The organism is Pseudomonas japonica (genome assembly GCF_013522925.1).
Lineage (GTDB): Bacteria > Pseudomonadota > Gammaproteobacteria > Pseudomonadales > Pseudomonadaceae > Aquipseudomonas > Aquipseudomonas japonica_A.
Genome location: NZ_JAAMQU010000009.1, coordinates 115,343 through 173,013 on the forward strand (window position 1 = coordinate 115,343; position 57,671 = coordinate 173,013).

Genomic DNA, 57,671 nt, shown 5'->3' on the forward strand with positions numbered 1-57,671 from the left:
TTGTTTCCTCAGGGGAAAGTATAGCGGCGGCGGATCTGATTCTGCACAGCGGCAGGGTATACACGGCAGAGCCAGGACAAGCGCTGCAACAGGCGGTTGCCATCGAAAACGGCAAGGTGGTAGCGGTGGGCAGCGATAACCAGGTGTTGCGCCTGAAAGCGGCCCATACCCGGGTGGTGGACCTGCATGGCAAAGTGCTGATGCCCGGGTTTATCGACTCCCATAGCCACACCGTGAAAGGCGGCTTGCAGATGCTGCAGGCCAATCTGGATGGCGAGTGGGTGCCTGTTGCCGAGTTGGAGAATCGCCTGCAGGGATGGCGCGCCAATGGCAAGGCACAACGTGGCGCTTACCTGAGCATCGGCGGGCTGCCCTCTACCTACTGGGGTGACATCGCTGCGCTCGAAAACACGTTCAATCGCGGCCAATGGGCCGAACAGCCAATACTGTTACTAGGCTGGGACCTGCACACTGGCTGGGCCAACCAGGCCATGCTTGCCGCAGCCGGGGTAGACGCCGCCAAAGTCGCCTCACTTCAGGGTGAAGAGAACGCAACCCTCGGCCGTCACCCCGACGGCACCCCCAATGGCTTTCTGGTAGACAGCGGCCTGTACCCTGTGCAAGCCCTGCTGCCGAGGCCCTCTACCGAGACGCTCACCCGAGCAGCGTATGCCGCCCTGCGCTATTACAACAGCCTGGGCATTACCGCCTGGCTGGACCCCCTCGCCAACGAGATCCCGGGCGCGGATATCACAAACGCCTCCACGGGCGTGCTGCCGATCTACAAGGCCGTGGCCGAGAAAGGCGACCTCTCGGCCCACGTGGCTGCACTGCTGATGGCCGATTCCAGGGCCACCCCCAAGGACCTGGACGCGCTGGACCAGGTGCGACAGCAGTTCCTCGGTGTGCCGAACCTCACCCTCCCGGGCATCAAGGTGTTCGCGGACGGCGTGGCAGAAGTGCCGGCACAGAGCGCCGCCATGCTCGAGCCCTACACCAATTCCCACGCATCCGGCGAGCTGTTGATTGATCCGGGACACTTCGGCGAACTCGTGAGCGCTGCCGACGCGCGGGGCTGGCTGGTGCACGTGCACGCCATCGGCGACCGCGCCGTACACGAAGCCCTCAATGGGGTGGCGCAGGCGCGCAAGGATCGCAACAGCGGCATACCGCATTCCATCACACACTTGCAGATGGTGAACCCCATGGATTTCGACCGCTTCAAGCAGTTGAACGTGATCGCTTCCATGCAGCTGTACTGGGCCAGCGCAGATGAGTCGAGCATCGACCTGGTGAAGCCTTATGTGGACGAACAGGTGTTCAAGTACACCTACCCCGCCCATTCCCTGCTCGCGCACGGCGCTACGTTGGCCGGGGCCAGCGACTGGCCGATCACCACGCCCAATCCCTGGAAAGCAATCTATCAGGCCCTTACCCGCAAGGGCCCCAAGGGCGTGCTCAATGCCGACGAGGCGGTCGATCGGCAGGTGATGTTCCAGGCCTACACCCTCAACGCCGCGCGGATGATTCGCCTGGAACACAGCATCGGCTCGCTGGCGCCAGGCAAACAGGCCGACATGGTGCTGCTCGACAGGGACGTGTTCACCGCGCCGCCCGAGGCCCTGCGCGACACCCAGGTGGTGGCGACCTGGTTCGCCGGGCGCGAAGTGTACCGCCAGCCGCCAGCACGCAAGCCCTGATTGAACCCTTCAAGGACCCTCCCATGATTATCCATTCCTTCGTCAGCGATACCCATGAACCCTACGAGCGGGGCCGCCAACTGGGTGCCCGGTGGGGCACCCAGATTGGCCGCACGGTAGCGCTCTATCTGGAATTCTTCCCACAGGTGGGCATCGCAGCCGGGCAAGTCCGGCAAATCGCCGAGGCCAGCCTCGTCGCCCTGGCAGCCTGGTGCCCTGCGCTCGCGCGGGAAATCGAAGGTATGGCGGTAGGTGCCGGGGTGCCGTTATGGCAGCTGGCCGCGCTCAACAGCCGCACCGAGATCCTCGCAGTGATGCCCGCGCGGCCTGTGGAAGGCGAATGCTCCACGGCAGTTTATGCGCCGGCCAACGCCGCCGTGCCGTTGAGTATTCAAACCTGGGACTGGCATGACAGCCTGGTGCCCCATGGCTTGATGTTGCAACTGCATGCCCGGAGTGGCCTCACCGTCAAGCTGTTCACCGAGTTCGGCATGCTGGGCAAGATTGGTGTCAACAGCGCGGGCCTGGGTGTGCACTTCAATATCCTCCACCATGCAAGCGATAACGCCCAGGGCGGGGTGCCCGTACATGCCGTGGCCCGGCGGGTGCTGGAGGAAGCCACCAGCGTGGAGCACGCCATCGACCTGATAGGTTCAGCCTGCGTGAGTGCGTCCACCGTATTGACTGTATTCAGTCATCACCCCGCCGAGCTTCGCGCCGCAAGCATTGAAATGAGCCCTGCCGGCATTGCCGTAGTGCCGCCTCGCAGTGACGGTTGGGTGCTGCACACCAATCATTTCCTCGACCCGGCCCTGGCCCAGGGTGAGCGCACCGCAGATGTGTCCACTACATATGCGCGCCACGATCACTTGGCCGCCGTGGCCCCAGACATGGCACGGGAGGCACTGGCTGAACGGGCCGATGCCTTCTGTGGCAGCGAGGGCGACCAGGCGGTGGTGTGCTTCCACCCGGACCTGTCGCAACCGGCCACCGAGCGTTGGGAAACCTTGCTTACCATCGGCCTGGACACTGCGGGCTGCACCCTTGAGTACGGCGCCGGTACGCCGATCGCTTTGGCTCGCGACGCGTCGCGACGTTTCTAGCTGTCGTCCACTCCGACCGCAACTGTTCAAAGGCAGCGGTCACTCACCTTCATCGCCACAAAAACAAGAGCAAAACCTGATGAACAATTACCCTGCTGTACAGCCCGACTGGCGCGCTGCGTTGAAGACGTTTGCGGTATCGGGCATGGGCACGGCGCTGGAGTTCTATGACTTCGTGATCTACGGCTACGCCGCCGCGCTGGTGTTTCCGAAGCTGTTCTTTCCTGACCTGGATCGCCTTACCGCCGTGCTTGTGGCGTTCGCGGCCTTCGGGGCCGGGTTCCTGGCCCGTCCGCTGGGCGGCGTGGTGTTCGGTCATATGGGGGATCGCCATGGGCGGCAAAAGGCATTGGTCGTCACCCTCTTGCTGATGGGCCTGAGTACCCTGCTGATCGGTTTTCTTCCCACCTACGCGACGCTAGGCGCGGCGGCGCCGATACTGCTAGTGGCGCTACGCCTGGTGCAAGGCTTTGCGGCCGGTGGCGAATGGGGCGGCGCGGCGCTGTTCGGTATCGAAGCAGCACCGCGTGGCCGGCGGGGGTTGTGGGGCAGCTTCACCAGTATGGGCATCGGTATCGGCGGCATCCTGGGCTCTGCAGTGTTTGCGCTACTCAGCCTGGCCTTTGACGATAACCTCAGCGGTATCGCCTGGCGCATCCCGTTCTGGCTCGGTGGTGTGCTGGTGCTGGTCGGCCTGTATGCGCGCCTCCAGCACGCGCCTCGCGCCGCCCGCCGTCAGCCCACCACCCGGCTACCGTTGTTGGGAGCGCTGCGGCAGCGACCACGCGAGCTGCTGCTGTGTACCGGCATTGCCTTCGGCTACATCACCGTTGCGTACATCAGCACCTTCTTCCTGGCGTATGCCACTGACATCGGCTACACCAGCAGCCAGGCTTTGATGTTCGACTTTGCGTTGTCCATTGCCATCGTGTTGTCCGCACCCCTCTTCGGCCATCTTTCCGACCGCCACGGCCGCCGCCCGGTAATGATTTTCGGCGCGGCGATCATGGCCGTGGGGCTGTTCGTATTCTTCCCGCTCCTGGGCACGCACCACCTGGGGCTGGCGTTGGTAGCCTACCTCCTCGTGGGCCTGTTCATGGGCGCGACCCAGGGGCCGATCCCGGCGTTCCTTGCCGAGCAGTTCCCGCAGGCAATGCGCTACTCTGCCATCTCGGCCAGCTATCAGCTGGGTGCGGCCCTGGGCGGCGGTACAGCATCAAGCGCAGCGACCGCAATCCTGATCCTCAGCGGCCATCAACCGGTTTATGTAGCCCTGTACGGCGCGGCGGCGATGGCGCTGGTCGCGATCTGTACCCTGGCGCTTCGAGAAACCGCCCACCGGGAAATGGATGAGCTGGACGAACCTGATAGGGCCTACGGCGGGCAGGTTGAGGCAGCATCAAGGCGGTGAGCCTCCGGCGAACATCACCATGAATGTGAAGCTGGGCTAGTGGGGCCGTACCTTGAAGCGCGCCATGGTGAACGCATCGACGAACTCACCGTCGCGCACCGCATAGTGGCGTAGCCGCCCTTCGGTTCCTTTGCTGAAGGGCACCGCGCCGTCAAATCACAACCCACTGAGCTGCTGCCACATCGCCCTCGTCCTGCCCGCGGTGTACTCGCCGCAACATGACCAAGGTATGTGGCGCCAGGGTGTAGTAACCCAAACGCCGTCAGGCTAGCATCCACGGCTTTTGCGGAGCTCGTGATGCCGATACCTGTTCTGGCCGCCGCCCAATGCGCGATACGTGATGGAGATCTCGAAGGCAATGTGGCGCTGCACTTGCAGTTCATGCAGCGCGCAGCCGAACTGGGCGTAGGGTTGCTGCTGTTCCCCGAGCTGTCTCTCACCGGCTATGAGCCTTCGATCGCCAGCGCGCTGGCTCTACCCTTGGCCACTCCGCTGCTCGCACCGCTGCAAGCGCTCGCGCAGCAGGCGGGCATGACCACGATCGTCGGCTTGCCGCTGCGTGTACCTGGGCGGGCGAAGCCGCAGATCGCAGCCTGTACCCTTCACCCGGATGGATCGGTCACTGCTTATACCAAGCAGTATTTGCATGCTGGAGAAGACCAGTTCTTCTCTGCGGGAAATGGCGGCGAGCTGTTATCCATTTCGGGCCAGCCTATCGCCTTGTCTGTGTGTGCCGATTTTGCCGAGCCAGAGCATGCGGCTAATGCAGCGAGTGCAGGCGCCGATGTGTATGCGGCCAGCGTACTTATTGGAGAGCCGGGTTATCCCTACGACAGCGCGATACTGCAAGGCTACGCGCAGCGGCATGGCATGGCCGTCCTCATGGCCAACCATGGCGGGCCGACGGGAGGCTGGGCGGCGGCCGGGCGAAGCGCGTTCTGGGATGAACTGGGCCAGTGTGTGGCTTCTACCGAGGGCGCAGGCAATCGGTTGCTGGTGATTTCCAGAGGGCTGAAGGGCTGGAGCGGCGTGTCCATTCCCGGGCCAGACGCCGGATGGCCGGCCCCGCCGCTTCCTACAAAGGTCCGCTGTCGCCGCCAGAACAGTGTTGTTCCATGAGAGTGCGGCGAAGCCCACCAACAATTAAGCCTTCTTCTCCACGTTGACCATCCAGGGCACGCCGAAGCGGTCGGTGAGCATGCCGAAGCCTTGGGCCCAGAAGGTTTCGCCAAAGGGCACGCGCACGCTGCCGCCATCGCTCAGGCCATCGAACCAGGCTTTGCCCTGCTCCAGGTTTTCGCTCACAAGGGAAAGCGCGTAGCCCGAATGGGCCTTCTGGTCGGCGCTGGGGTCGTCACTCATCATGAGCTGGCTGGCGCCAATCAACAGGTTGGCGTGCATGATGCCGTCGGGTGGCGCGGCGGGGCAGTCGGAGCCGGCCGAAGGCTCTGGCGCTTCGGCGAAGGTCATCTTGAACTGCACCTCGGCACCCAGTGTTTCGCAGTAGAAATCCATGGCTTGCTGGCAGGTGCCAGCAAAGAACAGGTAGGGCTGAACGTTCATCACGTTGCGCTCCCGGCAGTGGCGACACGAGATGCGCCGCCCACGGAGAGTCTAGGCCTCAACGGCCCAGGCGGGTGGCGAACTGCTCCACGGCGCTGACCACTTTCTGCGCGCCATCCTGGATTTCCACGATCACCGAGCCCGCCTGGCTGGCCAGGTCCAGGCCATCCTCTGCTTGCTTGCGGCCAGTGCCGATCACCGTTACCGCTTCGGAGGCCAGGCGCTGGTTTTGCTGAACCACGCCAGCGATCTCCGCAGTGGCCGTGGTGGTACGCGAGGCCAGCTGGCGCACTTCATCGGCCACTACCGCAAAGCCCCTGCCCTGCTCGCCCGCCCGAGCGGCTTCGATGGCGGCGTTCAAGGCCAGCAGGTTGGTTTGCTCGGCAATGCTGCTGATGGTCTTGATGATGGTCGTGATGATCTGACTTTGCTGGTCGAGTGCTTCGATCCCTTCGGCGGCATCCTGCATATGGCGGGCGAGCCCGCGCATCACGGACACCGTTTGCTGTACCACTTCCGCGCCGCGCTGAGCGGTGGTATCGGTTTGCACCGAGGTGGAATAGGCGATGGTGGCGGCTTCGGCCACGGCCATTTCCTGCTTGACCTGATCGGTGATCACGGTTGCGAACTTCACCACCTTCACCAGCCGGTTGCTGGCATCGAACACCGGGTTATACGACGCCTCCAGCCATACGGTACGGCCGCCGGCATCGATGCGCTTGAACCGGCTGGCCACGAACTCACCCTTGCGCAGCCGCTCCCAGAACGCCGCGTACTCTTGCGAAGCAGCTTCTTCGGGCGTGCAGAACTGGCGGTGGTGCTTGCCCTTGATCTGTTCCAGGCGAAAACCCATGGCCTGCAGAAAACGATCGTTGGCAACCAGTACGTGCCCCTGTAGGTCGAATTCGATCACTGCCGTGGAGCGTTGCAACGCCTTGATCATGCCCTCCTGCTCCCGCGAGGTTTCAATGGTGCGGGTAAGGTCGCTGGCATAGATCACAAACGAACTGAGTTTGCCCTCTACCGTGCGGATCGGGTGAAGCAGTATTCGCAGCCAGGCTTCGCGGCCATCCTTGCGCAGCAGGCGCAGGGCGCCGCTGAAATTTCCGCCCTGCTGCAAGGCAGCCCACACCCTACGGTGGAAGTTGTCCTGGCGCACGTCCTCAGGTACCAGCTCCGACAGCAGCCGGCCCTGCAGCTCACTATTGAGGTGCAACATCTCCCGCTCGAAGTTGGCGTTCACATGCTCTACCCGTCCGGCGGCGTCCAGGCGCATGACAATCATGTCCTGATCGAGGCCGGCTCGAATCTGTTCAACGGTTGCCAATTCATCGCGAAGGGCAGCCAGTTCAGCTTTGTTCTGCTTATTGAAGAGCATGTATGCACCTATACGGAGCGGGAAGGAGATGACAGATAGCCATCGGCCGAAATCCTGTACACATGAGCGCATTTGTACAATTCCGACCAGTGGCATTATGATAGCAATCTACTTTGTATCCGAATAGATATATGTCCCTATCAGCCCGATAGCGTGGGGTGAAAGCGGATCCACATTCCACAAAAGGCGAGCCTGATGGCACATCAGGAGACGATACGCCAATGGTGTTTTGTACAAGATAGGTGCCTTGCCAGGCGCTGACGTTTGCCTAGAAAAGCAAAAGCCCCGAACGGGTCGGGGCTTTGGGGATGCTGCTTGGGGCGCACTGAGCGCTTGGGTTTACCCATTGGCGTTATCGTCGTAACCGCCCTGCTGCAGGAACTGCACTTTATGCACTTGGCCGTGGCTGTCCTGGTACACCATGGTCACAGGGACAACGCCGCTTTTGTTGCTCACGTCGGTTTCCGAGATCACCTTCTGAACATCCAGCTTCATCCCGTACTGGTAAGTCTCCACGGGAAGGTTACCGGCGACACTACGGTCCGATCCGTCCTGAGCGAAGGCACCGGTGGTAACGACTGCGGCAAGGGCGGCGATGGCGAAAGTCTTTTTCATGATTCAATTCCTCTAAGTGATAACGGTGTGGTTTGGCTGTGGGTTCAGTAAACCGCGCCTAACCGTTCCTGGAGAAATTGAACACGTCACTGGCGTAAATCATCGAAGTCGATAGTACCTTTGAGGTACCGCGTGGTCTGTCGGCGTTGACTTCCGGCACACGCTGGCTATACCCAGAACTTACACCTCTCGCTCAGGGTACTCTCATGGATCGCCTCTACCCTGGCCAGCGTTTGCAGTCGGCCGTGTCACCCGGCAGCCTCAACCCCCACCCACCGCTGTGCAGGTTAAGCCTTGCAGTGATGCTTGCAGCACTTGGCCTGCCGATGGAGGGCGCGCTGGCAGATGCCTGCACTAGCCGTACTACAGTGCTCGCGGGCACGAGCCAAGCGGCCTGCGTGCTCGATAATGGCGAACAGCTGCAGGTGCAAACCGGCGGAGAGCTCAGCGTGACCAGCGGCCCGGCGGTGATGGTCAATGAAGGCACCACTGCCAGGCAGGTCCTCAACGGCGGAGTAATCTCCGGCCAAACCGGCTTGCTGGTGAACAATGCACGCCTGGTCGGCACGGTGTTCAACGCACGCACGGGCCAAGTGACCGGTACAGAAGTGGCGGTGCATATCCGGAACAGCACCGTAGGTGCCCTGGCCAATGCAGGCAGCCTGTCGTTGTCGGGTGGCCCCGGCGTGGACCTCCCCGCCGTGACGATCGAGAACAGTACCGTCAATGGAGACATCAATAACGCCGGCACGATTGAAGTAGTGAACGACTCGGCCTATTCCGCTCTGGTTATCGACGGCAGCCGGGTGAAGGGCAACATCAAAAACAGCGGCGCTATCAACGGCTATTACTATGGACTGATCATCGGTAACAGCACGGTTGACGGCTCGTTTCATAACAGCGGGACGATCTTCGCCGGTTCCGCCGTAGGCGTGTACAACACAACGATCGGCCAGGACTTCATCAACAGCGGTGAGGTCACCAGTACCTTCGCGTTGACCAACGTGACCATCAAGGGCAACTTCATCAATACCGGGGTGATCGACGGCGGGGACTTCGCGTATATCCGCGACAGCCATATCAGCGGTGACGTGATCAACACCGGGACCATTACCGCCGCGTCGGGCACGGGAATCGGCGCCGATATCGAGGGCCGCCTGGTCAACACCGGCATTTTATCGGGCCAAGCACGGCCGTTCGGCATTTCAGGCAATATCCGCGGCGGCCTCTATAACAGCGGTTCGATTACCGGCGGAGGGGATTTCTCGACCGGTGCCACCCTTTCTGCACAGGCCCCCGTGGTGGTCAACACCGGAACGATTTCCGGCCTGTCCGGTGGGCTATTTATCAGCGACGACGCCAGGATCGGCACGCTCATCAACAGCGGTACCATCAGCCGTTACGCCGACTTCAGCGGGAGCGAGACCTCCCTGGAAATAAGCGAAGCTGCCCAGGTAGGCTCGGTTCAGATCGCTGGCAACCATGCGCGGTTCGATGGGCGGGTCCAAGCCCCCACCGTGCCGTTCTTCGTGAACCCGGGCGCCAGCTACAGGTTTATCGCTAACGATGTGATGGCGGTACGCTCGCTCACAAACCAAGGCACCCTGGTGCTGGCTGCCCCGGCGGATAACGCCGCGGCGCCGGCCACCATCGTTGGAAACTTCAGCCAGGCCGCAGATGGGGTGTTGCGCACCGAAGTGCTCGACGCCACGCACTATGGCCAGCTGGCGGTAACCGGCACCGCTACCCTGCCCGCTCAGGCACGTATCGAGGTAGACGTGGCGCAGGCCAGCCAACCCTTGAGCCTGTCCCGCCTGCAGGATGTACTGAGCGCCGGCACGCTGGTATCGAATGGTACGTTCGCGGTCACCAGCAACTCGGCGCTGTTAGGTTTCTCGGCGGTGAAAGATGGCAATACCGTGGACCTGTTGCCCGTTGCCCGCTCCAATCGCGGCGTGCAAGCCGCTGTGCAGGCTGCGGGCCTGGGCGATACGATCGCGGCGGCAGCGGTGGTGGACGCGCAACTGGCCAAGGGCAGCAACAGCCCGCTTACGCCGTTGTTCGCCACGGCAACCGACAACCGTGAAGTCGCCGCTGCGCTGGCGGCCAGCCTGCCGGCAGGTAACCATGCCGTGCGCGCCAGCCAGAGCGCCCTGGCATCGATCAACCGGCTAGTGGACCAGCGGCTTGCCGGCTTCGCACCCGGTGCGCTCGGCGGCCAGACCCTTGCGCCTTTCTGGGCTGAGCCGTTCAATTTCAGCAGCGTGAGCCGTGGCCAGAGCGAACAGGCGCAGGGCACTGTCATCGGCACGGACACCCGGCTGGCCAACGGCAACCACGTAGGCTTTGCGTTCGCCTATGCACAGGGTGAGGCGGCCGCGCAGGTTGCAAGCGCCCAAGGCAGCAGCCTGGACCTATGGCAATTCATGGCCTACGGGAGCCATGCGCTGGATGAACGCACCGACCTGCACGTGTATGCCGGTGCCGGCAACAATCGCGTGCGCACCGAGCGCGACTTTGCGATAGCGGGCACTGCGGGCGCCGCCAGCGCCGACTACAACGCGATGATCGCCACTGTTGGGGCACGCCTGGGCCAAACCTTGGCAATAAGCGAAGCCACGCAGTTCCGGCCATCACTGCGGCTGGACTACAACCACGTGCATGAGGGCGCCTATCGCGAGCGAGGCACTGGCGCGCTGCAGCCACTGTTGCTTCGCGTGGATGAGCGTGACAGCGACCAACTGGTGCTCGGCCTGGACGGGACGATGGAGCATGCGCTCACGCCATTGGCCCATCTGCGGCTAGGCCTGGGCGTGGGCTACGATCTGCTCGACCAGCCATCGGCGACCACGGCAGCCTACGCCGCTGCCCCGGGGGAACGATTTACGGTCACGTCTTCAGGCAGTAACCCGTGGGAAGTCACCGGTAGCCTGGGGCTGGTCGCGCGCTGGCGCAATGGCAACGAGGTGTCGGTGAGTCAAGAGGCGCAGCAGCGCGGCGATTTCAGCGACCAGGTGACCGCACTGAAAGTGGTGATGCCGTTCTAGCTACTTGCGCGCCTCCAGAATAAGGTTGAACGGCGTTTCCGCCGCCCGGCGGAAATGGCTGAACCCGGCGGCGCGGAATACTTCACGCAACCGGGCTTCCCCGGCTTGCGCGCCCAGGCCCAGCCCTACCTCCTGCGAAAGCGAGTTAGGCGTGCAAATGAACGTGGACGCCGCGTAATACAAACGCCCTACCGGCGTAATGTTTTCGTCCAGCGTGTCATGGGCGTAAGGCTCCACGAGCAGCACCGTGCCGTCGGCTTTCAACGCCTGGTAGGCCTGCCGCGCCGCGCCAATGGGGTCGCCCATGTCGTGCAGGCAATCGAAGTAACACACCAGGTCGAAGTCATTGCCAGGAAAGCCTGCGGCAGTGCCTTGGGCAAAACGGACTCGGTCGCCAACCCCGCTCTCTTCGGCCCGCGCCGTGGCGGTCGCAATAGAAGGGGCATGGTAATCGAAGCCCATGAAACTCGACGCTGGAAAGGCCTGGGCCATGACGATGGTCGAGGCTCCGTGCCCACAGCCGATGTCAGCTACCTGCGCACCGGCATTGAGCTTGTCCACCACGCCCTCCAGCGCAGGCAGCCATTGAGGTACCAGGTAATTCTTGTACCCAGGCCGGAAGAACCGTTCAGTGCCGCTGAACATGCAAGGGTGGTGATCGCCCCAGGGCAGCCCACCATCACCGCGCATGGCAGCCACGAGTTTGTCCTTGTCGTGGAACATCGACGCCACCACCAGCATGCCGCCTGCCACGTACACGGGCGAATCCTCGATGGCGAGCGCCAGCGCCTGCGCTTCGGGTAATACAAACATTCCGTCGCTATGCTCCACGTACCCCGACGCCACATTGGCGCTCAGCCATTCGCGGATCAGCCGGGCATTGCAGCCGGTAAGGTTGGAAAGCGCTTCGGGGCTAGTGGGCTGGCTATCGGCCATGGCCTTGTACAGCCCCAGCTCGTCTCCAAGGATCACATTGGCCAACATGGCGGCGGCGCCCATGTCGGATACCACCTTGCCCATGAATTCATGCAGCTTTGCCTCGTCCATTACGTACCCTCCTCTTGAGAAGGCCACCGTCGGCACGGGCATATGAACCTGAAAACTGTTAGCGGTGGTCGGATAAACCACGGTACTGCGTGTGGTGAATGTGCAGCGAATGGAGTCTAGCCTGCCATGGGATGCATTGCCTGCCCTGCCCCAAAATGCCGCTTGTCGGCTCGCCAGCGCACCAAGGATGGGCGCCCGTGCAAAAATCCGATGCGCTTCTAAAGTAACGGATCCAACACATTTAAAGGATTAACCCCATGGCGACCACTGCTGACACTTCGGTGAATACCCATACCGTGAGAACCGGCCCAGGCACCGTTCAGGTGGACCTCAACGGCCAGTACGATGACAACCAGAGCATTACTGTTCAGGCGGACGGCAAGATACTGGTCGGCGGCTATACCGACTACCTGGCGTGGGGCTACCCCGGTGCGCCCGGAGAGGAAAGCTACGGCTACGAGCAGAACCACTCGGTGATCCGCCTGAACGCCGACGGCAGCCTGGACACCCGCTTTCACGAAGACGGCGTGGACATCGTGCCCGCGGCTGTAGCGCCGGACTCCCGCTACGAGGTCACTACCGTACAAGCCGATGGCAAAGTGGTTGTGGCGATTTCCCTCGATAACAGCGTGCGGGTGGAGCGCTTGAACAGCGACGGCACCCCTGACAAAACCTTTGGCACCAATGGTGCGGTCGTGGTGGATATCGCCCATGGCTTCAAGGACATCGACATCAGTGCCAACACGGACGGCACGCTGCAAGTCAGTGCCCGGGGGTTCGATCAAGCCACCGTGAGCAAGATCGGCAGCAACGGTACCCTGGTGGATACCTTCGGCGACAACGGCGTGCTGGTGGTGGGCATTGCCGAGGACCAGTACTACAACGGTGGCATCTCCACCGCATTGCAGGCCGACGGCAGCGTGATAGTGGGCGCCGCGTACAATGCCACCGGCATTGGTGACCCCGTGTATGCGCTGCAACGCTATGCGGCCGACGGTAAGCTGGATACCGCTTTCGGCGACAACGGCGTACTCAATCTCGATCCCGCGCTGGACTTCGGCGAGGACGCGGTGGTGGCCGTGCAACCGGACGGCAAAATCCTTGTGCTGGGCCAAAGCGGCAACGACGGCCAGGCCAGCCTGCTTCGCCTCAACGCCGACGGCTCGGTGGATAACACCTTCGGGGCCAATGGCACCTTTACCTTCGAGGCTGATTACGCCACTTCCCTCACCGTCCAGGCCGACGGCAAAATCCTGGCCGCGGGCACGAGCGATGGAGACTTCACGGTTATTCGCCTGAACGGCGATGGCAGCGTGGATACCGGCTTCGGTAGCCCGGACGGCAAGCTGCATGTAACGGGCTATACCGGCGACGAAATCCTTCGCGGCACCGACGCCGCCGAAGTCATCCGTGGCCTGGCCGGGGATGATGTGCTGCAAGGCAACGGCGGCAATGATGTTCTGCAGGGTGGCGCCGGCGCGGACATTTTCCGTTTCACCGACGTCAGTGACAGCTACCGCACCGCCAGCCAGAACGGCGGCGACCGCATTCGGGACTTTGACGTTACCCATGACCGCATCGACCTGATCGGCCTGGGCTTCACTGGCATAGGCGATGGGCACAACGGCACCCTGGCCGTGGAGGCCAGCGCTGACGGCACCCGCACCTACTTGAAAAGCTTCGACGCCGACGCCTCCGGGCAACGCTTCCAGCTCACGCTGGACGGCGACCTGGTCGGCCAGTTGAACAGCACCAACCTGGTGTTTACCCCGCCTACCGTCGAAGGCACGGCCGGGCGCGATGTTATAAATGGCTCGGCCCTGTCGGAGATCATTCAGGGCGGCGCTGGCAATGACCGTATCAACGGCGGCGCCGGGGCGGATGTGATCATTGGCGGGGCGGGAGCCGACCAATTGAATGGCGGTGACCGGGCGGACATCAACCTGCGGACCGACAATCACGAAAACGACGACGTGTTCCGCTACACCTCTACCGATGACAGCTACCGTACCGACAGCCAAAGCTTCGTGGACCTGATCAGCGGCTTTGTTGCGTACAGCGACAAGATCGACGTGTCGGCCCTGGGCTACACCGGTTTTGGCGACGGGACCGATGGCACACTGGAATTGGTGTACAACAAGGCGCTGGACCGTACCTACCTCAAGGATGACGAAGCCGACGCCCAAGGCCACAAGTTCCAGATCGGCCTGGCGGGCAACTGGCTGGAGCAGCTCGATGAAACCAACGTGGTGTTCGCTCCGCAGACGGAAGTGACCCTGGTAGGCGTAGCGCCCGAAGCTGATCAGGCGCACCTGCAGGCGTGATAGCCCGGCCCTTCCCACGGGGTATACCGGCGAGCCTCGATCTGTAGATCGGCGCCGCAGGTGTAGCCCGGGGAAGGGCTGCTATCGGACTCAGGGCCGCGCCCTTATTCGCGAGCTCCGCCTTCGGCTCCGCTTGCTCCCACAGGGGTCGGTGCAGACTGTGGGAAGCGCTTTCCACAATGCGATGGCTGGTCGAGCGCGTTTGCCTTACCTTCCAGCTTTTGGAAGCGTCAAGGATTCAACCCATGCTTTACATTGTGCTGCTCGGAGGCAAACACCCGAGGGCTCGTATCGAGGTGCACGACATCGCCTGCGCCGTAGGCGACTCGCTGGAAGCGACCTACCCACAGCTGCGAGCTGCATGGTTTGGCAGCCCGAAAGGGTTGCATATCGACGCGTGGATGGCGGTGGATGGCATAGAGCAATGGAAAGTGGAGCTCAGCCCGCTGGCGCCTGCAGCGGGAGCGCCGCGTTTGTATTTTATCAACCTGGGCGGCTACGAGGCCCAGGCGTTCGGGGAAGCGCACCACTATTTACTAGTGGTGGCGCAAAACGCGCGAGAGGCGAAGGCAAAGGGCAAGCGGCAAGCGCTCAAGCACTGGCACCAGCCCCATACCGATGCAGTAATAGACGTGGACGATTGCGTGCCGATCAACCAGGTGGGCGGGCACTATGTGCACTTGGCTGAGGCGCCGCATAACGGGGTGATGCAGCGTAACGAGTACATCGTGATCGGGCCCGGTAGCTAGCCGGTGCGCTTGGCCAGTGTGTGTCGGGTACCCTGTGCGGAAAATTGACCTGGCATGCCGCCTTGCGCTTCAGCTATAGCGCTATCAAGCACATCCCAGGGCTGAGCGCCATCGGCTGCGCGCCTGCACGTGCTGGCGTGAAGGAACGGCTGGGCCCGATCTTTTTCTTGCTGAACAGACCCACACGCGCGGCAAATGGCGTTCCCGCCCAGCAGTTTCCACCGTTCATTCCAAAGAAGCAGATTGCCGTTACACATCAGGTTTCCCTCCCAAGCTTATGCTGTGGATGACAAAAACCGCTACGAAGTTCTGTCTGTGAGGGCACATACGACTAATGGACGGGTTTGTACAACATTAGCGGGGCCGGTACAGCCTCTGGATAACAAACCGGACCACGCGGGTATTTGGCCTACGGATGCGGACGCAATGGCAGTGGCTGCACCAACGGCGCCTTGCCGTCCGATAACAGCCACGCCACCAGTACCGCGGGCTCGGTTTTGCTCGGGTTGCGCGTTACGCGGTGCTCCTGCCCCGGCGCCTCGTACCAGGCATCCCCGGCCTGGTAGGTGTGCACCGGCCCATCGTCCAGGGAAGACTCCACCGCGCCGCTGACCACCACCACGAACACCGGCCCAGGGTGCCTGTGCGGCCGCGACGTAGCACCCGGGGCGAACGCCACTCGCAGCGCTTTTGCATCAGAACCCACCGTGGCGGGGAGTTGCGCCTGGGCCACGGGCGTTACCGTTTCATCGCCGGCACCGCCGCCGTGGGCATTCGCCAAGCCGCTGCACAGGGCGAGGGCCAATGCGGCCAATCCAATGGAGGCGCGCATGGTCACACCCCCGGCTGCATGGCAAAGCCCACACCGAAGCGGTTCCAGGCATTGATGGTGGCGATGGCGAAGGTGAGGTCAGACAGTTCGCGCTCGTTGAACTGGGCGGCCACATGATTGTAAACAGCCTCTGGGGCGCCACGGTCGGCCAGCAGGGTCAGCGTCTCGGTCCACAGCAAGGCAGCCCGTTCGCGCTCCGTGAAAAACGGTGTTTCATGCCACGCCGAGATCGCGAAAATGCGCCGTGGCGTTTCACCCAGCTTGATCGCGTCAGCCGTGTGCATATCGATGCAGTAGGCACAGTTATTGAGCTGCGAGGCGCGGATCTTCACCAGTTCGTGCATGGACTTTTCCAAGGACGATTCGCCCATGGCTTTCTCAAGCCCCAGCAGCGCCTTGAACGCATGGGGAGCAACTTGGGCATAGTTCACGCGTGCTTCGGTCATGACGGTTTCCTCAGTAATTACCGGCTGGATGCCGGGCATGAACCTACTGTAGGCTTGCGCCTGGCCCGGATAAACCAGCCGAAACCGGAAACATTAGACGAGTAACCGGACAATCATGGCTTTCGACCGACTTGAGGCGATGCGTGCGTTTTGCCGAATCGTGGAACTGGGCAGCTTTACCCGAGCCGCCGATGCCATGGCTACAGCCAAGACCACGCTCTCTGGGCAGATCCAGGCACTGGAGCGGCAACTTGGGGTGAAACTGCTGCACCGCACCACGCGCCGCGTGACACCTACCACTGATGGCGCCGCCTACTTCGAGCGGGCCCGGGCATTGCTGGAGGACATGGATGAGCTGGAAGCCAGCGTGTCGCTGACTCGCACCGTGGCCCGGGGCAAAGTGCGGGTAGACATGCCCTCCCCCGTCGGGCGCTTTCTGGTGATACCGGCGCTTCCAGAATTCGTTGCCGACTACCCGGACATTCAACTGGACATCGGCTGCAGCGAGCGGGTGGTGGACTTGGTTCAGGAAGGTATCGACTGCGCGATTCGCGGTGGGGTAGTGACCGATCCGGATCTGGTGTGCCGTGCCATCGGCAAGATGCGGTTCGTGCTTTGTGCGGCGCCGGCTTATCTGGATGCAAAGCCCGCCATCCACACCCCGGCCGACCTTGCCGCGCACCGTTACCTGGCCTTCGTGTTTCCCGCGACGGGTCGGCAGAACCCGGTGCGCTTGAGCTGCGGGGACAACAGCGTGCTCATTGAACAAACGCCTGCCATGCGCTTCAACAGCGGCGGCGCGTACCTGGCGGCGGCGGAGGCAGGCTTGGGTTTTGTCGGGGTACCGTTATGTGAAGCAGCCCCCCTGCTGGCGGCTGGCAAGCTCGTACAGCTACTGCCCGACTGGCACCTGGCAAGCATGCCCATGAGCCTGGTTTACCCCAGCGCGCGACGGCTGTCGGCGCGGGTGCGCGCATTCACCGATTGGGCCTGCGCGACCATGGCGGCAGATCCGCTGTGGCGTTTGTAGGGCCATTGAGTGCAAACCCTCCTGTTCGAGGAGGGTTTGCGTACTACGGCTCATGTCAGAGCCAAATCACTTCGGCAAGGCATACGCGATCAGGTAGTCGCCCATCTGGGTCCCGAAGGAGCCGTGGCCACCTGCCATGATCACCAGGTACTGCTTGCCGTTGGCCTCGTAGGTCATGGGGGTAGCCTGGCCACCGGCGGGCAGGCGGGCCTGCCACAGCAAGTCCCCGTTGGTCACGTTGTAACCACGGATGTAGTTGTCCTGAGTACCCGCAATGAACATCACGTTGCCCGCCGTGGAAATGGGGCCACCCAGCATGGGCACGCCAATTTTCAACGGAGGCAGTTGGATGCCCTTGAGGCTGTCGCGGATGGTGCCAATACGCTTGCGCCATACCACCTCATGGTTCTCCATGTTCACACCGGCCACATAACCCCAGGCTGGCTCCTTGCACGGCAGGCCCAATGGCGACAGGAATGCATTGATTTCAACACCATAAGGCACGCCGTATTGCGGCTGGATACCCAGCTCGGTACCCGTGCCCGCACCGGTCAAGCCCTCTTTGGGCCATAGGGGGTTGTTCGGGCCGCGCGGGATGAGCTTGGACACGAACGGCAGCGCCATCGGGTTCATCAGCGCCACCTGGCGATCCGGGTTGACTGAAATGCCCCCCCACTCGAACACGCCCAGGTTACCCGGGAACACCAGGGTGCCTTGTTCAGATGGTGGCGTGTACTGGCCCTTGTAGGAAAGCCGCTTGAAGATCACCCGGCACATCAGCTGATCGAACATGGTGGCGCCCCACATGTCCTTGTCTGCCAGTGTCTGGATGGGCGTGAGGTTAAGCGCCGAACGCGGTTGGGTCGGGCTCACGCGGTCACCCGGGGCGGCCTCCCCCGCCGGCACCGGCATTTCAGTCACGGGCACGATGGGCTTGCCGTCGCGGCGGTCGAGCACGAACAGGTTACCGGCCTTGGTAGGCACGTAAACGGCAGGCACTTCGCCGGCTTTGGTTTTCACCTGGGCCAGTGTCGGCTGGGCAGGTACGTCCATGTCCCACAGGTCGTGGTGCGTGGTCTGGAAGCTCCAGGCCAGCTTACCGGTCGATGCGTTGAGGGCCACGATGGAGCTGGCGTAGCGCTCCATCACAGGGGTGCGGTTGCCGCCCCAGATATCCGGCGTAGGGTTACCGGTCGGGATGTACACAACGTCCGACTGCGCGTCGTAGGCCAGCGGTGCCCAGGCGTTGGGCGAGTTGTTGACCAGGGTCTGGCCTTCGCCAGGCATCGCGTTCGGGTCTTCGGCACCGGTATCGAAGATCCAGCGCAGTGCACCGGTGTTTACGTCGTAACCGCGCAGCGCACCCGACGGCTCATGCACGGAGAGGTTATCGGTAACCGAGCCGCCGATAACGATGGTGGTGCCGGTCACTACCGGCGGAGAGGTCGGCTCCAGGCCACCCGGATAGGTGTAAGGGTGCATGTGCTTGAGGTCCAGCTCGCCGTTCTCGGCGAAATCGCTGCAACGCTGGCCATTATCGGCGTTTATGGCGAACAGGCGACCGTCGTTGACGGGCAGGAAAACCTTGCGCGGGCAGGCGGTCTGGGCAGGCGCCACGTTCGCCAGGCTGGCGGCGAATTCCGTGGTGTTGGCCTGATCATAGTAAGCGACGCCACGGCAGGTCAGGTGCTGGAACGAAGGCTCGGACTGCAGCTGGGGATCGAAGCGCCATTTTTCCTTGCCGGTTGCCGGGTCCAGGGCCACCAGAATCTGGTGAGTGGTGCAGATGAACATGTTGTCGCCCACCTTGATAGGCGTCAGTTCGTTGGTGGTTTCCCCCGAATCCTTGTCGGTTTTGCCTTCGCCGCTGCGGAAGGTCCAGGCAACTTGCAGGTCCTTGACGTTGCTGTCGTTGATCTGGCTCAGCGGCGAGTAGCGCGTTCCCGCCTGGGTGCGGCCGTACGCAGGCCAGTCAGCGTCGTTGACGCCTGCCACCGGCTGGGGCTTGGGAGGCTGGGTGGCGGCCAGGCTACCGTTGATCTCCTGCGGGTCGTTGAAGATCGAGTAGATCAGCACCGCAATGGCAAACGCCAGGGTCAGGGCGAGAACGCCACGACTGCGCTTTGCGTCAGGCCCGACGCCGCGGGTAGCGGCAGGTATCAGCAACCAGAGGCCGAGCACGCCGAGGATGTCCAGGCGAGGTACCAGGGCCCAGAAGTCAGTCCCCGCTTCCCACAGGCCCCAGATCACCGTCGCGATCATCAGCAGGGCGTACAGCCAGATGCCTGCAGTGGAGCGGCGACCCAGCATCCCGGCTATCACCAGCAATACCACCCCGGCCACGAGGTAATACAGCGACCCACCCAGGGTTGCCAACCATACCCCCCCTATGAGCAGTACCAGCCCGAACAACGCGGCGATCACAACGCTGACATTTCTTGAACCTGATCCGTTCGACATTATGCTCACCAGCCTTCTCTCAGATAGCCCTGATGACGTGACTGACTACACCTTGCCTTGGTTCCAAGGAAACGCCGAGCCGCCTTCGCGTTAGTTATGGCGCTGCTGCGTAAGGCTTCAGATCGCACACTCCACGCGCCGTTTTGCCTTTACGCTTTTTTATAACGCAGCCATACGGCGCCCCCCTCCTGCGCCTCCGCGGACGCCAGCGCGAGGGGGATAGGTTGCTTCCAGGCATTGGGTGATATCTCGAACGAAGCGGGATGCTCGCCACGGCCATCCACCAGCGGAAGGATGACCACGCTCACTTCATCGACCAGGCCGGCATTGACGAACGAACCACTGACGTGAGGCCCGCCCTCGATAATCAGCCGCTTGCGCCCCAGCTCCGTGGCAAGAATGTCCACGACCCGCGCGAGGTCGATCTCGGTTTCGCCAGCGAACACATATGACACGCCTATGGATTGAAGGTACGCCAGGTAGTCGTCCGAAACGCGTTCAGTGAGCACCTCGACCACATGCGAACCCAACGCCTGGTTGGTTTTCCAGCCCACCTTCCCTTCAGGGTCGATGGAGACGGCGTAGGTCTTGGCCGTTCGGTCGGCGAAGTGAGGCGTACGCGCAATGGGCGCCTTGGCCATGCCCTTGGGGTAGCCCTCGTCATGAGCGACTTCTTGCATGGTTACGCGCCCACAGATCCAGGCATCGAAAGCGAAGGTTTGCGCCAGGTTTTCATACAGCGCGTTCGCGGACTTCTTGAATTCGCGGTCCCAGCCGTCAGTAAGGGCATGGCCGTCGAGGGATGACATCATGTGACAGATTACGTAGGGCTGCATAGCTGACTCTTCCGAAGAGAAAACGATCTACAGCCGACCGGGCCGGCGCCGAAATGGTTCAGCACAGGGGGCAAGTATTCATATTCGCCGCATTGGGCGCCGATTGTGGCTCGAATTCATAACATTCTTTACCACATCCGCGCCTGTTTCCTTACTCCCCTCGCCCCTAGAGTTCGTTCTGCCACCTGGCCAACCCATCGATAGAACGCTCGTAAGGAACCCGCTATGAAAATGCCTTTGACAATGCTTGCACTGGTCGCCTTCAGTACCGCAGCCATGGCCCAGGACGGTGCTGCCCGCACCCAGGGGCAACCGCCCGTCGAACACTACACCTATGCCACTCATCTGGACGTTGCCAAGGTAATTTCTGAAGACCCGATACCCAATGTATGTGGTGTTGCGCCGGTACACATGACGTACCTGGATTCCAAAGGCAAACGTCACGTCCTGGAATATGAAGTGGCCGGCAATGGTTGCGACAACGGATAACCAGCGACGCGTCACCCTGCGGCTCGGCGGGTTCCCGCCAAAGGCGCACACACCGTTGCGCGGCTTAGCCGATCAGCGCCTGCGCAGTGGCTGCGAGCCGGCCGCCGACGCGATCTTTCAACGCGTCGATAAAACGGGTTATTTTCGCGTCCACAAACTGCCGGGAGGTGTAGACCGCGTACACGTTGCGTTCATACGTATGGTACTGCGGCAGCACCCGCACCAAAGCGCCTGAGCGCAGGTCGTCAATGGCGGTGAATCCCGCCAGCAGGCCTATCCCGGCCCCCTCTTTCAGGGCAACCGCCATCGCATCCATGTCGTTCACGCTAAAGCCTGGCCCTGTGGGAACGAATGTCGCGTCCCCTGCGCTGCTCTTGAGTTGCCACTCATCTTTCGCATAATCCACGGTGCTTAATAGAACGCATGGGTGATCGCATAGATCCTCCGGGGTCTGCGGCGCGCCGTGCCGCTCCAGATAGCCTGGCGATGCCACCAACACGCAGTGGCTTACACCGATCTTCTGGCTCACATAGGCTGAATCCGGCAGGGTGCGAGCAATCAGGATCGAGAGGTCCAGCTGATCTTCCAGCAAGTTGGGCATTCGCTGGGACAGCAGCAAATCCACAGTAACGTCGGGGAAGGCCTGGCGGTATTCCAGCACGGCCCCCGTGACCAACTGTCGAGCCAACCCGGGTACGCAGTGCACCCGCAGGGTACCGCGGGGGGTCAGGGCCGCATTGCTCGCTTCCGCTTCGGCGCTCTCCAGGTCCGCGAGAATTTTCACGCAGCGCTCATAAAATCGCCGGCCCGCATCGGTCACCGAGAGCCGCCGCGTGGAGCGCTGCAACAGGCGCGCATCCAGCACGCTCTCCAGCGCGGACACCGCACGCGATACGTTACCGACGGTGGAGTCCAGATGGTTCGCCACGGCAGTGAAGCTGCCCATCTCCACGACCTTTATGTACACCGACATGTTCGAGAGTTTATCCACTTCACCTTCCCGCAGGCCTGACGCCTGGCCGTGATAACGATGGGTTCCAGCGGATGCTACACGCTACTGCCTGTGCCCGATATTACCCCTGGGGACAACATTGATTCCCAAATGGCCGGCTAAATCAAAGCGCTGCCCCTCCATAAACTGGGCCCCATGGATCGCCTGAACCCCAGCGGCGCCGTCACTCAGGCGCCGACATTCATGCGAACCCCTGACACCCAATGGAGGCGAAACCCATGAACACTACTTACGATCCGCTTTATCTGTTTATCGGTGGCGAATGGATCAGCGCCGGCGAGCGTAACACCGCTGAAGTCGTTAACCCCGCCACCGGCCAGGGGATCGGCCAGGTGCCACTGGCTACCGTGGCTGATCTCGATCACGCCCTTGAAGTCGCCAACACCAGCTTTCAAACCTGGCGCCATGTGGTGCCGGACCAGCGGGCGAAAATTCTGAAACGGGCCGCCGACTTGATCCTGGAGCGCGCGCCTCACATCGCGGCACAGATGACACTGGAAGAAGGCAAGCCGCTCGCCGAAAGCCTGGATGAAGTGACCCGTGCCGCAGAGTATTTCGAATGGTTCGCTGAAGGCGCCCGCCGTATCGACGGCCGTGTGGTACCCGCCAACCGCCCCGGCGTACTGCAACTGGTGAAACGCCAGGCCATTGGCCCCGTCGCTGCCTTCACCCCTTGGAATTTCCCGGCCATCACCCCTGCTCGCAAGCTCTCCGCCGCCCTGGCCGCTGGCTGCAGCGTGATTCTCAAGCCGGGGGAAGAAAGCCCTTCCACCGCCCTGGCCTTGGCGCGCGCCCTTGACGATGCCGGGCTGCCCAAAGGCGTACTGCAAGTGGTGTTCGGCGTTCCAGATCAGGTGTCCAGCCACCTGATTGCGTCTCCGATCATTCGCAAGGTGACCTTCACCGGCTCCGTACCCATCGGTCGGCTGCTGTCGGCACGCGCCGCCGAGGGCGTGAAGCCGATCACCCTCGAACTGGGAGGCCACGGCCCCGTGCTGGTGTTCGAAGACGCAGACATTGAAAAGGCTGCCGTGGAAGGTGTTGCCAACCGATTCCGGGGCACTGGGCAAGTGTGCATTTCCTCCACCCGCTTTCTTGTCCAGCGAGGCGCCTACCCCGCCTTCGTCGAACATTTCGTGGCCGCAACCCGGGCGCTGAGGATCGGCGATGGGCTGGCCCCTGCAACCCAGGTGGGGCCCCTCGCCAACCCCAGGCAGTTGGCAAAGATGGAAGAACTGGTGGCCGATGCCGTTGCAAAAGGCGCGCGGGTACTGGCGGGCGGTGAAGCGCTGCCCGGTGAAGGCTTCTTCTTCCAGCCCACCGTGCTGGCCGATGTGCCCATGACTGCCCGGGTGATGCATGAAGAACCCTTCGGCCCCATTGCCGTGCTGATGCCTTTCGATGAACTTGCAGATGGCCTGCAGGAAGCCAACCGGCTGCCCTACGGCCTGTCGGCCTACGCCTTCACGTCCAGTGCGCGCACGGCGATCGATGTGGCTGACGGCCTGGAGGCCGGAATGATCGGGATCAACCAGTACCGCATCGTCGCCACCGAGCTCCCTTTCGGCGGCCTCAAAGAGAGCGGCCATGGCTCCGAAGGCGGCATCGAAGGCATCGAGCATTACCTCACCCATAAATTCATCAGCCAGGTTTGAGGAGGCAACTATGTCGACTTTGGATTTCAGCAGCCCGCGTGAAGCCGCCCGTGCGTTCACCCCCAAGCTGTCCCAGTTCGTTGAAACAACGCTTTATCCGCAGGTGTGGAATGACCCGGCGCTGTCCCCTCGCGACCGCAGCCTGATCACCGTGGCTGCGCTGATCGCCGGTGGTCACACGGAGGAGTTGCCCTCGCACTTGCGGCGCGCGGTGGCCAATGGAGTCACCCACACCGAGATTGCCGCCGCCATTACCCACCTGGCCTTTTACGTGGGCTTCCCCGGCGCCATTACCGCGTCCGCGCTTGCCAACGCTACCTTCACCGAATCGGAGCAGCACTGACATGAAAGCGATCAACCTCAAAGCGTTTGGTGCGGTAGACGTACTGGAACTTGGCGAGGCGCCCGACCCTGTAATACGGCCGGCCGACCTGTTGGTGCGCGTGTATGCGGCAGGGGTGAACCGTGCGGATCTGACCCATCGCACCGGTGGCTATGGCCATCCTGATTTCGGCGACTCGTTGATCATGGGGCTTGAAATCGCCGGCCAGGTCATAGCGAAAGGCAGCGAGGTGTCAGGTTTCGAGGTGGGTGATCGAGTGATGGGGGTTGTGGGCGGCGGCGCCTACGCCGAACTGGCACGCATCGACTACCGCATGGCCATGCACATTCCTGCGCAGCTGGGTTATGTACATGCGGCGGCGATACCCGAGGTATTCGTGACGGCCCATGAGGCGATGATGCATCTGGGCCGGCTCACCCGGGGCGATTCGGTATTGATCCATGCCGCTGCAGGGGGCGTAGGGTCGGCTGCTGTTCAACTGGCTTACGCCACAGGCGCAACGGTGTATGCCACCACCGAAGGCAGCAAGTTGCCGCGGGTGGAGCACCTCGGGGCCGATGTTGCCATCGACTACAAGGCTCAGGACTTTGCCGAGGTAATCGCCGATAAAACGGAGGGCCGTGGCGTGGACGTGATCATCGACTTCGTAGGTGAGCCCTACTTTGCCCGTAACGTCGCCTCACTCGCACACGGTGGCCGTATGGTGCAGGTGGGTATTCTGGGAGGCGGCGGCAAGGTAACCCTGGAACTGGAGCAACTGCTTTACCGCCATGTGCAGATCATGGGTACGGTAATGAAGTCCCGATCGCAGCCGGAAAAACACGCCATGATCAAGCGCTTCCGCGAGCATTGGCTGGATCGCTTCGAGGGTGCGGGTAGCCTGGAGCCCGTGGTGGACAGTACCTTCCCGCTATCACGTGCTGCGGATGCGCATCGCCGGATGGAAGCCTCGGAAAATGTGGGGAAAATCATTCTGACGATGCAGCCTGAAGATCTGGTCTGACCCGGGCCGCAGCCAGCCTGCTACCACGCAACAAATTGCAACCGCAACGAAGCAGTCGTACGATGTCCTAGAACCTCCCGACTGTACGTATCTCTTGAAAGCTTTTCCTGCCACACCGGCTGCCGCGCAGACCATCGTTCATACGGTGAGCTTCGCTTGAGCCGGTGCGCCCACTCAACCTGGGCGAGAAAAGCTTTTTGGCCAATGTCATCAGCGTTATGGCACGGCCTGCTCCTCTCATTCTAAAAAAAGAGCCATGCAATGAACCCTTCCGCTACGCGCCCTGCGCTGCCGTTCTTTTCTCAACCCAAGGTCGTGCTGGCATTGGCCACACTGTGCTGCGTTTTATGGGGCAGCTCCTACCCGGCAATCAAGAGCGGCTATGAAATGCTCGAGATTGCCGCGCAGGACGTACCGTCCAAACTGGTGTTCGCGGGCTATCGCTTTTTGATAGCCGGGCTGTGCCTGGTCGCCGTGGCGGTGGTGATGCGCAAACCCGTATTCCGGCTGGGCACGCGTGAGGCTTGGCAATTGACCCTGCTGGGCGTGACGCAGACCAGCCTGCAGTATGTGTTCTTCTATATTGGCCTGGCGTATACCACTGGCGTTCGCGCCTCGATATTGAATGCCACCACCACGTTCTTCAGCGTATTGCTGGCACATTTCATTTATCACAATGACAAGCTGTCCACGCCAAAGGCGCTGGGTTGCCTGCTCGGTTTTGCCGGGGTGCTGACCGTCAATGCTGGCGCCGGCCCGCTCGATGCACCGCCATCGCTGCAAGGCGAAGGCTTTATCATCATCGCCGCGTTCGTGCTGTCTGCTGCCTCAATCTATGGCAAGTCCATTTCCAACCGCATGGATGCCATGGTCATGACTGCCTGGCAGTTGGCTATCGGTGGCTTGGCCCTGTTGATAGCGGGCTATGCCACCGGCGGTACCATCGGGGTAATGACGCCGGCGGCCATGGCGTTGCTGGTGTATCTGGCGTTGCTGTCGGCAGTGGCGTTCACCGTGTGGAGCCTGCTGCTCAAACACAACCCGGTGGGCAGGATCACCGTTTTCGCTTTCCTGGTACCGGTATTCGGCGCCTTGCTGTCCGCGTTGTTCCTGAGTGAGACCATCCTTGAATGGAAAAACCTGATAGCGCTGTTACTGGTGTGTGCGGGTATCCGGCTGGTCACGCGTATGAAGGTGCCGAAGGCCGCCGTATCCAAGGCGACCTAGCGGCATTCACCACAGCCCACTTTGTGCGTTATCTGCCACCGGTAACGTCGAGGAAAGTGCCGGTGGTATAGCTCGCCTCCTCGCTGGCCAGCCAAAGGATCGCCCGCGCGACTTCCTCTGGCTGGCCGCCCCGCCCCATCGGGATAGACGCTTTCACGCGGTCCACCCGCCCGGGCTCGCCGCCGCTGGCATGCATGTCGGTGTAAATGTGCCCCGGGCGGATGCAGTTCACCCGTATGCCGTCGCGCGCGACTTCTTTGGCGAGGCCGATGGTGAACGTCTCCAGTGCCCCCTTGGAGGCCGCATAGTCCACATACTCGTTGGGGCTGCCGAGCCTGGCGGCGCCGGAGGAGATATTGACGATGGCACCCCCTCGCCCCTGATAGCGGGTCGCCATTCGCCGCACCGCCTGCTGCGAGCAGAGGATAGGGCCGATGGCGTTGACGGCAAAAATGCGCTGCATGCGCTCGAAATCCAGATCCTCCATGGGGGACTGCCGGGCGAGTATGGCGGCGTTGTTTACCAGCACGTCGAGCCGCGCGAAATCCCGGTCGATGGCCGCGAACAACGCCCCGACCTGTTCGGGGTCTGCACTGTCGGCCCGCATCGCCAGGGCGTTGCGGCCAAAGGCGCGAACGTCTGCCGCCACCGCCTCGGCACTGGCTTGGTCATGGATATAGCTGATCGCCACGTCGTAACCCCGTGCGGCCGCCAGGCGAGCCGTCGCCGCGCCAACGCCGCGGCTTCCTCCCGTAATCACTATCAGCGGTGCCTGCGTAGAAATAGCCATGCTGCGATGCTCCGTGGAAAGGTGGGGGTGACCAAGGCGCGGCCGCCAGCAGAAGCGCCAGAAAAGCATTTGCAGCGCCTGAGTTTTGACGCGAACGCAAAGTAACAGACGGCTTACAAAGGAACCGCCGCCAGCAAGCCGACGTTTACAGGTTCCTAACACCAAAAGATAAGAATATTTGACGAAGTGATCCCATTTGGACCAATTCCTTTTGTGAACTCTGTCATAAAACGTCCCAACCGGACGCCGAGCGATTGGCACCGGTCCCCTACATTTTCTCCGCGGACGGACAAGCACATGATTTTCAACGTAAAGGATTTCGGCGCTGTAGGTGACGGTGTGACAGACGATACGGCAGCCATGCAGGCCTGTATCGACGCGGCTGCCGCGGCGGGCGGCGGAACGGTATTTGTACCAACCGGGACCTTTATCGTCTCGGCCGGGGAAGAACCTTCGGACGGCTGCTTGATGCTCAAAAGCAACGTGTACATGGAAGGCGCGGGTGCTGGCAAAACCACCGTGAAGGTAGCGGACGGCACCGATACCAAGATCACCGGGGTGATCCGCTCGGCCTATGGCGAAGAAACCCACGACTTCGGCCTCAGCAACCTGACCATCGACGGCAACCGGGACAACACTACCGGCAAGATCGACGGCTGGTTCAACGGCTACATTCCTGGCAAGGACGGCCACGACAGCAACGTCACCCTCAGCGGCGTGGAAATCAAGGACTGCTCGGGTTACGGCTTCGACCCCCACGAGCAAACGATCAATATGCTGATCGAGAATTGCGTGTCCCACGGCAACGGCCTGGACGGCTTTGTCGCGGACTACATGATCGACACCAAGTATTTGAACAACGTGGCGTACGACAACGACCGCCACGGGTTCAACATCGTCACCAGCACCAACGATTTCACCATGACCGGCAACGTGGCCTATGGCAACGGCGGCAACGGCATCGTGGTGCAGCGCGGCAGCGAGAACATCCCTTCACCGTACAACGTCACCATCGAAGGCGGCAACGTGTACAACAACGGCGCCGAAGGCGTGCTGGTGAAGCTGTCCAGCGACGTGACCGTGACCGGCGTGAACATCCACGACAACGGTGGCTCGGGCGTGCGCATTTACGGCAGCACGGATGTCACTGTTACCGGCAATACCCTCACCAACAACGGGCTGAAGGCGCCGGTACCGGAAGTGGTCATCCAGAGCTATGACGACACCGCCGGCGTGTCCGGCAAGTTCTTCCCCGGCAGCGACAACACGGTGAGCGACAACACCATCACCGGCGGCGCCAATTCCACTTACGGGGTGGCCGAACGTAACGAAGACGGCACCGACCGCAATACCATCCTGGACAACGACATCAGCCATACGACCAAGGGCTCGACCCTGACCTACGGCGACGGCACCACTGTGGGCACCACACCGCCGACGACCACGCCGCAAGGCACCGCAGGCGATGACACCCTGGTAGGTACGGCGGGCAATGACACGATCAAAGGCCTTGCCGGCAACGACAACATCAGCGGCGGCGCGGGTAATGACACCCTGGACGGCGGCGCTGGCGTAGACACGCTCACTGGTGGCGCCGGTGCCGATACCTTCGTGATCGCGAACCGCCTGGACAGTTACCGCAACTACAACACCGGCGGCGTAACACGGGTGGATACCATCACCGATTTTGCGACGGGCCAGGACCGCATCGACCTGTCGGCGCTGGGCATCACTGGCCTGGGCGACGGCCGCAATGGCACGGTGTACCTCAGCCTCAACGCCGCCGGGGACAAAACCTACGTCAAATCCCTGGAGGTGGATGCCAGCGGCAACCGTTTCGAACTCGCCCTTTCGGGTAACCTGCTCAACACCTTGAAAGCGACCGACTTCGTGTTCGCTGGCGTGACACCGGTCAACCATGCGCCGGTCCTCGCCACGCCCCTGGCCGACCAGAACGCCACCGAAACCAGCCCGTTCAGCTACACCATCCCGGCCGGTGCCTTTACCGACGCGGACAACGACACCCTGACCTTCACCGCCACCCTCGCCGACGGCAGCGCCCTGCCCGCCTGGCTGAAGTTCGATGCCGCCACCCGCACCTTCAGCGGCACGCCGGATTCGAACGCGGCGGGCAACTTCAACGTGACCGTCACCGCCAACGACGGCAAGGCTGGCAGCGTGACCGATACCTTTGCGCTCGCAGTGAAGGACACTCCGGTTCCGGTCAACCACGCCCCTGTGGTGGCAACACCGCTTGCCGACCAGAACGCCACCGAAACATCCCCGTTCAGCTACACCATCCCGACCGGTGCCTTTACCGACGCCGACAACGACACCCTGACCTTCACCGCCACCCTGGCCGACGGCAGCGCCCTGCCCGCCTGGCTGAAGTTCGATGCCGCCACCCGCACCTTCAGCGGTACGCCGGATTCGAACGCGGCGGGCAACTTCAACGTGACCGTCACCGCCAACGACGGCAAGGCTGGCAGCGTGACCGATACCTTTGCGCTCGCAGTGAAGGACACTCCGGACACCACGCCGATCAAAACCCTCACCGGCACTTCTGGGAAGGACACGCTCACCGGCACCGCAGCCAACGAGCAGCTGCTTGGCCTGGCGGGTGCCGACACGCTCAACGGCGGTGCCGGCAATGACATCCTGGTGGGCGGGGCGGGCATCGACAAACTCACCGGTGGCGCCGGCGCGGACACCTTCCGCTTCTCGGCGCTGACCGACAGCTACCGTACTTCCAGCACCAGCTACTCCGACACCATCACTGACTTCGTGGTGGGTGTGGACAAGATCGACCTTTCCGGGCTGGGCTTCACCGGGCTGGGCAACGGCTATAACGGCACGTTGTTCCTGCAATACAGCTCCAGCTCCAACACCACCTACATCAAGAACTACGAGCCCGACGCCAGCGGCAAGCGCCTGGAACTGGGCGTGACCGGCAACCTGCTCAACACCCTGAAGGCCTCGGACTTCATCTTCAACAGCACGCCTTCGGTGAACCACGCGCCGGTACTGGTTACCCCACTGGCTGACCAGACCGCCAAGGAAACCACGGCCTTCAGCTACACCATCCCCGCCGGCGCCTTCACCGACGCTGACAACGATGCGTTGACCTTCACCGCCACCCTGGCCGATGGCAGCGCCCTGCCGGCCTGGCTGAAGTTCGACGCAGCTACCCGCACCTTCAGCGGCACGCCGGATTCGAACGCGGCCGGTAACTTCAACGTGACCGTCACCGCCAACGACGGCAAGGCCGGTACCGTGAGCGACACCTTCGCGCTGGCGGTCCAGGACACGCCTGTTTCGGCTAACCACGCCCCTGTAGTCGCCGTACCGCTGGCGGACCAGAACGCCACCGAAACATCGCCGTTCAGCTACGTGATCCCGGCCGGCGCCTTCACCGACGCCGATAACGATACCCTGACCTTCACCGCCACCCTGGCCGATGGCAGCGCCCTGCCGGCCTGGCTGAAGTTCGATGCCGCCACCCGCACCTTCAGCGGCACTCCGGACTCGAACGCCGCGGGCAGCTTTAACGTGACCGTGACCGCCAACGACGGCAAGGCCGGGATCGTCACCGATACCTTCGCCCTGGCGGTGAAGGACACCCCGGACACCACACCGATCAAAACCCTCACCGGCACTTCCGGGAAGGACACGCTCACCGGTACCGCAGCCAACGAGCAGCTGCTTGGCCTGGCGGGCGCCGACACGCTCAACGGCGGTGGCGGCAATGACATCCTGGTGGGTGGCGCCGGTATCGACAAACTCACCGGCGGCGCAGGCGCGGACATCTTCCGCTTCTCGGCGCTGACCGACAGCTACCGTACTTCCAGCACCAGCTACTCCGACACCATCACCGACTTCGTGGTGGGCGTGGACAAGATCGACCTTTCCGGGCTGGGCTTCACCGGGCTGGGCAACGGCTATAACGGCACGTTGTTCCTGCAATACAGCTCCAGCTCCAACACCACCTACATCAAGAACTACGAACCCGATGCCAGCGGCAAACGCCTGGAACTGGGCGTGACCGGCAACCTGCTGAACACCCTGAAGGCCTCGGACTTCATCTTCAACAGCACGCCTTCGGTGAACCACGCGCCGGTACTGGCCACGCCGCTGGCTGACCAGACCGCCAAGGAAACCACGGCCTTCAGCTACACCATCCCCGCCGGCGCCTTCACCGACGCCGACAATGATGCATTGACCTTCACCGCCACCCTGGCCGATGGCAGCGCCCTGCCGGCCTGGCTGAAGTTCGACGCGGCTACCCGCACCTTCAGCGGTACGCCGGATTCGAACGCGGCGGGTAACTTCAACGTGACCGTCACCGCCAACGATGGCAAAGCCGGTACCGTGAGCGACACCTTCGCGCTGGCGGTCCAGGACACGCCTGTTTCGGCTAACCACGCTCCTGTGGTCGCGGTACCGCTGGCTGACCAGAACGCCACCGAAACATCGCCGTTCAGCTACGTGATTCCGGCCGGCGCCTTCACCGACGCCGATAACGACACCCTGACCTTCACCGCCACCCTGGCCGACGGCAGCGCCTTGCCCGCCTGGCTGAAGTTCGATGCCGCCACCCGCACCTTCAGCGGTACGCCAGACTCGAACGCCGCCGGTAGCTTCAACGTGATCGTCACCGCCAACGACGGCAAAGCCGGGATCGTCACCGATACCTTTGCCCTGGCGGTGAAGGACACGCCGGCAGGCAACGGCAGTGTGCTCACCGGGACGTCCGGCAAGGACACCCTCACCGGCACCGCCGGCAATGACCAACTGTTCGGCCTGGCCGGGATCGATACCCTCAAAGGCGGCGCCGGCAATGACCTGCTGGTGGGCGGCGCGGGGGCGGATAACCTGGCCGGCGGCGCGGGCGCGGACACCTTCCGCTTCACCACGCTGACCGACAGCTACCGCACGTCCAGCACGGCCTACAGTGACCTGATCACTGACTTCGACGCGAGCGTGGACATCCTCGATCTGGCCGGCCTGGGCTTTACCGGCCTGGGGAACGGCAACAACCGCACCCTGCTGGTGCAGTACAACAGCAGCAACGACCGCACCTACCTCAAGAGCAATGACGCTGATGCCAGCGGCAACCGCTTCGAGCTGGTGCTGCAAGGCAACCACCTCACCACGTTGAAAGCCAGCAACTTTGTGTTCACCAGCGGCAACCTGCCGGGTAACAGCGCGCCGGTGTTGACCGACCCGCTGCAGGACAGCACGGCGACTGAAAACAGCGCCTTTACCTACACCGTGTCACAGACCGCCTTCACCGACGCCGACAACGACGCGCTGACCTACACCGCCACCCTCCAGGACGGCTCGGCGTTGCCTTCGTGGCTGGCCTTCGACCCGAAAACCCTGACCTTCAGCGGTACCCCGAACGACAACGCCGCCGGCGTCTACAACTTCCTGGTCACCGCCACGGACAGCAAGGGTGCCTCGGCCAGCGACCTGTTCGCGCTGACCGTCGCCGATGCGCCACGCACCACCATCACCGGCACCTCGGGCAAGGATTCCCTGACCGGCACCACCCACGATGACCTGATGCTGGGCCTGGGCGGCGCGGACACCATCAAAGGCAACACCGGGGCAGACATCCTCGATGGTGGCGCTGGCGCCGACACCCTGACCGGCGACGCGGGGGCAGACACCTTCCGCTTCTCGGCCGTCACCGACAGCTACCGCGACTATGACGCCGGCGGTATCACAGCCACTGACACCATCACCGACTTCACCGTTGGCGTGGACAAGATCGACGTGAGCAGCCTGGGCATCCTCGGCCTGGGGGATGGCAGCCATAACACGCTGTACATCACCACCAGCGCCGACGGCAGCAAGACCTACATCAAGTCGGCCGAGTCCGATGCCGATGGCAACCGCTTCGAAGTGACCCTGCAGGGCAACTATTCCTCCACCCTCAGCGCCAGCGACTTCGTGTTCGCCGAGCGGGCCGAGCAGGACATTCTCTTCCTTCCGACCTTGGGCCAGAGCAACGCGCGCATGCTGCGCATGACCGAGGATGACGATCAGTCGGGCATCACCGAGATGGTCAAGGACCTGAGCAAGTACACCGATTACGACGTGCGCAGCCAGTTCACCGACGCCGACGGCAATGGCATCGACATCGCCGTGGGCGGCAGCACGGTGAATGGCTTCTCCACCGGTACCGAGGAGGAGCTGCGCCTGTCCTGGTGGCTCGGTGACACGAATAAACCGGGGCCTGCCCTACTCCGCGCCGTTGAGTTGCTGAAGGAGCAGCTTGCCAGCCTGAAGGCCACCGACAACGTGACCATGGGCATCATCTGGGGCCAGGGCGAGGAAGCCGCCCAGGAAATCGGCCGGGCGAGCGACCCGGCGGCGCAAGCCGCAGCCTATAAGGCCAACACCCTGAAAGTGTTCGACTACCTGCACGCGCAGCTTGGCGACTTCAAGGTGTACATCATGGAAACCGGGCACTACGACGCCGATGCCGCGCGGGTGCGTGGCTACGACGAAGCCAAGATCGCCCAGATCGAGAAAGGCCTGGTAGCGGTGCGGGCGGCGCAGGAACAAATGGCCGCGGAACGCTCGGACGTGGACCTGGCGGTGGACTACACCGACCTGCCGCTGCGCCAGGAAGCCGACCCCGTCACCTACCCCGACGACGTATGGCACCTGCACGAAGAGTCGGCCGAGATCGTGGGCCAGCGCCTGGCCGACTACATCGCCGCCGACCTCGGCTACAAGGGCAACCTTGGCGACAACCGCACCGCTCAGGACGTGTACAACGACGTGGCGAGCCAGAACGGTGGCTATATCCTCGGTACCGACCAGGATGACACGCTGGTGGGCAGCGCCTACGGCGATACCCTGGATGGTGACCTTGGCGCGGACAACATGACCGGTGGCGATGGCAAGGACGTGTACATCGTCGACAACGCCCAGGACGTGGTCACCGAAACCAATGCCTCCACCACCCAGATCGACACGGTGAAAGCCTCGGTCAGCTGGACCCTGGGCAATAACCTGGAGTACCTGGTACTCACCGGTTATTCGGCCATCGATGGCACGGGTAACGGGCTGCGCAACTTCCTGACCGGCAACGACGCGGCCAACGTGCTGGACGGCAAGGGCGGCGCCGACAGCATGACCGGGGGCAATGGCTCCGACACCTACTATGTGGACAACATCGACGACACGACGGTGGAGAAAAGCAGCGACAGCACCGTGGGCGGGATCGATACGGTGTACACCAGCCTGGCCACCTGGACCCTGGCCGCGAACGTGGAGAACCTGGTGATCAATACCGCTGGCGCCGCCAACGGCATCGGCAACGCGCTGGACAACACCCTGTTCGCCGGCACCGGCAACAACGTGCTGGACGGCCGCGACGGGATCGACACTGTTTCTTACGCCTCAGCCACTGGCGCGGTAACTGTGAACCTGAGCAGCAGTGCCCAGCAGAATACCGGCGCCTCTGGCCTGGACACCCTCAAGTACATCGAGAACGTGATCGGTAGCCGTTTCAACGACTCCCTCACCGGCAGCAGTGCAAACAATGTGCTGGACGGCGGCGCTGGTAACGACGCCCTCGTGGGGGGTTCCGGTAACGACACCCTGATCGGCGGCGCAGGTACCGACACGCTCACCGGCGGCACGGGTGCCGACACCTACAAGTTCGTGGCCCTGACGGACCTGGGGCTGGGCAACTCGCGGGACGTGATCAGCGGGTTCAAGAGCACCGAGGGTGACAAGCTCGACCTTACCGGCCTGGACGCCAACACCTCCACCGGCGCCCACGACAACTTCAACTTCATCGGCAGCCAGGCGTTCAGCGCTGCCGGCCAGTTGCGGTTCGAGAACGGCGTGCTGTACGGCAGCACAGATTCCGACTCCACCCCTGAGTTCGAGATCCAGCTGGTAGGTGTGACCCAACTGCAGCAGAGCGATTTCGCTGCGTAAGGGACCAAGCCCCGCGGGTTAGCCCGGAACGGATGCCCTGACAATCGTCAGGTGCCATCGTGTTCCGGGCTGGCCTGTTATTCCGACTTCTAGCTCGACCCACGGCTGCCCCCCGCAGGACCCGGCGTAGCCGGGGAACTGCACCACCACGCATCACCAATCCCCCCACAGCCGAAATTCGCTCATTGCCCAGAGCGGCTGATGCGCCCTGCTTTGGCCTGCAACTACCTCACACAACATAAAGAGAACCGTTGGCTGGTTTACCCCTTCGCAGCCTGTGGCGATCGCCATGCCGTTAGCATCCTGAGTACCAATTCGACAAGAACAAGGGCAGGCCTGGCATGCGATTAGGTTGGTATTCGGCACTAACGCCCACTGAAAAGCGTACCTACTGGGCGTGTTTCGGTGGGTTCACGCTAGACTCGATGGACTCCACCATCTACTCGCTCATGATGCCAGTGCTGATGACGGTACTGTCCCTGAGCAAGTCCGATGCGGGCCTGCTCGGGTCGGTATCCCTGATCGGCAGCGCCTTGGGTGGCTGGGCCGCCGGGTTGCTGGCGGACCGTTTCGGCCGCGTGCGGGTGATGCAAGGGACCGTGCTGTGGGTAGCGTCCTTCACCTGCCTGGCCGGGCTTTGCAGCAGCTTCTGGGAATTTCTGCCTGTGCGTTTTCTACAAGGCATCGGCTATGGCGGCGAAGCCGTCGTCGGCGCGGTGCTGATCAGCGAGGCCATTGCGCCAGCGCTCCGCGGCCGGGTTGCCGCCTCGGTGCAAAGCGGGTACGCGGTGGGCTATGCAATTTCCCTGACCTTGATGCCGGTCGTGTTTGCCTGGCTGCCCGAGGAAATCGCCTGGCGCGCGTTCTTCGCCATTGGTTTGTTGCCCGCCCTGCTCATCTGGTTCATCCGCCGCCTGGTACCGGAATCTCACGCCTTTACCCAGGCGAACAAGGGCCCCAGGAAAGCGCTGAACGTTCGAGAGATCTTCGGCCGGGATCATCGCAGGGTCACAGTGATCAGCACCATCCTCGCCAGCGGTATATTCGGCGGGGCTTACATCATGATCACCTGGCTGCCGACCTATATGAGGATGGTGCTCAACCTGCCGGTGACGTCTACCTCGGGTTATCTTGCGGTGAACATCCTGGGTTCGCTGCTAGGCCCCTTCATCTACGGCCGTATCAGCGACCACATCAGCCGCGGCAGGGCATTCATGCTGTTTCTCCTGTGCCAGGCCTGCGTGGTGGGGGTGTATACCTTCGCCCCCATCAACATGGGCGTCACCCTGGGCCTGGGTTTGCTACTTGGAACCTTCCAGGGCGGCTTGGCCTCCGGGCTGCCGGTGGCGTTTGCAGAGCTTTATCCCACCCGCATCCGTGCCAATGGGGCCGGGTTCTGCACCAGCTTCGGTCGCGGTTTCGGCTCGATCATGCCCGCCGCAGTCGGCTTTGCGTCTACCAGCATGGGCCTGCCCGCCGCCATGGGGACGTTTGCCATCAGCTCGTACGTGATCGCGTTCATTGCGGCGCTTTGCCTGCCAAACGCCACCGGCGCGGACATGACGGCAGAGGCTGCGGTCAATGACGACGCTGGGCATAAACGCTCGTCACCGAGTAATGACGGGGCTTATAACCCGATGACTGGAAAGAAAAATTCTTGCTGAGCAGGTTTCGCCTGTAATACTGTAAATACATACAGTTAAGAGTCATCGTTATGGCCAAGCAACCTTCCACGCCCGTACAACCCCAGCCCTATGACCTTTTGGCGACGCGCCTGCAGCGCGCCATTAACCATCCCGCCGCGCAACAGGCCAAAACGGCCCTGCTTGAACGGCTGGACGGCGACTCGGAAGAAGCTTGGGAGCGGATCATGGAAGAGCTGGGCGAAAACGATAACGTGACCCTGGCTTACCGGGACGATGGCCATATCCAGATTTTCTGGACCGTGCTGCAGGACGATTGACGATGAGCATTGTTGTCCTGGGGCCGCTTGAGCCTTCCGTCTATCCCTTGCCGTTTTTCGCCTACCGGGTACCCGCAGGCTTTCCGTCGCCGGCAGCAGATCATCTGGAAAAACACATTTCCCTCGATGAGCTGTTCGACCTGCGCGCACCGCATATCTACCTGGTGAAGATCGACGGCGACAGCATGAAAGGCGCCGGCCTGTTTTCCGGTGACCTGGTGATCGTGGATCGCGGCCGAGAAGCACGTCATGGCGACATCGTGATTGCCGCGCTCAATGGTGAACCCGTGTGCAAGCGGCTGCACTGCAAAGGCAGCGAAATCATTCTCCAGTCCGAAAACCCGGCCTATCCCCAGCGGTTCATCCTGGAAAGCGACGAGATGGCCATCTGGGGTGTGGTGCGCTACAGCGTGCGCGATCATGCCTACGCTTGAACCCACCTTTGCTCTGGTGGACTGCAACAGCTTCTATGCGTCGTGCGAACGGGTGTTTCGGCCGGACCTGGCCAAGACGCCGATTGTGGTGCTGTCTAACAACGACGGTTGCGTGATCGCCCGCAGCTACGACGCCAAGCCCTTCGTGAAAATGGGCGCGCCGTACTTCCAGATCAAGGACACGCTGTGCCGGCACGGCATCGTGGCGTTCTCTTCGAACTACGCGCTCTATGGCGAGATCAGCCAACGGGTGATGACCCTCATCGAGGGCATGGTGGCCGGCTCCGAGGTGTACAGCATCGACGAGATGTTCTGCGACCTGACTGGCCAGCCGGGCGACCTGACGGTCCTGGGCCGGTCGATCCGGGAGAAGGTGCTGCGCTGTACCGGCATTCCGGTCGGTGTCGGCATTGCCCGCACCAAAACGCTGGCCAAGCTGGCCAACCACACCGCCAAGCGTTTGCAGCAGCACACCGGAGGCGTGGTCGACATCTGCGACCCGTTCAAGCGTGACTGGGTGCTGCGTAATACTGCCGTGGCTGAGGTGTGGGGGGTGGGCCGGCGCTTGACCGCGCACTTGCAGGGCATGGGCATCCACTCCGCCATGGACCTGGCCAATGCCGACCCCGTGACCCTACGCGCCAAGTTCAGCGTGGTCCTGGAGCGCACGGCCCGCGAGCTCGCCGGCGTGCCGTGCCTGGAACTGGACGACCCCGACCCACCCAAGCAGGAAATTTGCTGTAGCCGCATGTTTGGCAAGCGGCTGACTGACCTGGCCCCGATCAAGGAAGCGGTGGCCAGCTACACGGCGCGCGCGGCCGAGAAGCTGCGCGCCCAGGGCTCGATGTGCAAGAAGATGCGCATCGCCGTGCGCACCGGCATGTTAAACCCGGACGAGGCCAAATACGCGAACGGCGTGCTGATCGAACTGCCCTACCCTACCCATGACACGCTCTTGATGACCAACGCCGCCACCCAGGCCGTGGAACGGATCTACCGGCCAGGCTACCGCTACAGCAAGGCCGAGGTGCTGTTGCTGGACCTGCGCCAACCCGGTGAATACACCGACGACCTGTTCGCCCAGACCCAGCCGAAGAAATGCGAACAGCTGATGCAGGTGCTGGACACGATCAACGGCCGTTGGGGCCGCGGAACGCTGCGTTCAGCCACGGTGCCTATCGCGCCCGACTGGGGCATGCGCCGCGAGCTGATGAGCCAGAGTTACACAACGCGAATTGATCAGTTGTGGACAGTCAATGCACACTAATGTATTTACTAATTATATCTTAGCTCCCAATAGCCTGTTTTATTGATAAATTCATAAAATGAATTTTATTATAATTATACTAATTGGCTGATGCTTGACTTTTTATAGTAATCGCGCAATCAGAAGCGGTCTATAAATACAGTGCGTTAAATGCATTAATGTTCTCAGTTTTCAATATTTAAAATTAGGTTGTGATTCGAATTAAAGTGAATTGCAGTTCGTCTTTTTTAAAATAAAGAGGAACTTTTAAAATAAAAATTTGTCAACTTTATGATTTTGCATGTGAAATTCCCCATACCAAACAGGATAATACCATGCCTACAGCTCCAACAATTGCTCCGCTGATACCGGCTGAAGAGCAAGTCATAGTTCACACTCAAACTTCCTACACTACGTACAAAGGAACGTCGGGTAACGACGTAATTAATGGTTCCTATAGACGGGATCATTTGTTTGGTGGTGCCGGGAACGACACCCTGAATGGCCAAGGCGGCAACAGTGACGTATTGGTAGGCGGTGCTGGAGTCGATACCCTCACAGGCGGCGCAGTCGATGGATATCCGGTGAAATTCGTGTTCACGTCGCTTACCGACAGTTACGCCAATGCCGAGGGTTCCCATTCCGACCTGATTACTAATTTCTTTGGCTCAGACGATGTACTGGACCTGACCGCCCTTGGCCTGGAGCGGATCGGTAACGGCCACAATGGCGATCTGGACGTCAGCTATGATGCTGCCACGGACATTACCTACGTGCGTTCGCTGGACAAAGACGCCAGCGGCAATTTCTTCGAGGTGCGCCTAGCGGGCGATTTTCAAGGCCAGCTAAGCACGACCAACTTTGAACTGCGCCACGATGGCACAGCCGGCAACGATTCCCTGGACTACAGCTTCAGCACCAAGCAGTACGTGCTCAATGGCCTGGACGGTGACGATACGCTGACCGGCGGGAAAACAGCCAACGTACTGGATGGCGGCGCGGGTGCTGATCACCTGATCGGCAATAGCGGCTACGACACTTTCCTCTACCACCAGCTCAGCGACAGTTTCGTCAACGACGCCTCGGGTGAGTCCAGCGCTGACCTTATCAGCAATTTTAACCTGTTCCGTGGGGACGTGTTGGACGTTTCCGCGCTGGGCTTCACTGGCCTGGGCGATGGCTACAACGGCACGCTGAATTATACCTATGACAAAACCGCAGGGCATTTTGTGGCTCAGTCGTTCGAAGCCGATGCCCAAGGCAACCGCTTCAAGGTGTATATCGACCAGGACTACCGCCACGGTAGCGCCTCTTACCAGGATGCCGATGGTTTTATCTTCGCAGGTGATGACTACTCTGACGCTGCTGACCAGACCCTGACCGGAAAGCCGACCTGGGATGCTCTCTTTACGGGATCGGACGGCGGTATTCTGATCGGCGGCGGTGCCGGCGATGCGCTGACGGGTATTAATACTGGGGTAGATACCTTCCGCTATCTGGACAGCAGCGACAGCGTTCATGGTGCCGCTGACCTGATCACGGACTTCGATGTGACCCAGGACAAGATCGACGTGGCAGCCCTCGGCTATACGGGCCTGGGCGATGGCACCAACGGTACCTTGAAGCTGGTGTACGACACAGACCTGCACCGCACCTATCTCAAGGACTACGACCTTAATGCCGAGGGTCAGCGCTTCGAAATCGGCTTCGAAGGCGGCTACACCCGGACCTTCACCGCAGACAACTTGATCGTTGCCAGCACCGTTTCAACAGCCGAGCATGCTCTTGATGCGCCTATTGAATTGGTAGGCGTTGCGCCTAGTGATATCCATGCTGCTTAGGTGAGAGGTCGCTTTAGCTAGCGGTTAGTAGTCCATCATCACTTCAGGCTGACCTTAGCAAGGGCAGCTAAAGTCGGTTTACGCCGAAGACGAAAGGCTCCTACCGACCCATAGCTGACGTTCAGGTAGGTGAACCTGTGTCACCTCGTGAATGACATCTCCAAGCACTTTGCGATCCGGTCTAGAATGACCATGCACTTTTCAGAAACAACAAGCGGTGGTTCGCCAATCATGTAAAGCAGGTGCTCGAACGCTAAGCCAGTTTCGTGGTGATCGACATAGTCAAGAACGATTTCACCCCCGTTCTCCAAGCCTGCTTGAGCTAAAGCATGGTCTTGCGGTACTGGGCCAAGCTGTTCGTATGCCATGGACATCAGCGTCGAGATCTCCTTAAGTGCTTCAACGAAATCGGCCCTCAAGTCGTTGCCAAGGTGGCTCATCACAAATATCTCTTCGATCAAGGTGATCTGGGTTCCGTTCTTGCTTGGTCGACCGGTGCCCAAAACCAGGTTTTTGTCCAGGCAATTGGATAGCTAAGTTCGACTGCCTGCTCTTGGGTTACGCTCTACCCATTTCCTCGTACGAGGCATCGACGAACGTGATGTGTTCGCCCCAAGCCGCTTCAGCTAAATCCTGGATGATTTCAGCCAGCGTCTCGACATTCACCCCCTGAGCTTCGATGCAGGCCGAGCGTCCGGGTGACCAGTCGATGACGGAACACTGTGTATATTGCTCCAGCAGTGCGGACAGCGCCGCCTGAGGCGGCGCCCTGTGGGTATACATGAAGTCAAAGTATGGGGCACTGGTATCATGAAGCGGGTACATCAAAGCCCAAGCGTTTGATGGGCCAGGAAAGCACAGGTGGACGTAACGATTCGCCCATTCCGGTCCACTGTGTTTGATGTGTCGAAGTACTCCGATGATCGAATGACAATCGGCTATGCGGACCATTCGGTCAGGATCAAAGGTCCAGTCGGGCCCAGGCTGGCTTGCTGCGGTACTGGCCAGAAGTGCAGCAACCATTCTTGCTTTTTTCTTCATCGCATTACCTTGGCTCGAACGTTTGCCCTGTGTCGGCTTCTACCTGTCATCACCGACCGCTTCGGGTCGGTTGCAGCCAACAGCAGTAGTCAGCAACCGACCCAAAGCGACCTACGCCGCCCTTAGGCAGCGTAGTGAGGTGATGCCGCGCTCAGTTAGCCAATAGGCTGGTCATGCTCCGGCGCAGCTGTAGCCACCCCTACCAATTCAACTGCCACTGGGGGCGCGAATATCATGTTGTCGTCGTTCAAAACATCAAGCCAGTTACCGGCCAAGGCAATTTCGAATTTGTGCCCTTGGCTGTCTGCTTCCACATCCTTGAGGTAGGTACGGTCCAGATCCCGGTTGTAGGCCATCTTTAACGTAGTCCCTGTGCCATCACCGAATTCGGTGTAGCCCAACTGCGATACATCGATCTTGTCGCTAGGGCCTGCGAACCCTTTGATAAGGTCGACAAAGCTTTTCGAGTCGGTTCGATAGCTGTCGTCGGTAGACAGGTAGCGGAAGGTATCGTCGTCTTGATGGTCATCGACCCAGTAGGAGAAATCGCCTCTGTCACCGCCATTGAGTTGGTCAGCGCCCTGCCCCCCAATCAAGATGTCGGACCCTGCCCCGCCGTTGATGCGGTCGTTGCCCGCCAGGCCATAAATCACTTCCGACAGGGCCGATCCGGTAATGGTATCCGTGCCCGAGGTGCCTTCGATGACAGGGCGTGCCGTCACCACATTATCGCTGTTCAGCTGACTGGCCAGGTTGCCGTCCAGTACCAGCTCAAAGCGATGCCCGGAGGCGTCGGCATCGTAACTCTTCAAGTACGTTCGGGTACCTTCGGCATTCGTTTGTACAGCGAGCGTGCCGTTGTGGCCATTGCCAAGGCCAGTAAAACCAAGCCCGATCAGGTCAATCCGGTCCTGGGACGCATCAAAATCCACAACACGGTCACCGGCTTGGCCGGTACTCGTGTGGTAGCTGTCCGCTATGTCAGTGAAGCGGAATATATCTGCCCCGGTACCGCCGGTGAGCACGTCCCGCCCGCCACTGCCCTGCAAGACATCGTCGCCCGCAAAGCCGTTAATGAGTTCGGAGGCCTCCGTGCCTCGCAGGATGTCCTGCCCCACATAGCCGTCGATATGGACCTTGCCGTCCTGGCTGCCGAAGCTGGTATCAAGGCTGCCGTCTGCATTGAGACGCGTGACGTTAAAGTCCCGGTTGTGCAGGCCCGCGATCACGATTTTGCCGTCTGCTTGTACCGTCACAGCATCTGGAGAGCTATCGTCGATAGTGACCATGCCCTTTTCGCCGAAGCTGGTATCAAAGGAACCGTCGGCATTGAGCCGCAGTACACTCGCCACCGAAGTTTCGACGTTATGGCCTGCCACAATGATTTTGCCGTCCGCTTGAATGGCCACACCAGAATCGCCTCTGAAACCCAAGGCTGGATCGAAGTAGAGGATCCCCTGATCCCCAAAGCGGGTGTCCAGCTCACCGTCCGGCGTAAAGCGCTGGAGTGCATACATGTCAACAAAGCGGATGTCCGTAGGCGAATCGTGCGCAACCTCGACAGAATAGAGCGCGCCGAGAAGAACACTGCCATCAGGCTGGACAGTGGTCGAAATATCACCAGCCCCTGGGTCTGGCGTGGTGTTCAATGTCAGTGTCCCCTTGTCACCAAAGCCTGTGATCACGGTACCGTCGCCGCTCAGTTTAGTAACCTCGGCTTGACCGTCGTCGCGAATGCTTACATACAGGGTGCCATCCGCTTGGGCCTTGATATCAATGCCGCCGTAGAGGCCGCTAGCGATCGTCAGTGCGCCGCCCGTGGCGAATGTACGGTCAAGCGTACCGTCACTGTTGAATCGCTCTACCCGTATGCCGCTGTCTATCGAACTCGCGACCACCACTCTGCCGTCGGCCTGAACAGCCATGACTTCATAGTCCCAATCAAGATCTACGCTGGCCGGAACGACATCTACGCCTCCCACGCCGAACGCGGTGTCCAGGCTGCCGTTCGTGTTGAGCCGCAGCACAGAATGATCAAGCTCGTAGCCATAGCTTTCCTCGCCTGGCGCGCCAGGGTAACCCCAGGCAAGGTGCTGGCTATAGCCACCTACCAGGATTTCGCCGTTGGCTTGTACCAATACGCTTTCTGCGTAATCCAGCTGCCCTGTAAGATCGACCGTGACCGTGCCGACGCCGGTGGTGACAGTGTGGGTGAGTACCGACTTGCTATCGCTGGTTTCCACTGTTTAATCCTTTAATGATGCCGATTGGATCCTCCACTGTAGTTCACCGTTGGCAGTCTGCATTCGGCCAGGCCTGGCGAGGCACATGACAGTCGCTGTACGGTCATCGCCTACTGTCATAGAGGTAGATAGCGAAGCCTGGCGATGCTTTATTGCTGGTGGGGCGGTATCGAGAGTACGAAGGGTTCGACTACATAGGACGGTGCTGGATAGGGTTCACCTGACGCTGCTATCCATAGCTACCGTTCAGCACCACACCGTAGCGGTTGCGTAAAGTAAAGGTGGGTGCTGATAGCCCGGCTGTTGAGGAAGTGTTAGCTCACGTGGTCTACAGCGGGATGTCCTATGAGCGCCACCTTTGGCGTATCGGCAACCACCAGGTCGGCATCGGTGAGCACTTGCGTGTAGTCGAACCCGGCTAGCGTGACCTGGAAGGCGTGCCCATCGGCACCTGGCTCGCTACTGCGCAGGTAGGTACGGTCGTGGATTTCATCGTAGGTCATCCTCAAGGTGCCATCGCGGCCGTTACCCAAACCGGTCACGCCGAGTGCGGAGACATCAAGCTTGTCCTCGCCCCAGATGAAATCAGTGATCAGGTCGCTGCTGCCGGCATAACTATCAGCGCTGCTGGTGAACACGAAACGGTCGTTGCCCGTGCCGCCGGTGAGCTTGTCCGCGCCCGCCCCACCCGTCAGCATGTCGTCACCGGCGTTACCCTCAAGAGTGTCGTTTCCGGCGCCGCCGCCCAGGGTATCGTTGCCCCAGTAGCCATACAGAATGTTCGCTTTGTCGTCGCCGACCAGATTCACTGGTGTGATCGGCTGCGGGGTGGTCACAGCAGTCGCGTCACTGGGCGGGGCGAACAACACGGTGCTGGTATTTAGCTCACTGACGTGGTTCCCACTGAGCAGAATTTCGAAGCGGTTACCGTTGGCATCGGGCTCCAGGGATTTAAGCGCGGTGGCATTGCCGGCCAGGTTGAGCACCACCTTCAGCGTACCGTTGTAACCGTTACCCAGCCCGGTAAAGCCCAACGCGGACACGTCGATCATGTCATGGCCGTTACCACTGAAGTCGGTGATCAGGTCGCGGCTGCTGTAGCTGCCACTGGCATCATTACGGTAGCTGTCGCTAAGCCGGGTATACACGAAATTGTCTGCACCTGCGCCGCCGCTCAGGGTATCGCCGCCGGCGCCGCCGAATAGCCGGTCATTGCCCACACCTGCTTCGACGGTATCGCGGCCAGCGCCGGCCTTCAGGGATTCGCTGGCGTCTGTGCCTTCGAGCAGGTCGTTGTGCGAGGTGCCGTTGATCAGCGGCTGGAAGTTGGCATTGGTAATAAGGCCGCTATTGGCCAGGAACTGCACGGCAAAATGTTTGCCATTACCGTCTCGCTCGTAGCTTTCCAAAATGTAAATGCCGCGCAGGGGCTCGCTACGGATGTGCAGGGAATCGCCATAGCCATTGCCCAAATGGGTATAGCCCAGGGCCGACACGTCGAGGATATCGTGGGCGGGATCGAAATAGTCGATGGTGTCGGTATACTCGCCTCCGCCCTTGATATAGCTGTCGCCGATGCGGTCGAAGCGGAATACATCGTTGCCGGCGCCGCCGTCCATGCCGTCGTATCCGGCACTGGAGACCATCACATCGTTGCCACCCCCGCTGACTAGCTGGTCGTTGCCGCCCCCACCCATCAGCAGCTCATTGGCTAGCCCACCACGTATGTAGTCGTTGCCAGGGGTACCCTGCACGATGAGTTCGATCGGGTTGCTGCTGACCTGGCTACTGGCGCTTGGGACTTGTAAATCCGTATGGCTGGTGACTTTCTTGATGTCGGGAACCTGGGTCATGCGTGCTCCTTGCCTGCGGTTGGGCCACTAGGAATATAGCGTGACGCCATTAATGCCGTTTCGTTTAAAGGCAATGGGCCGGTATCGACGAAGGGGTAATAAGGGCCTGGGGTTGATGCACATCCTCACGCTGCCGCGTTTGGCTTTAGCCGGTCAATGCGAAGGGCCGCAATGGGTCGGCTGCGGCCGGTGGGAACGGGCCCCTACCGACCCATTGCTGCCCTTCGCATTGGGCGGCAATCGGCAGTACCGGTCGTTATAATGCATTCAGGAAACCAGTTAAGAGACTCGAAGATTGAATGGACTTCTTAGTTGATTGGATAGCACACAGCATTGGCGTTTGTGTGTTGAAACTGCTGAGTGGTGGCCGCTTCAAAGGAAAAAGCGGCTATGCCTGGGGCTGGGCAGTCGTCGTCGGTGGCTTGGTTCTGCTTAGCCCATTTGCAGCTTTCTTCGTTTGGCTTGAGTATACCGATGGCGGTTGACGTGATGGCACATTGGGTCGACAGATGTCGCTCTCGACCGACGACATCCAACCCAAAGCGGATATCCAGCTGGATCTCCAGAGATCTACCCTAATATCGAGAAGGCAACAGTTCTCCTGCTTCAATGCGTGAGAAAACAACGTCAGGATTCGTCTGGCACCAGTATTTAAATAAAAGGCGAGGTTCGTGTTCTCCAAAAACCTGCTTTACCAAGCTCTCAAGGGATACGACCAGTTTGGGGGCCGTCCATTGCTGTGCGAGAACACCAATTTGTTTGCCCGACGCGGAGATAACCCAGGTAGCTTCATCCCCTTTGATACAGGGCAGGTAGTGCATGGTTTGTATGGCTTCGAACAGTGCGCGCAAAGTTGCGGTCGGATCGAGCTTGATTGAGCTGGCATGGCCGCTCAGATCGTCTCCTGCATGGACGCTGTCTCGATCAATGGCAATGGCCAGCATCATGATCCCTTGAATGATTCAATTCAGGCTAGCCAGCGTATGGGCTGAGTAGCGAGCCGTCTACAGTCCGCTCATGGCCGACCTCTATCTGCCGCCACCGTCCGCTATGGGTCGGTAGCGCCGATCCCAAATGCATGCCCGTGCCATGCATTTGGCGTCACGCGCTTCCAGCTTCTTGAAGCCGGTGAGAACGGATGGTCAGATCAAGGCCAAGCAACGGGTGACGGCTAGAAGGGTGCGAAGGATGGAGCTCCCCTTCTCCAGACTTTCATACAGAAGCGTCAGAGGCAGGCCCGTTGGCAATCTCACCCCCGCCCTCGGCGCTGCAAACGGACCTCAATGGACTCAAGTTCTGTCATCCCTATACGACCCCTCACTCCCTAAACAATACACAACAACATCCGGCAGCTCCGGTTAACCGACGTCCGCCGTTAAGCGGCACCATTGTCCCTTATTTAGAAACAAACATATTCTACAGCGCCTAATTGTTTCGAGAGCTGTCGCTAAGTACATTGGCTCACATGCACCGGCGACGTACTTCTACTCAGTTGCCATCCCCCAATTTGAACACTCTTTACTCAAAGGAATGCCCTGATGCCTGCCTACAACCGCCTGAACAAAGACGACGCCGTACTGCTGCTGGTTGACCACCAAACAGGCCTTATCTCGCTGGTACAGGATTTCTCGCCGAACGAGTTCAAGAACAACGTGCTGGCCCTGGCCGATTGCGGCAAGTTCTTCGGGCTGCCCACCATCCTGACCACCAGCTTTGAGCAGGGCCCGAACGGGCCGCTGGTTCCGGAGCTGAAGGAAATGTTTCCCGACGCGCCCTACATTCCGCGCCCTGGCCAGATCAATGCGTGGGACAACGAGGACTTCGTCAAGGCGATCAAGGCCACCGGCCGCAAGCAGCTGATCATTGCTGGCGTGGTGACTGACGTGTGCGTCGCCTTCCCTACCCTGTCCGCACTGGCTGAAGGCTTCGATGTGTTCGTGGTCACCGATGCATCGGGCACCTTCAACGAAACCGTTCAGCAGGCATCCTGGGCCCGCATGTCCGCCGCCGGCGCTCAGCTGATGAACTGGTTCAGTGTGGCCTGCGAACTGCACCGCGACTGGCGCAACGACATCGAGGGCCTGGGCAACCTGTTGTCGCAGCGCATCCCCAACTACCGCAACCTCATGAACAGCTACGCGGCATTGACGGCCAGATGAAAGGCTGAACACGCAATGGGGTTACTCGTAGCCCCAACCGCGTCGATCGTGCTGGTTACCAGCACAGGCATCCAATATTTCACCGCCGGGCATCGCTGCCTCGAGCACAGCTATATTCCAAGGAAAACAAACATGGCCAGCCCCGCTCCCCTGACGGACATCGTGACCCTCGTCGTTCGCCACAAGGTACGTCCCGATGCCCTTCACACCTATGAAGAATGGCTAAAGCGATCCGTTCGCACCGCCATGTCACAAGACGGTCACCTGGGTGTGAATGTCATACGCCCTACCGAAGAGGATCACACCTTCACCACTGTGGTTCGTTTTGCCAAGGCAGAGAAACTGCAGGCTTGGGTCAACTCATCGGTGAGGCGTTCACTCATCGTCGAGGTCACGCCCTTGCTGCAAGACATCGATGCACCTGAGGTGAGCAACGACCCGGAGTTCTGGTTCACTCCTACGCATGCTGACAAAAGCCAGCCGCCCAAATGGAAACAGGCGGTACTCAGCTATGTGGTGATCGCGCCATTGTCCATGGTTATCCCCCAGCTCTGGAGCCCCTTGTTCCAGCAGCACCCTGCGCTGGGCGGGGTCGTTGCGAGCAACCTGATCATTACCTTCTGCATCGTCGGGCTAGTGACGTTCGCAATCATGCCTTATGTCACTCGCTGGCTCGCGGGTTGGCTTACCGCCAAGTGACTTCTCTCAGGCGTTTTTTGAATGCTTGGGTAGTCAATGTAGCCTCGCCCGTCACCTCCGAAGAAAGTGGCCGGGTCGGGTGCGTTAAGTTCCAGACCCTCCCGGATTCGGCGAGGCAAGGTAACTCCCGGGCTACAGGAGCTTGCCAGGCTGGACTATTCCACAAGGGATATCATTCGCTGCTACAGCCTGGCGGCTCACCTGCGCCTGCAGCCGGGCCAGTTCCGCGGCGTGGGTGGCCAAGCCGCTCCGGCTCGGCCACGTGCGCGGTGTCGGGCGCCTGAATTCGCCTCCAGGCCGCTAGTTCCTGTCAGCCCAACACATGCCCCTGATCAACCTCCTCCGCTACCCCTATCAACCCAACCTGATCGCCACCCGCAAACACCACGTTGCGCTCATCCAGGCTCTCTCTCCAGTCACCACTGATCGCGATCTGAAACTTGTGGCCCTGTGCGTCTGCTTCAACATCCTGCAAGTAGGTACGGTCCAGGTTGCTGTTGTAGGCCACTTTAAGCGTGGTGCCGGTGCCGTCGCCGAAGCCGGTATAACCCAGGTGGGCCACATCGATCTTGTCGTCCACCGTCAAGTGGGCGATCAGGTCGACGAAGCTCTGGCTTCCCGTGCGGTAGCTGTCGTCGGTGGAGGTGTAGCGGAACACGTCGTCGTTCTGGTGGTTGTCGGTCCACAAGGAGATGTCGGCTCTGTCTCCACCGTCGAGGCGGTCGGCGCCAGCGCCGCCGATGATGACATCCGCACCAGCGCCACCATTGATCCGGTCATTGCCGCCCAAGCCGTAGATGATTTCCGACAGGGCAGAACCCGTAATCGTGTCTTTGCCCGAGGTACCGTCAAGGGTAGCTGGGGTGAACACCAGGTTGTCGCTTTTCAATTGGCCTACCAGGTTGCCGTCCAGGGCCAGTTCGAAGCGTTGGCCGGAGGCATCGGCGTCGTAGCTTTTCAGGTAAGTGCGGCTACCGTCGGCGCTGGCTTGCACGGCGAGGGTGCCGTCATGGCCATCGCCGATGCCGGTGAAGCCCAGGCCGATCAGGTCGATACGGTCATGGGCAGCGTCGAAGTCCTGGAGGCGGTCGCTGCCGTTCTGGGACGCGGTGCGGTAGCTGTCGCTGAGTGCGGTGAAGCGGAAGATGTCTGCGCCAGCGCCGCCTTGCAGCAGGTCGCGGCCGCCATTGCCCTGGAGCACGTCGTTGCCCTGGAGCACGTCGTTGCCCGCCAGGCCATGAATCACCTCGGCCGCATCGGTGCCCTTGAGGATTTCTTCGCCCGTGTAGCCGTCGATATGCAGCTTGCCGTCCGGGCTGCCGAAGCTGGTATCCAGGCTGCCGTCGGTATTGAAACGCACGATACTGAAATCACCGTTGGTAGTGCCCGTGGCGAGGATCTTGCCATCGGCTTGTACGGTCAGCGCCATCGGCGCGTCGGTCTCGAAGGTTACTTTGCCGTGGTCGCCGAAACTGTTGTCGTAGGAACCGTCCGTATTGAACCGCGCCACGGTGGCCCTGGTGTCGCTGTCACCATGGCCCATCAGGATGATCTTGCCATCCTCCTGCACGGCAAGCACCGAGTCGTCGCCGAACCCCATGCTTGGGGTGAGAAAGAGCCGGCCATTCTCACCGAAACGGGTATCCACCTGACCGTCAGGATTGAAGCGCTTGAGGATAAACAGAGGATCCGCAAGGAGCAGAGGGCTGTACGAACCGCCGTACACCACACTGCCATCGGCTTGCACCGCAGTGGAAATCTCTTCGGTGTAGTAGTAGTCGTCGATAGGAATAGGCAGGGTCAGGATGCCCTTGTCGCCAAAGCTCTTGACCAAGGTGCCGTCACTGGCGACTTTGATCACTGCCGCTTCGTCAAACCCACGCACGCTGAGCAGGGAGGTGCCGTCCGTACCGACCTTCAGCTCCATCCCTACGAAATAAGCGCCAGTGTCGATGGTACTAACACCGTTCTGGCCAAAGGTAAAGTCGCGGCTCCCGTCGCTGTTGAAGCGCTCCATTCGCACGCTTTCAGGTTGATCTATGGCGATCAGTACCTTGCCATCGGGTTGCACCGCCGTCACCTCGTAGCGTGACGCTGGGGCAATCGCAGCGGGAACGATGTCGACGCCACCCTCATGAAAGCGGGTGTCCAGGCTACCGTCTGCGTTCAGGCGGACAACCGAATGGTTCTGCTCATAGCCGTAGCTTTCTTCGCCAGGCGCGCCGGGGTAACCCCATGCCAGGTACTCGGTATAACCTCCCAGCAAAATCTTGCCATCGGGCTGGATAACGATGCTCTGGTTGTCGTCAAACTGGCCAGTGAGGTCGACCTGGACAGTGCCCGGGCCAGTTCTGACGGTATGAGTGCTCGCAGACGCGCTATTGGAAGTCATCACGAGGGCCGAGCCTTTGAATGGATGAGCTTATGACCTTAGCAGAGCTATATGAATGTTCACTTGCTCATCTCTTTATCAGGTAGGTCGAAGTACTCTCGAGATCAGACACGCACAGTCACGCTGTACTATCCCCGAATAATGATGTTTGGAAGCTTTCAGGAAGGCCAGATGACTGACCGCTACCCGGGAAAAAACGAGGCACGCTGGCCCTTCGTTCTGATTGCGGCGGCGTTGTGGATATTAGCCATTATTATGCTGGGTATTCACGCTTGGGTGGGTGCGATGGTGTTTTTATCACTGGGCATCAGCATGGTTTGGCCAAACTTCTTTTACGGAAGAGAGGCCACCGAACGCTTCAAGCGCTGGTTCGATTTTTTTTGCCGGTGGTTATGACAAAGACGAAGCAGCCAAGCCGCGCTTGGCATTTGAACGTCAAACCTTTCGTGCCCAGCTGCCGAACATCACATCGCCAATGTACACACCTGAAGAGGCTGAACGCTCCTGATCCAGCCGCTCTTGCAGCGTTTCAATGTCGACTTCGCTTGCACTGGCTACTCCCAGTGCAACGATTCGCGGCAGGCAGGCACGCACAATGTTGCCTAGGCCGTAAGGCGTGTCGGGCGTTTGGACCACGCACTCGGCCCGCACGCTTTCCACGGTCAAGCCTGCCTGCGTAAAAATGCCATGCAGGTTGAAACCGATGTGCAGGTCTGCCCCTTCACGAGCGATCATTTCCTGTAGCCAGGTTTGCGCTTTCTCCCCTTGCACCCAATAGCGCTTCATCCTTCGCCACTGCACGCTTATAGGCATCACGGCTCATCAACTTCTCGGCGTAAGCGAGAAACGCAGGCCTGTGCGGCAATGTTTGCAGCCCCAAACCCCACCCGATGTGGGAGCCAACATAGACGTCGGCAGCAGTGAAGCGCTCTCCGGCAATAAACGGATGCGCCAACACCGCGCGCTCAAGTTGGTCAACGGTACGCTCGTAGCTTCCGTAACCGAAGAAAAACTCCTGATCCGGCTTCGGGTTGAAGCCGGCGCGGTGATTGGTCACAGCCTGCTCCAGAGGCCCCGCGGCAAAAAACAACCAGCGGTAGTAGGTCGCTCGCTTCGCCGCTGCAGGCGCCAACTCGGCCGCGGGGAAGGCGTCCGCCAGGTACGCACAGATGGCGGCAGTTTCTGTTATGGTTTGCCCGTTATGCACGAGGGCAGGAACCTTCCCCACCGGGTTCACGTCGCGAAAAAAAACGACTCGTGGATCATCTGCGTTATCCACCGTTGGCACTGCCAGCGAAGCACCGCCCCACTGATCAGCCTGGCTGGTCGGCTGGTAATCCAGAACGACCGACTCATACGCGCAGCCGATTTCTTCGAGCATCCAGCGCACCATGCGGCCGCGAGAATTGGGGTTGGTATAAAACGTCATTGTCATCGAGAGCCCCTCCTGGCTCGGTTGGTCGATAACAATGGTAAGGGCGAAGCTGCACCACCCCTTCGGCGGTGTACGCCAGAATACTCGCCAAACGCGCCATCTGTGGGGCGTCGCATTACGCATTGCCGCTCACCTGCGGTTCGGAGCATAGAAATGTCGCACCTTCACACCAGCGCCGAGCGGTGTAAATTGCCCCGGGTTTTCTGGCAATCGATAGAGCAACTGGGGTTGGCCCCCTCATTGATTCAGCGGCACGCCCAACTGCCCCACGACCTTCACCTGAACGAAGCCGCTGCTGTCAGCACGCATCAGCTCTTTGCCATCTGGAACGCCATTGAGGCGCTTTCTGCAGACCCTGCGTTCGCGATCAGGATGGTCCGCGATACGCCCAGTTCGAAACATAAACTGGCATTTCTGGCGGCGTTATATGCGGCCAGCTTTCGCGATGGGCTTGCAAGGCTTTCACGCTTCAAGCGCCTATGCAGCCCCGACCAGATTCGCATCGAAGAGCGTCAGGGCAAGGTGTCATTCACCATTGAGTGGCCTTCTGGCACAGGGCCGGCGCCCTATCTCTCGGTCGAGGCCTCTTTCGCGTTGGTACTGGAGCTCGGTCGACGAGGCACTGGTAAACACATCAAACCTCTGGCGTTGAGCTTGAGACGACCGGCGCAAACCCTGGAAACTCACTCGAGCTATTTCGCTTGCCCCATTCACTACGGCGCGGCTCATGATGAATTGACGGTGAGCGCCGCCGACCTCGATCTACCGTTTCTGGAGCACAATCCGGAAGTGATGGACATGATGGCGCCCGGCCTGACTGCCGCACTGAGGGAGATAGAAAGCCCCGTTGGATTCGGCGAGCAGGTAATCGAAGCGCTGAAAAAAGCGTTAGGGGACGGACGGCCAAGTTTGCAGTACCTCGCCCGAGAACTGTTGCAGAGCGAGCGTACGTTGCAACGACGCTTGGCGTCGGAGGGCACATCGTTCAGTGCGATGCTCAACGAGGCCCGGCGCCAAGTGGGCTTTCATCTGCTGGCGAACACGGCCCTCGAGCTCAAAGAAGTGGCGTATTTGCTCGGTTACGAGGACGTCAACTCTTACTATCGGGCGTTTCGGCAGTGGGAAAAGGTGTCACCCGGTCAGTGGCGACTGCTCAATACTTGAAGTATGACGCTGGCCATATGCGGACATTGTGGCCGCATTGCCACATATTTACGCGCCAGCGGTTGGTCTCGACCGCCCCATAGCCGCCTCTCGCAGAGCACCGGCATCGACAAAATCGTGGATTGGATCAGAAGGCCGCAGCACGGGGTAAACCTGAACTACCCTTGTATCCACCTTCATACAACAAGCCAGGCCACGCCACCGGTGCACAGGTACCCAGGCAGCAGCCGGCGAACCCGGGAGTTCCAATGGCCACTACCTATTTCGATGTCCGCGACTACGGCGCGGTTGGCGATGGTGTTACCGACGATACCCACGCTATTCAGGCAGCCATTGATGCCGCCAGGGCCGCCGTCGAGTCCGCCGACGAGATAATCGATGCCGAGGTGTACCTGCCTGAAGGCACTTACATCGTCAGCGGCAACCCCGAGCTGAGCGCCAGCAGCTGCCTGCAGCTGTATAACCGGGTGACGCTTGGCGGTGACGGGGCCGACGCCACCAGCCTCAAGCTTGCCGATGGCTGGGACAAGCCCGTTACCGGTATCGTGCGAACCGCCGGCGAAACACAGCACGTTGGCGCCCATGACCTCACCATCGATGGCAACAGCGCGGGCACCAGCGGGCGCGTGGATGGCTTTACCACCGGCGGGGAGAACCTGCGTGACAACCCGGACACGGGCGTCAGCCTCAGCGGCGTGGCGCTGGTCAATTGCAGCGGCAACGGGCTCAACGCCCAGGAGAACACCTACGGCCTGAGCGTTACCGACAGCGTGGCCAGGGGCAATGGCCTGGATGGTTTCTTTGCCCACCTGGTTGGCCAGTTCAGCGAATACGTAGACGCCGGCGGCTTCCAGGACAACCGCAGCGAAAACAACGGCCGCAACGGCTTCACCTTGCTGCTGGACAACTACGAGACCACCCTGGCCGACAACGATTCTGCCAACAACAATGGCCGCGGCCTGCTCATCCAGGGCCCTCCGGGCGAAGAGCCCAACGGCCGGGTGCAGATCACGGGTGGCGAGGTGTATGGCAACAGGGACGAAGGGGTGCTGCTCAAGCTCACTGACCAGAGCCGGGTCAGCGGCGTGACCGTGCACGACAATGGCGGCGCGGCCGTGGGCGTGGTCGGTAGCTCGGGAAACACCATCGCCGGCAATACCCTCTACAGTAACGTGCTGGACCATGGCAACGCGGAGGTGCTCATACAGGCCTCGGACGACACCGATGTGACCGCCCTGGGCGCGGCTCAGGGCAACGTGGTGTACAACAACATCATCAGCAGTGGCAGCGCCAGCTATGCGGTGGCCGAACGCAATGAAGACCCTATTGGCTTCAACACGGTGTTTGATAACTACTTCAGCCGCCTGGGCGACCCCGCCACGCTGTTTTATGGCACCGACAGCGACGCCTTCGGTAACCACCTTGGCCTGGTGGTAACCGGCACCGCCAGCAGCGACCTGCTGCGCGCGAACCCGATAGCCGACACCCTGCTCTACGGCGGCGCGGGCGATGACCGCCTGGTTGGCGCTGCCTATGACGATCTGCTTTACGGCGGCGCCGGCATCGACCGGCTGACCGGCGGCGCGGGCGCGGATACCTTCCGCTACACCAATGCCGGCGACAGCGTGCGCGGTGCCAACGACGTGATCACTGACTTCAAGCCCGGCGAGGACCAGCTCGATGTGGCCAGCCTGGGCTTCAGCGGCCTTGGCAATGGCCACGATGGCACCCTGCGTTTGACCTATAACGCCAGCCTGGACCGCACTTACCTGCGCAGCCTGGACGCTGATAGCCAAGGCCACTACTTCCAACTGGCGCTGGCGGGCGATTACCAGACGCGGCTGCATGCCGGTGACTTTGAAACGCTGATCCAGGGCACCTCCGGCGCGGATGTCTCCACTGGCAGCACCGCCAATGAAACCCTCGCCGGCCTTGCCGGGGCTGACACCCTCAGCGGCGGCGGGGGCGCCGATTACCTCATCGGGGGCGCCGACGCGGATCGGCTCACGGGCGGGGCAGGCGTGGACACCTTCGTCTTCAGCGCGGTGACCGACAGTTACACCAACCCCACGCTGGGTGTGCAGGCCAGCGACGTCATCACCGACTTTGACTATGACACCGACGTGCTCGACCTCTCGGCCCTGGGGTTCACATCCCTGGGCGACGGCCATGACGGCACGCTCACCTATTCCCGGAACGGCTCGTCACAGTCCATTACCCTGCAATCGCTGGATGCCGATGCGAACGGCAACTTCTTTAAGCTGGTGCTCGAAAACGAGACCTACATCAATAACGCGGCCATCCGGTTTGGCGATCCGGTTGCCACCCATTTCAATCAGCAACCCGCCAGCTACGACGATTACTCCATCGACTCGCCAACCACCGGGGACGACACCATCGTCGGCTATTTCAGCGACGACCGTATCAGTGGCCTGGCAGGCAACGACACCCTGCGCGGTATGGCCGGTAACGATACGCTCGCCGGCAATGCCGGAGCCGATTTCCTGGACGGCGGCAGTGGCAATGACACCTTGGCCGGCGGCAGCGGTAATGACACGCTCAGCGGCGGTGCCGGGGACGACCTGCTTACGGGAAATACTGGCGTAGACCAGCTGTTTGGGGGTTCGGGCGCTGATACGTTCCGCTATATCAGCAGCGCTGACAGCCTGCGCGGCGCCAGCGACATCATCGAGGACTTCGCAGGCCAGCGAGACCTGATAGACGTGTCGGCACTGGGGTATACCGGCCTGGGAAGTGGCCACGATGGCACGCTCAAAGTCAGCTACAGCGCTGCGGGAGACCGCACGTATATCAAGGACTTCACCACCACCGGCGACAACGGCCAACGCTTCGAGATTGTCTTGAGCGGGGACCACAGCCACGACCTGGGCGCGGACCAGTTCGTGTTCGCCGATGCCGGTCCTGAGCTGACGTTGCTGGGGGTGTAGGGCATTTGTGAGTTACCCATGGGCATCAACTGGCGCAACACCGACCAGTTGAATGGCGGCGTCCACGGCGTGCTCGGCGGTTGGAACATTGCTCGCGACGATCAGGTTGTCAGCAGAAAATGTTCTGGTGTAACCGCCTTCCATGCCGATTTCGAACCGCTGCCCCTCGACATTCAGATCGTAGTCCTTGAGGTAGGTGCGATCAGCTTCAAGGTGCCATCGTGGCCGTCGCCCAGGCCGGTATAGCCGAGAGCGGCAACGTCCAATACGTCCCCGCGGAACAGGTCGAAATCGCTGATAAAGTCAATGCTGGATACACCCGAGGCGTCGTTGACGAAACTGTCGCTGAGCTCATGATAAAGGTAATTTTCCTCGTTCCAGCTGCCGATCATGTGTTCCGCACCCGCGCCGCCATCCAGTACGCTGAACCATTTCCCGGCATACAGCGTATCGTCGCCGTCCCGGCCATTGAGCACGTATTGCTTGGTGCTGAAGCTGTAGTCCAGGCGAGGAGATGAGCCTGCCTGGGGGTGAACGGCAATCAGACGACTGCTGCGACTTGCTGAAGAGCTCGCTAAGGGTCGATATCCTTATTAGCCGTGGCGCGCCAATCAAACCTGGGATATCGAGGCAAGGTACAGCTGAATGCAGCCTGACCACCTAAACCTTCACTAAAGGCTTCTCAGGCCGTTCGGTGTCTCGATGTATGCCTGCAACCCATGTCGCTCCCCCCGCAGTACAGTGACCGGCCCGGAAAAGCCGATAGCCTCCAAACGGTGTTCCACTAACTCTGGGTCAGGATGAGTGATTTCCAAGCGTCGCAATGCACAGCCTTTATCAACCATCCCCTGCACTGGATGCGTCGATGCCCCCCAGTCGATCAGGCTGGGGATAACCCCTCCCTGAGGTAAATGCCCGTCAGGTTGAATCGAAATAGTCCAGGACAACGCTCCCCTGCTCATCGGCTCGACCTCTCCAAAAACCTTGCGAAGACTTTCGCCTATGCCAGCCAGATGTTCTGTTCGCGCTACCCAGTGGGCTAAAGAAGGAGCGGCATGTGCATCCAGCTCATCCAGGGCGAACCACCGAGGTCTGGCAGGTACGGGAGCAGCGTAGTCAGCGGCAATGACTTCGAGATAGAAATGCTCCCCCAGCCGCAGCAGCAGATTATGCGTACTCATACGCGCGTGCTTACCACCGGGCTGCAACTGAACACCCAGCGCCTGCTCCA

The 57,671-nt window shown here is 61.0% G+C and carries 46 protein-coding genes and 1 pseudogene (2 of these 47 running past the window's edge); 25 read left to right on the forward strand and 22 right to left on the reverse strand.

The window, feature by feature from the left end; all coding sequences use genetic code 11:
* The 4 genes from G7016_RS15710 to G7016_RS15725 all read left to right on the forward strand — a co-directional run.
* A protein-coding gene (locus G7016_RS15710; RefSeq protein ID WP_181115985.1) for an amidohydrolase crosses the window boundary here: on the forward strand, nt 1-1,700 show its 3' portion. It extends 40 nt beyond the left edge of the window; only the last 1,700 of its 1,740 coding nucleotides appear in the window; its start codon lies beyond the left edge, outside the window; it ends in the stop codon at nt 1,698-1,700.
* A 23-nt stretch (nt 1,701-1,723) separates the two neighbouring features.
* The gene (locus tag G7016_RS15715; protein WP_181115986.1) at nt 1,724-2,803 is read left to right on the forward strand and encodes a C45 family autoproteolytic acyltransferase/hydolase; all 1,080 of its coding nucleotides are present in this window, start codon (nt 1,724-1,726) and stop codon (nt 2,801-2,803) included.
* A gap of 79 nt (nt 2,804-2,882) precedes the next feature.
* The gene (locus G7016_RS15720) at nt 2,883-4,214 is read left to right on the forward strand and encodes an MFS transporter (RefSeq protein WP_181115987.1); all 1,332 of its coding nucleotides are present in this window, start codon (nt 2,883-2,885) and stop codon (nt 4,212-4,214) included.
* 303 nt (nt 4,215-4,517) lie between these two features.
* On the forward strand, nt 4,518-5,333 hold the full coding sequence (locus G7016_RS15725; RefSeq protein WP_308812177.1) for a carbon-nitrogen hydrolase family protein: 816 nt from the start codon (nt 4,518-4,520) through the stop codon (nt 5,331-5,333).
* Nucleotides 5,334-5,357: 24 nt separating this feature from the next.
* On the opposite strand, the gene yjdN is transcribed toward G7016_RS15725, so the two are convergent.
* From yjdN to G7016_RS15740, 4 genes and pseudogenes are all read right to left on the reverse strand, one after another.
* Nucleotides 5,358-5,777 (reverse strand): VOC family metalloprotein YjdN, encoded by a 420-nt coding sequence (yjdN, locus tag G7016_RS15730; protein WP_181115993.1) that lies wholly within the window; start codon nt 5,775-5,777, stop codon nt 5,358-5,360.
* 58 nt (nt 5,778-5,835) lie between these two features.
* Complete coding sequence (locus G7016_RS25605; RefSeq protein ID WP_375139247.1) at nt 5,836-6,369, reverse strand: methyl-accepting chemotaxis protein; 534 nt, start codon at nt 6,367-6,369, stop codon at nt 5,836-5,838.
* A gap of 12 nt (nt 6,370-6,381) precedes the next feature.
* Nucleotides 6,382-7,251 (reverse strand): annotated as a pseudogene (locus G7016_RS25610) (PAS domain-containing protein); the annotation flags it as partial.
* 243 nt (nt 7,252-7,494) lie between these two features.
* Complete coding sequence (locus tag G7016_RS15740) at nt 7,495-7,770, reverse strand: DUF2790 domain-containing protein (protein WP_181115999.1); 276 nt, start codon at nt 7,768-7,770, stop codon at nt 7,495-7,497.
* A gap of 206 nt (nt 7,771-7,976) precedes the next feature.
* On the opposite strand from G7016_RS15740, the gene G7016_RS15745 reads away from it, so the two are divergent.
* Nucleotides 7,977-10,817, forward strand: a complete 2,841-nt coding sequence (locus tag G7016_RS15745; protein WP_181116003.1) for an autotransporter family protein — start codon at nt 7,977-7,979, stop codon at nt 10,815-10,817.
* Here the strand turns inward: G7016_RS15745 and G7016_RS15750 are convergent, their stop codons facing one another.
* Complete coding sequence (locus G7016_RS15750; protein ID WP_181116008.1) at nt 10,818-11,864, reverse strand: class I SAM-dependent methyltransferase; 1,047 nt, start codon at nt 11,862-11,864, stop codon at nt 10,818-10,820.
* Nucleotides 11,865-12,121: 257 nt separating this feature from the next.
* Here G7016_RS15750 and G7016_RS15755 point away from each other — a divergent pair, with 257 nt between their 5' ends.
* Nucleotides 12,122-14,188: a calcium-binding protein gene (locus G7016_RS15755; RefSeq protein WP_181116014.1), complete on the forward strand. Its 2,067-nt coding sequence runs from the start codon at nt 12,122-12,124 to the stop codon at nt 14,186-14,188.
* 245 nt (nt 14,189-14,433) lie between these two features.
* Nucleotides 14,434-14,937, forward strand: coding sequence for a DUF1543 domain-containing protein (locus G7016_RS15760; RefSeq protein WP_181116018.1), 504 nt, complete (start codon nt 14,434-14,436; stop codon nt 14,935-14,937).
* Nucleotides 14,938-15,346: 409 nt separating this feature from the next.
* Here G7016_RS15760 and G7016_RS15765 read toward each other — a convergent pair whose 3' ends face one another.
* Complete coding sequence (locus tag G7016_RS15765) at nt 15,347-15,769, reverse strand: cupin domain-containing protein (RefSeq protein ID WP_181116022.1); 423 nt, start codon at nt 15,767-15,769, stop codon at nt 15,347-15,349.
* Between the two features lie 2 nt (nt 15,770-15,771).
* Nucleotides 15,772-16,215 carry a carboxymuconolactone decarboxylase family protein gene (locus G7016_RS15770; protein ID WP_181116025.1) on the reverse strand — a complete coding sequence of 148 codons (444 nt, stop codon included), beginning with the start codon at nt 16,213-16,215 and terminating at the stop codon, nt 15,772-15,774.
* Nucleotides 16,216-16,330: 115 nt separating this feature from the next.
* Here G7016_RS15770 and G7016_RS15775 point away from each other — a divergent pair, with 115 nt between their 5' ends.
* The gene (locus G7016_RS15775) at nt 16,331-17,245 is read left to right on the forward strand and encodes a LysR family transcriptional regulator (RefSeq protein WP_181116028.1); all 915 of its coding nucleotides are present in this window, start codon (nt 16,331-16,333) and stop codon (nt 17,243-17,245) included.
* A gap of 66 nt (nt 17,246-17,311) precedes the next feature.
* On the opposite strand, the gene G7016_RS15780 is transcribed toward G7016_RS15775, so the two are convergent.
* Together G7016_RS15780 and G7016_RS15785 are read right to left on the reverse strand one after the other, a co-directional pair.
* Nucleotides 17,312-19,705 (reverse strand): glucose/quinate/shikimate family membrane-bound PQQ-dependent dehydrogenase, encoded by a 2,394-nt coding sequence (locus G7016_RS15780; RefSeq protein WP_219856298.1) that lies wholly within the window; start codon nt 19,703-19,705, stop codon nt 17,312-17,314.
* 149 nt (nt 19,706-19,854) lie between these two features.
* Nucleotides 19,855-20,541 carry a dihydrofolate reductase family protein gene (locus G7016_RS15785; protein ID WP_181116031.1) on the reverse strand — a complete coding sequence of 229 codons (687 nt, stop codon included), beginning with the start codon at nt 20,539-20,541 and terminating at the stop codon, nt 19,855-19,857.
* Nucleotides 20,542-20,766: 225 nt separating this feature from the next.
* On the opposite strand from G7016_RS15785, the gene G7016_RS15790 reads away from it, so the two are divergent.
* Nucleotides 20,767-21,030, forward strand: coding sequence for a DUF2790 domain-containing protein (locus G7016_RS15790; RefSeq protein WP_181116033.1), 264 nt, complete (start codon nt 20,767-20,769; stop codon nt 21,028-21,030).
* Between the two features lie 64 nt (nt 21,031-21,094).
* Here the strand turns inward: G7016_RS15790 and G7016_RS15795 are convergent, their stop codons facing one another.
* Nucleotides 21,095-22,021 carry a LysR family transcriptional regulator gene (locus G7016_RS15795; protein ID WP_181116036.1) on the reverse strand — a complete coding sequence of 309 codons (927 nt, stop codon included), beginning with the start codon at nt 22,019-22,021 and terminating at the stop codon, nt 21,095-21,097.
* Nucleotides 22,022-22,260: 239 nt separating this feature from the next.
* Between G7016_RS15795 and G7016_RS15800 the strand changes: the two genes are divergently transcribed.
* The 4 genes from G7016_RS15800 (at nt 22,261) to G7016_RS15815 (ending at nt 26,270) form a co-directional block, all read left to right on the forward strand.
* Nucleotides 22,261-23,697: an NAD-dependent succinate-semialdehyde dehydrogenase gene (locus G7016_RS15800; RefSeq protein ID WP_181116039.1), complete on the forward strand. Its 1,437-nt coding sequence runs from the start codon at nt 22,261-22,263 to the stop codon at nt 23,695-23,697.
* Nucleotides 23,698-23,707: 10 nt separating this feature from the next.
* Nucleotides 23,708-24,040, forward strand: a complete 333-nt coding sequence (locus G7016_RS15805) for a carboxymuconolactone decarboxylase family protein (RefSeq protein WP_181116042.1) — start codon at nt 23,708-23,710, stop codon at nt 24,038-24,040.
* 1 nt (nt 24,041) lies between these two features.
* On the forward strand, nt 24,042-25,043 hold the full coding sequence (locus G7016_RS15810) for an NAD(P)H-quinone oxidoreductase (protein WP_181116045.1): 1,002 nt from the start codon (nt 24,042-24,044) through the stop codon (nt 25,041-25,043).
* Between the two features lie 261 nt (nt 25,044-25,304).
* On the forward strand, nt 25,305-26,270 hold the full coding sequence (locus G7016_RS15815; RefSeq protein WP_181116048.1) for a DMT family transporter: 966 nt from the start codon (nt 25,305-25,307) through the stop codon (nt 26,268-26,270).
* Nucleotides 26,271-26,298: 28 nt separating this feature from the next.
* Here G7016_RS15815 and G7016_RS15820 read toward each other — a convergent pair whose 3' ends face one another.
* A complete protein-coding gene (locus G7016_RS15820; RefSeq protein ID WP_181116051.1) occupies nt 26,299-27,060 on the reverse strand; it encodes an SDR family oxidoreductase in 762 nt (253 codons plus the stop codon).
* A 297-nt stretch (nt 27,061-27,357) separates the two neighbouring features.
* On the opposite strand from G7016_RS15820, the gene G7016_RS24915 reads away from it, so the two are divergent.
* From G7016_RS24915 to G7016_RS15855, 6 genes are all read left to right on the forward strand, one after another.
* The gene (locus G7016_RS24915) at nt 27,358-35,022 is read left to right on the forward strand and encodes a putative Ig domain-containing protein (RefSeq protein WP_219856299.1); all 7,665 of its coding nucleotides are present in this window, start codon (nt 27,358-27,360) and stop codon (nt 35,020-35,022) included.
* Nucleotides 35,023-35,363: 341 nt separating this feature from the next.
* Nucleotides 35,364-36,686, forward strand: a complete 1,323-nt coding sequence (locus G7016_RS15835; protein ID WP_181116053.1) for an MFS transporter — start codon at nt 35,364-35,366, stop codon at nt 36,684-36,686.
* 50 nt (nt 36,687-36,736) lie between these two features.
* On the forward strand, nt 36,737-36,985 hold the full coding sequence (locus G7016_RS15840) for a DUF1654 domain-containing protein (protein WP_181116056.1): 249 nt from the start codon (nt 36,737-36,739) through the stop codon (nt 36,983-36,985).
* Nucleotides 36,986-36,987: 2 nt separating this feature from the next.
* Nucleotides 36,988-37,419 (forward strand): LexA family protein, encoded by a 432-nt coding sequence (locus G7016_RS15845; protein WP_181116059.1) that lies wholly within the window; start codon nt 36,988-36,990, stop codon nt 37,417-37,419.
* Nucleotides 37,406-38,686, forward strand: coding sequence for a translesion error-prone DNA polymerase V subunit UmuC (gene umuC / locus G7016_RS15850; RefSeq protein ID WP_181116062.1), 1,281 nt, complete (start codon nt 37,406-37,408; stop codon nt 38,684-38,686). Before G7016_RS15845 ends, umuC begins: the two co-directional genes overlap by 14 nt.
* Nucleotides 38,687-39,000: 314 nt before the next feature.
* Nucleotides 39,001-40,506, forward strand: coding sequence for a M10 family metallopeptidase C-terminal domain-containing protein (locus tag G7016_RS15855; RefSeq protein WP_181116065.1), 1,506 nt, complete (start codon nt 39,001-39,003; stop codon nt 40,504-40,506).
* 140 nt (nt 40,507-40,646) lie between these two features.
* Here G7016_RS15855 and G7016_RS15860 read toward each other — a convergent pair whose 3' ends face one another.
* The 4 genes from G7016_RS15860 to G7016_RS25380 all read right to left on the reverse strand — a co-directional run bounded on the left by G7016_RS15860 (nt 40,647) and on the right by G7016_RS25380 (nt 45,643).
* A complete protein-coding gene (locus tag G7016_RS15860; RefSeq protein WP_181116385.1) occupies nt 40,647-40,946 on the reverse strand; it encodes a hypothetical protein in 300 nt (99 codons plus the stop codon).
* Between the two features lie 118 nt (nt 40,947-41,064).
* Complete coding sequence (locus G7016_RS15865) at nt 41,065-41,547, reverse strand: hypothetical protein (protein ID WP_181116068.1); 483 nt, start codon at nt 41,545-41,547, stop codon at nt 41,065-41,067.
* Between the two features lie 155 nt (nt 41,548-41,702).
* Nucleotides 41,703-43,790: a calcium-binding protein gene (locus G7016_RS15870; RefSeq protein WP_181116071.1), complete on the reverse strand. Its 2,088-nt coding sequence runs from the start codon at nt 43,788-43,790 to the stop codon at nt 41,703-41,705.
* A 314-nt stretch (nt 43,791-44,104) separates the two neighbouring features.
* Nucleotides 44,105-45,643, reverse strand: coding sequence for a M10 family metallopeptidase C-terminal domain-containing protein (locus G7016_RS25380; RefSeq protein ID WP_181116074.1), 1,539 nt, complete (start codon nt 45,641-45,643; stop codon nt 44,105-44,107).
* A gap of 299 nt (nt 45,644-45,942) precedes the next feature.
* Here G7016_RS25380 and G7016_RS15880 point away from each other — a divergent pair, with 299 nt between their 5' ends.
* On the forward strand, nt 45,943-46,128 hold the full coding sequence (locus tag G7016_RS15880; protein WP_181116077.1) for a hypothetical protein: 186 nt from the start codon (nt 45,943-45,945) through the stop codon (nt 46,126-46,128).
* A 90-nt stretch (nt 46,129-46,218) separates the two neighbouring features.
* On the opposite strand, the gene G7016_RS15885 is transcribed toward G7016_RS15880, so the two are convergent.
* On the reverse strand, nt 46,219-46,590 hold the full coding sequence (locus tag G7016_RS15885; RefSeq protein ID WP_258195208.1) for a hypothetical protein: 372 nt from the start codon (nt 46,588-46,590) through the stop codon (nt 46,219-46,221).
* Nucleotides 46,591-47,181: 591 nt separating this feature from the next.
* Between G7016_RS15885 and ycaC the strand changes: the two genes are divergently transcribed.
* The gene (gene ycaC, locus G7016_RS15890) at nt 47,182-47,802 is read left to right on the forward strand and encodes an isochorismate family cysteine hydrolase YcaC (RefSeq protein ID WP_375139252.1); all 621 of its coding nucleotides are present in this window, start codon (nt 47,182-47,184) and stop codon (nt 47,800-47,802) included.
* A 132-nt stretch (nt 47,803-47,934) separates the two neighbouring features.
* Nucleotides 47,935-48,501, forward strand: coding sequence for an antibiotic biosynthesis monooxygenase (locus G7016_RS15895; protein WP_181116080.1), 567 nt, complete (start codon nt 47,935-47,937; stop codon nt 48,499-48,501).
* Between the two features lie 310 nt (nt 48,502-48,811).
* Here G7016_RS15895 and G7016_RS15900 read toward each other — a convergent pair whose 3' ends face one another.
* Nucleotides 48,812-50,893: a calcium-binding protein gene (locus G7016_RS15900; protein WP_181116083.1), complete on the reverse strand. Its 2,082-nt coding sequence runs from the start codon at nt 50,891-50,893 to the stop codon at nt 48,812-48,814.
* Between the two features lie 171 nt (nt 50,894-51,064).
* Here G7016_RS15900 and G7016_RS15905 point away from each other — a divergent pair, with 171 nt between their 5' ends.
* Nucleotides 51,065-51,289: a hypothetical protein gene (locus G7016_RS15905; protein WP_181116086.1), complete on the forward strand. Its 225-nt coding sequence runs from the start codon at nt 51,065-51,067 to the stop codon at nt 51,287-51,289.
* A gap of 39 nt (nt 51,290-51,328) precedes the next feature.
* Here the strand turns inward: G7016_RS15905 and G7016_RS15910 are convergent, their stop codons facing one another.
* Together G7016_RS15910 and G7016_RS15915 are read right to left on the reverse strand one after the other, a co-directional pair.
* Nucleotides 51,329-51,628 (reverse strand): hypothetical protein, encoded by a 300-nt coding sequence (locus tag G7016_RS15910; RefSeq protein WP_258195209.1) that lies wholly within the window; start codon nt 51,626-51,628, stop codon nt 51,329-51,331.
* Nucleotides 51,615-52,328, reverse strand: a complete 714-nt coding sequence (locus tag G7016_RS15915; RefSeq protein ID WP_219856300.1) for a glutathione S-transferase family protein — start codon at nt 52,326-52,328, stop codon at nt 51,615-51,617. Before G7016_RS15915 ends, G7016_RS15910 begins: the two co-directional genes overlap by 14 nt.
* Before the next feature lie 153 nt (nt 52,329-52,481).
* Here G7016_RS15915 and G7016_RS15920 point away from each other — a divergent pair, with 153 nt between their 5' ends.
* Entirely contained in the window at nt 52,482-53,492 is a 1,011-nt protein-coding gene (locus G7016_RS15920) for an AraC family transcriptional regulator (protein ID WP_181116089.1), read from the forward strand.
* Between the two features lie 248 nt (nt 53,493-53,740).
* The gene (locus G7016_RS15925; protein ID WP_181116092.1) at nt 53,741-56,440 is read left to right on the forward strand and encodes a M10 family metallopeptidase C-terminal domain-containing protein; all 2,700 of its coding nucleotides are present in this window, start codon (nt 53,741-53,743) and stop codon (nt 56,438-56,440) included.
* A gap of 12 nt (nt 56,441-56,452) precedes the next feature.
* On the opposite strand, the gene G7016_RS25145 is transcribed toward G7016_RS15925, so the two are convergent.
* The 3 genes from G7016_RS25145 to G7016_RS15935 form a co-directional block, all read right to left on the reverse strand.
* The gene (locus tag G7016_RS25145) at nt 56,453-56,584 is read right to left on the reverse strand and encodes a hypothetical protein (protein WP_258195210.1); all 132 of its coding nucleotides are present in this window, start codon (nt 56,582-56,584) and stop codon (nt 56,453-56,455) included.
* Between the two features lie 29 nt (nt 56,585-56,613).
* Nucleotides 56,614-56,916, reverse strand: a complete 303-nt coding sequence (locus G7016_RS15930; RefSeq protein WP_181116098.1) for a hypothetical protein — start codon at nt 56,914-56,916, stop codon at nt 56,614-56,616.
* A 195-nt stretch (nt 56,917-57,111) separates the two neighbouring features.
* Nucleotides 57,112-57,671, reverse strand: the 3' portion of a protein-coding gene (locus tag G7016_RS15935; RefSeq protein WP_181116103.1) for a VOC family protein. It continues 67 nt past the right edge of the window; 560 of the gene's 627 nt are visible here — the last part of the coding sequence; its start codon lies beyond the right edge, outside the window; its stop codon occupies nt 57,112-57,114.

Coding starts and splice junctions, on each gene's coding strand:
- G7016_RS15715 (WP_181115986.1), top strand. CDS start 1,724: ATGATTATCCATTCCTTCGTCAGCGATACCCATGAACCCTACGAGCGG.
- G7016_RS15720 (WP_181115987.1), top strand. CDS start 2,883: ATGAACAATTACCCTGCTGTACAGCCCGACTGGCGCGCTGCGTTGAAG.
- yjdN (WP_181115993.1), bottom strand. CDS start 5,777: ATGAACGTTCAGCCCTACCTGTTCTTTGCTGGCACCTGCCAGCAAGCC.
- G7016_RS25605 (WP_375139247.1), bottom strand. CDS start 6,369: ATGGCCGTGGCCGAAGCCGCCACCATCGCCTATTCCACCTCGGTGCAA.
- G7016_RS15740 (WP_181115999.1), bottom strand. CDS start 7,770: ATGAAAAAGACTTTCGCCATCGCCGCCCTTGCCGCAGTCGTTACCACC.
- G7016_RS15745 (WP_181116003.1), top strand. CDS start 7,977: ATGGATCGCCTCTACCCTGGCCAGCGTTTGCAGTCGGCCGTGTCACCC.
- G7016_RS15750 (WP_181116008.1), bottom strand. CDS start 11,864: ATGGACGAGGCAAAGCTGCATGAATTCATGGGCAAGGTGGTATCCGAC.
- G7016_RS15755 (WP_181116014.1), top strand. CDS start 12,122: ATGGCGACCACTGCTGACACTTCGGTGAATACCCATACCGTGAGAACC.
- G7016_RS15760 (WP_181116018.1), top strand. CDS start 14,434: ATGCTTTACATTGTGCTGCTCGGAGGCAAACACCCGAGGGCTCGTATC.
- G7016_RS15765 (WP_181116022.1), bottom strand. CDS start 15,769: ATGCGCGCCTCCATTGGATTGGCCGCATTGGCCCTCGCCCTGTGCAGC.
- G7016_RS15770 (WP_181116025.1), bottom strand. CDS start 16,215: ATGACCGAAGCACGCGTGAACTATGCCCAAGTTGCTCCCCATGCGTTC.
- G7016_RS15775 (WP_181116028.1), top strand. CDS start 16,331: ATGGCTTTCGACCGACTTGAGGCGATGCGTGCGTTTTGCCGAATCGTG.
- G7016_RS15780 (WP_219856298.1), bottom strand. CDS start 19,705: ATGTCGAACGGATCAGGTTCAAGAAATGTCAGCGTTGTGATCGCCGCG.
- G7016_RS15785 (WP_181116031.1), bottom strand. CDS start 20,541: ATGCAGCCCTACGTAATCTGTCACATGATGTCATCCCTCGACGGCCAT.
- G7016_RS15790 (WP_181116033.1), top strand. CDS start 20,767: ATGAAAATGCCTTTGACAATGCTTGCACTGGTCGCCTTCAGTACCGCA.
- G7016_RS15800 (WP_181116039.1), top strand. CDS start 22,261: ATGAACACTACTTACGATCCGCTTTATCTGTTTATCGGTGGCGAATGG.
- G7016_RS15805 (WP_181116042.1), top strand. CDS start 23,708: ATGTCGACTTTGGATTTCAGCAGCCCGCGTGAAGCCGCCCGTGCGTTC.
- G7016_RS15810 (WP_181116045.1), top strand. CDS start 24,042: ATGAAAGCGATCAACCTCAAAGCGTTTGGTGCGGTAGACGTACTGGAA.
- G7016_RS15815 (WP_181116048.1), top strand. CDS start 25,305: ATGAACCCTTCCGCTACGCGCCCTGCGCTGCCGTTCTTTTCTCAACCC.
- G7016_RS15820 (WP_181116051.1), bottom strand. CDS start 27,060: ATGGCTATTTCTACGCAGGCACCGCTGATAGTGATTACGGGAGGAAGC.
- G7016_RS24915 (WP_219856299.1), top strand. CDS start 27,358: ATGATTTTCAACGTAAAGGATTTCGGCGCTGTAGGTGACGGTGTGACA.
- G7016_RS15835 (WP_181116053.1), top strand. CDS start 35,364: ATGCGATTAGGTTGGTATTCGGCACTAACGCCCACTGAAAAGCGTACC.
- G7016_RS15840 (WP_181116056.1), top strand. CDS start 36,737: ATGGCCAAGCAACCTTCCACGCCCGTACAACCCCAGCCCTATGACCTT.
- G7016_RS15845 (WP_181116059.1), top strand. CDS start 36,988: ATGAGCATTGTTGTCCTGGGGCCGCTTGAGCCTTCCGTCTATCCCTTG.
- umuC (WP_181116062.1), top strand. CDS start 37,406: ATGCCTACGCTTGAACCCACCTTTGCTCTGGTGGACTGCAACAGCTTC.
- G7016_RS15855 (WP_181116065.1), top strand. CDS start 39,001: ATGCCTACAGCTCCAACAATTGCTCCGCTGATACCGGCTGAAGAGCAA.
- G7016_RS15860 (WP_181116385.1), bottom strand. CDS start 40,946: ATGAGCCACCTTGGCAACGACTTGAGGGCCGATTTCGTTGAAGCACTT.
- G7016_RS15865 (WP_181116068.1), bottom strand. CDS start 41,547: ATGAAGAAAAAAGCAAGAATGGTTGCTGCACTTCTGGCCAGTACCGCA.
- G7016_RS25380 (WP_181116074.1), bottom strand. CDS start 45,643: ATGACCCAGGTTCCCGACATCAAGAAAGTCACCAGCCATACGGATTTA.
- G7016_RS15880 (WP_181116077.1), top strand. CDS start 45,943: ATGGACTTCTTAGTTGATTGGATAGCACACAGCATTGGCGTTTGTGTG.
- G7016_RS15885 (WP_258195208.1), bottom strand. CDS start 46,590: ATGATGCTGGCCATTGCCATTGATCGAGACAGCGTCCATGCAGGAGAC.
- ycaC (WP_375139252.1), top strand. CDS start 47,182: ATGCCTGCCTACAACCGCCTGAACAAAGACGACGCCGTACTGCTGCTG.
- G7016_RS15895 (WP_181116080.1), top strand. CDS start 47,935: ATGGCCAGCCCCGCTCCCCTGACGGACATCGTGACCCTCGTCGTTCGC.
- G7016_RS15900 (WP_181116083.1), bottom strand. CDS start 50,893: ATGACTTCCAATAGCGCGTCTGCGAGCACTCATACCGTCAGAACTGGC.
- G7016_RS15905 (WP_181116086.1), top strand. CDS start 51,065: ATGACTGACCGCTACCCGGGAAAAAACGAGGCACGCTGGCCCTTCGTT.
- G7016_RS15910 (WP_258195209.1), bottom strand. CDS start 51,628: ATGATCGCTCGTGAAGGGGCAGACCTGCACATCGGTTTCAACCTGCAT.
- G7016_RS15915 (WP_219856300.1), bottom strand. CDS start 52,328: ATGACAATGACGTTTTATACCAACCCCAATTCTCGCGGCCGCATGGTG.
- G7016_RS15920 (WP_181116089.1), top strand. CDS start 52,482: ATGTCGCACCTTCACACCAGCGCCGAGCGGTGTAAATTGCCCCGGGTT.
- G7016_RS15925 (WP_181116092.1), top strand. CDS start 53,741: ATGGCCACTACCTATTTCGATGTCCGCGACTACGGCGCGGTTGGCGAT.
- G7016_RS25145 (WP_258195210.1), bottom strand. CDS start 56,584: ATGGAAGGCGGTTACACCAGAACATTTTCTGCTGACAACCTGATCGTC.